Raw genomic sequence first — 57,084 nt, forward strand, 5'->3', positions numbered from 1 at the left:
TGACGCGCGCGCAAGTGGCGCGGAGATCGTCGCGGTCGGCTGCCCGAATTGCACGGCGATGCTCGAAGGGGTAGTGGGGCCGCGCCCGGAAGTACTTGACGTGGCCGAACTGGTCGCCGCGGCGCTGGAGTAACGCGATGATGAATACGCTCAAACGAATCGATCCGCGCCGGCCGTTCACGGTGACGGCGCAGGGACTCCGGCGCATCACGCTCGGCGCCGTTGGCGTGGCGGATGCCGGCGGCAGTGCGTCGCTAGCTGAAGCGCGTCACGCCGCGCATCACGAACAGCCGAAGCCGCGCCGCACGACGGCCACGCCGCACCATGTGCTGCTGGTGGCGGCGCACGCGGATCGGGGCGCGCTCGATGAACATGCGCGCCAAACGCTTGCCGCCGCCGCGCTGATCGCGGACTTGCAAGCCGAAGTCGTGCTGCTCGTGTTTGGCGAATTCACCGGCGATGCCGCCGCGCTCGGCGCCGACAAGCTGATCGAATTGCCGATGTTCGATCGCCGCACCTACGCGCCGGACGATGAGCTGAATGCGCTGGCGGCCTGCGTCGCAGCCTACGCGCCCGCCCACGTCTTTCTGCCCGACAACGCGACCGGCGACGGCGACCTGGGCCGCCGTTATGCGTCGGTGGCCGATGCAAGCGTCGCGACGCACGTCGTCGAGATCGACGCAGCGCACGTGTCCACCTATATCCGCGCGAATACGGCGCTCGCCAGCCGCGCGCTGCCCGAAGTCGTGCTGCTCGCACCGAATGCGGTCGATCCGAAGCTGCCGTTCGTCGGCGCTGGCGAACGGGTCGCGTGGCGCTTCGAGCGGGAGGCGGATAGCCCGGTCGCGCAACGCGCAATACGCGATCTCGGCATCGACGAAATCGATGCGGCGCAAGTCGCGCTGGAAGAGGCGGACTTCATCGTATCGGCGGGCAACGGCGTGAGCGACGTACCCGCGTTCGAGCGGCTCGCGACGACCCTCGGCGCGGCGATCGGCGCGAGCCGGGTCGCCGTCGACGACGGCAAGTTCACGCGCGACAAGCAGATCGGCGCGACCGGCAAGACCGTCGAGGCGAGCGTGTATATCGCGTTCGGCATCTCCGGCGCCGTTCAGCATCTGCAGGGCATCAAGGATTGCCGCCATGTGATCGCGGTCAATCTCGACGCGAGCGCACCGATCGCCAAGCGCGCGAATCTGACCGTGATCGCGGACGCGCAGGAAACCATCGCGGCGCTCAACGAAGCCGCGGCCGCGGCGCGCGGCGCGCGCGCCACCTCGGCCGCACTGCTGCAGCCGGGCAAGCTTGCCGAAGGAGTGCTCGCATGAAGATTGCCGTGCTGGTTTCAATCGGACGTCATCCGGTCAGCGGCGTCGCGCGCTACAGCCGCAATGATGCGGCGGCGTTGACGCTGGCGCTGTCGCTCGCGAGAGCGCATGGCGCGACGCTCGACGTGCTGCATGCGGGCGATCCGTCGAACGCTGCATTGAACGAATATCTGGCGCTCGGCGCGCATTCGGTCGAAGTGCTGGAGATGCCACCCGACGCCGATCCGGCGCCACAACTCGCCGCGCGTTTGCGTGGCTACCAGCTGGTGCTGACCGGCACGCGCGCCGAAGGCGGCTTCGATAGCGGCATGTTGCCGTATCGCGTCGCGCATGCGCTGGCGGTACCGCTCGTCGGCGCCGCCGTCGATCTGGCGGTGCGCGACGGTTGCGCGCAGGTCCGTCAGTTCATGCCGAAGGGCCTGCGACGGCGCGTCGAAGTGCGGCTGCCCGCGTTGATCGCCGTGCATCCGCTCGCGAACGCCGCGACGTCGTACGCATATGCGCGGCTGCGCGAGGGCAAGATCGAGCGCACCGCCGCGCCGGGCGCCGCCGCGCCGCACGGCATTCCTCCCGAACAGTCCGCATGGGCCATCGGCCCCGCCACCGCGAAACCAGTGCGGCTCGCCGCCGTCGAAAAGCGCTCGGGCCACGCCCGCATGCTGTCGGCGACGACGACCGAGAGCCGCGGCGGCAGCGTCGTAATTGAAGGGAGTTCCGTCGAAAAAGCACAAGTGATCCTCGCGTATTTGCGCGAGCATCAACTGGTGGATTACTGAATTCCGGCTCGGGCCAGCATGCGACCAGGAGGGCCTGGCGCGGCGCCAGACGTGACACGCAACGGAGCACACAATGAAAGTTTCCGCAGACGTTCGCGCAATGATCGAACGCCGCAAGCAGAATTACACGCTGGAAGCGCCGTTCTATACGAGCGAGGAAATATTCGCGCTCGATATCGACGCGATTTTCCGCCAGCACTGGATTCAGGTCGCGGTCGAGCCCGACGTGCCCGAGCCCGGCGACTACGTGACGGTCGAGATCGGCAACGACTCGATCCTGATCGTGCGCGACGACGACATGCAGGTGCGCGCGTTTCATAACGTCTGCCGCCATCGCGGCGCGCGTCTGTGCAATACCGGCAAGGGCTCGCTCGGCAATATCGTCTGTCCGTATCACAGCTGGACCTACAGCCTGAACGGCGACCTGATGTTCGCTGAGCACATGGGCGAACAGTTCGACCGCTGCAAACATAGCCTGAAAGCGGTGCATGTCGAGAATCTCGCCGGACTGATTTTCATCTGCCTCGCCGAGCAGCCGCCCGCCGATTTTTCCGTGATGCGCGCCGCAATGGAACCGTATCTGTTGCCGCACAATCTGGCCGGCTGCAAGATCGCCGCGTCGATCGACATCATCGAGGAGGGCAACTGGAAGCTGACGATGGAGAACAATCGCGAGTGCTATCACTGCGTCGCGAACCATCCTGAGCTGACCATCTCGCTGTACGAATACGGCTTCGGTTATCAGCGCACACCGGCGAACGAGGAGGGCATGGCCGCGTTCGAGGCGACGGTCGCGCGCCGCACCGCGCAATGGGAGGCGATGCAGTTGCCATCGGCGGAAATCGAGCGCCTCGCCGATCTGGTCACCGGGTTTCGCACGCAACGTCTGCCGCTCGATCGCGACGGCGAATCGCAGACGCTCGACGCGAAGGTCGCCTCGAAGAAACTGCTCGGCGGTTTCAAGGAGGCCGATCTCGGCGGCTTGTCGTTCTGGACCCAGCCGAATTCGTGGCATCACTTCATGAGCGACCATATCGTCAGTTTCTCGGTGATTCCGCTGTCGGCCGGCAAGACGCTGGTGCGCACGAAATGGCTCGTGCACAAGGACGCGCGCGAAGGCATCGATTACGACGTCGACAATCTGACCGCCGTGTGGCGCGCGACCAACGACCAGGATCGCGCGCTCGTCGAATATTCGCAGCGCGGCGCGACGAGCAGCGCGTATGAGCCGGGTCCGTATTCGCCGTTCACCGAAGGACTCGTCGAAAAGTTCTGCGAATGGTATATCGGCCGTCTCGCGGATTACGACGCGAACCCGCGAGCAGCGCACGACGAGAAAGTCGTGTCGTTCGCGCGCTGAGTGCAACACCGCAATGACGAGCGGGGGGACAACCATGATGCGCGATCAGGCCATGTTTCAACCGGACATCGAGCAGACTTCACAGAATCCAGCCGGCGCGGCGAGCCGCGTCACGCAGCCGCGCTTCTGGGATGCGCTGCCGGCGCGCTGGAGCAGTGATTCCGACGACACGCTGGAGTGCTGCCAGGTTCGCAGCGAAACGCACGACGTGAAGAGTTTCTTCTTCCGCGCGCCATCCGGCCGGGCGTTCGTGTTCGAGCCGGGGCAGTTCATTACGCTGGAGCTGGAGATCGACGGCGAGCGGGTCAATCGCTGCTATACGATCTCGTCGCCGCCCACGCGGCCCCATACGATTTCGATCACCGTGAAGCGCGTGCCGGGCGGCCCGGTGTCCAACTGGCTCCACGACAATCTGCATGCGGGCATGCAGGTGCGCGTGCTGGGGCCTGCCGGTGAGTTCACCTGCGCGCGGCATCCGGCGCGCAAGTTCCTGTTTTTGTCGGCGGGCTCGGGCATCACGCCGCTGATGTCGATGAGCCGCACGCATCATGAACTCGGCGAGGACAGCGATATCGTCTTCGTGCATAGCGCGCGCACGCCGGACGACATCATCTTCGCGCGCGAGCTCGATCTGATCGCCGCGAATCAGGCGCATTTCCGCACAGCGTTCGTTTGTGAGCGCGTGGGCGCGCGCACCAATTGGCCCGGCATCACCGGCTTTCTGACGCTGCCGCTGCTGAAGCTGATTGCACCGGATTTTCTGGAGCGGGAAATTTTCACCTGCGGCCCCGCGCCGTATATGCAAGCGGTGCGCAAACTGCTCGACGAGGGCGGCTTCGACCGCCAGCACTATCACGAGGAAAGCTTCTCGTTCGAGACCGTCAGCGAGGTGGCCGCGCAATTGACCGAAGCGCAGGTCGCGGACGCGCTGCGCGAAGCGCCGGCGGCGCCGGTCGAAACCGGAACACGCTACAAGGTGAGCTTTACGCGCAGTCATCGCGAGATCGAGTGCGGCGCCGGCCAGCATGTGCTCGAAGCGGCGAAGCAGGCGGGCGTGCGGCTGCCGGCGTCGTGCACCCAAGGCATGTGTGGCACCTGCAAGGTGAAGCTCGTGTCGGGCGAAGTGGCGATGAAGCACGCGGGCGGTATCCGTCAGCGCGAGATCGATCAGGGCATGGTGCTGCTGTGCTGTAGCAGGCCGCTGAGCGATCTCGTCGTCGACAAGTAATACGACTGACAACACCACAAGAACACGGCAAATACTGCGCGGATTTGCGTGGAAGTCGCATGTGGACAACTGCATGTCGCAAAACAACGCTACCCGGCAATTCTGGTTGGCGATTCTAAATGCGCGATCTGCGGTTCGATGGCAAACGCGTCAATGGGCAAATGTATCAACGGGAGAACGTCGATGAGACTGATCGGAAAGGTAGTGGTGGCAAGCGCGTTGGGGGTGATGCTGGCGGCGGTCAGTGCGGGCGTGTCGGCCGATTCGAAGCCGACCATCAAGATCGGTTACGTGGAGGGCTGGGACGATAGCGTTGCGACGTCGAACGTGGCCGCCGAGGTGATCGAAAAGCGCCTCGGTTATCAGGTGCAGCTGGTGCCGGTCGCGGCCGGCGTGATGTGGCAGGGTGTGGCGCGCGGCGATCTCGACGCGACGCTGTCCGCGTGGCTGCCGGTCACGCACGGCGCGTACTGGAACAACTTCAAGGACAAGGTGGTCGACCTCGGGCCGAACTTCAACGACGCGAAGATCGGGCTGATCGTGCCGGACAACGTGGACGTGAAGAGCGTTGGCGATCTGCAGGCGAAGAAGGCGGAATTCGGCGCGCGCATCGTCGGCATCGACGCTGGGGCTGGCGTGATGCAGAAAACCAGCGAGGCGATCAAGGCCTATGGGCTCGACTATCAGCTGATGCCGAGTTCCGGGAGCGCGATGACCGCCGAACTGGCGCGCTCGGAGGCGGCCAGCAAGCCGATCATCGTGACCGGCTGGAAGCCGCACTGGATGTTCGCGAAGTACAAGCTGAAATTCCTCGACGATCCGAAGAAGGTGTTCGGTGAAGCGGAGCACGTCGATAGCGTGGTGAATCCGGAGCTCGAGAAAAAAGCACCGACCGTGGTCGCGTTCCTGAAGAAGTTCCAATGGAAGCCGGGCGAAATCGACGCGGTGATGCTGGCCACGCAGAACGGCGAAAAGCCGGCCGCGGCCGCCGACGCCTGGGTCAGCGCGCACTCGGATCGGGTGGATAGCTGGGTGAAGTAAGCCGGCAAGCGTTGGCGCAGCCTGATGAAACGCCGCTTTTCAGCGGCGTTTTCTGTTTACCTCAGCACGACGGTGCGCTCGCCGTTGATGAACACGCGCCGCTCGACGAACGCCTTCACCGCGCGCGCGAGCGTAATGCATTCGACGTCGCGTCCGGTCGTCAGCAGCCGTTCGGGGCTGTACGAGTGATCGACGGGTTCGACTCCCTGCTCGATGATCGGACCTTCGTCGAGATCGTCGGTAACGAAATGGGCGGTGGCGCCGATCACCTTGACGCCGCGCGCATGGGCCTGATGATACGGTTTCGCCCCTTTGAACCCGGGCAGGAACGAATGATGGATATTGATCGCGCGCCCGGCGAGCGCGCGGCTCGTTTCGGCGGACAGGATCTGCATGTAGCGCGCGAGAATCAGCAGCTCGGCGCCGGACGATTCGAACAGTTCGAGAAGTTGCGCTTCCTGTTGCGGCTTCGTGTCGGCGGTAATCGGCAGGTGATGGAACGGCAGGCCGTGCTGACGCGCGAGCGGTTCGAGATCGCGATGATTCGAGCCAATGCCGACGATGTCCATCTTCAGCTCGCCCATGCGCCAGCGAAACAGCAGATCGGCGAGGCAGTGTTCGAGTTTGGACACCATGATCAGGACCTTCGGCCGCACCGACAGATCGTGGATCGCCCACGTCATCCGGAAGCGTTCGGCGATCGGCGCGAATTCCTGCTTGAGCGTGGCGAGCTGCAGCGCGTCGTCGCGATCGACGTGGTGAAACACGCAGCGCACGAAAAAGCGCTCGCTGAGTTCGTCGTCGAATACGGTCAGTTCGTCGACATAGCAACGATGCCGTTCGAGAAAGCCGGCGACGGCGGCAACCTGGCCCGCCGCGCTCGGACACGCGACGGTGAGGACCCCTTGAGCAGGACGGGAAATGGCGGACATGAGCTCTCCACATTGACGATCAGGCGAGGCCGCGGGGCGCGGCGCGCATCGTCGCAGTAGAGCAAATCGGGCGATCGCGGGGATAGAAGCTAACCGCCGTTGCGCTGGAATGGGAACGCCAGGAGGATCTGCCGCACTAGTCCGCAGGGTCCGCCCCGAGCCTTCGCTTCAGCGTCTCGATCAGCGCGCGGACTTTCGCCGGCGGGTGACTCGTCGGCGGAAACACGGCCTGGATGCTCGCCGGCGCGGTTGCCCATTCGGGCAGCAGCCGGATCAGCCGTCCCGCCGCGACGTCGTCCGCGATCGAAAAATCCGTCAGCAGACCGATGCCGCCGCCCGCGAGCGTCGCCGCCCGGCAGGCATCGGCCGTGTTGACACGCAGCGCGGACGCGCAGCGCACGCTCGCGGTTTTACCGTCGACGTGCCGCAGATCGAGCGTCAACGGATGCGGCAGCACCGACAACGCGCAATAGGGCAGCGTCTCCAGCGCGGCCGGCGTGTTCGGCACGCCCCACGTGCGCAGGAACTCGGGACTCGCGACGAGCCACTTGACGAAGCTGCCGAGCTTCACCGCGCGATAGTTCGAATCCGCGAGACGACCAAGCCGGATCGCGACGTCGATGCCGTCGGCAATCAGATCGACGTAGCGGTCACTGCTCAGCAGCTCTACGTCGAGCTGCGCGTGCGTGCGGCGCAATTCGACCAGAGCGGGCGTGACGACGAGCGCGCCGTAGTCGTTCGGCGCGCTGACGCGCAGCGTGCCGCGCACCGGCGAGGTTTCTCCGCCGAGCGCGTTCAGCGCATCCTCGGTGGCGCGCAGAATTTTCACGCTCGCCTCGTAGAACGCGCGGCCCGCCTCGGTGACGCCGAGCCGCCGCGTGGTGCGCACCAGCAGGCTCGCGCCGACCTCCGCCTCGAGCCGCTGCATGTGCGTGCTGACCATCGTCTTCGCGAGTCCGAGCCGAGTCGCGGCGGCGCTCAGCGAGCCCGCGTCGATGACCGCGACGAAGATCGCGAGGCGGTTCAGGTTGACGTTGCGCACATCGGCCATGATCGATTGTCCATTCTCGCTTGACTGTGTTTCCCGGATTATCGGGCTTCCGCGCGACAGTGCCTACGCCCTATGCTGGGCGTGTCATTCAACCTGTCCGGAGACCTCCATGTCCGCCACCCGACCCGCCCAGCCTATCAAGCTCTATACGACACGGCTGTCAGGCCACGGTCATCGCGTGAAGCTGTTTCTGTCGCTGCTCGATCTGCCGTTCGAGGTGGTCGAGCTGGACATGAAGGCGGGCGAGAACCGCAAGCCCGAGTACCTCGCGCTGAACCCGTTCGGTCAGGTGCCGACGATTCAGGACGGCGAACTGACGCTGTTCGATTCGAATGCGATTCTCGTCTATCTGGCGAAGCGCTATGGCGATGCGTCGTGGCTGCCGGACGATCCGCTCGGCGCCGCGGCGGTGCAGCGCTGGCTGTCGCTCGCGGCGGGCCAGATCGCATACGGGCCGTGCGCGGCGCGGCTCGTTACCGTATTCGGCGCGCCGCTCGACCACGAGCGAGCAAAGCAGATCGCCGTCAAGCTGTTCGACGTGATCGACGCGGAGCTTGCCGGCAAGCCGTTCGTGGCCGGCGCGCACGTGACGATCGCCGATATCGCCGCGCATACGTATATCGCTCATGCACCCGAGGGCGGTGTGTCATTGCAGCCGTATCCGAACATTCGTGCATGGCTGAGTCGCGTGGAGGCATTGCCACGTTTCATCGCGATGCCGTCGACGAAGGCGGGTTTGCTGGCGGCGTGATACGCAGTTGGAGCCGCTTCAGATCTTGCAAGGGAGTCAGATCATGTCCGAGTTCATTCCGCTCAATAACTGGGGAGCCGACGTGTCGCCGTTTCATGCCGGCGAGCAGGATGCGCAGCAGCGCGCGGGTGTGCGTGACGTGGCGGAGTCGATGGGACGTCGGGGCATTCGCCGTTTCATGCCGGAGCAGCATCGCGAGTTCTTTGCCGCGCAACCGTTCCTCGTGATCGGCGGCGTCGATGCGAGCGGTCAGCCGTGGGCGACGCTACGCGCGAGTTCGCCGGGCTTCGTCACGTCACCGGATGCGCGCACACTGCGCATCGAAGGCGGCGCATTGGCGGGCGACCCGCTCGCCGCGGCGTGGCGCGAAGGCGCGCAGATCGGTGCGCTGGGCATCGAGCCGCGCACGCGGCGCCGCAATCGGGTGAATGGTGTCGTACGGTCGGTGCAAGGCGACACGTTGCAGTTCGAAGTCATGCAGAGTTTCGGCAATTGCCCGAAGTACATCCAGAGCCGTACGCCGTCTTTCATCGATCGGGACCCGGCCGCAACGCGCGCGCAGCCCGAGATCGCCGAGCGTCTGGCCAGTGCCGACCGCGAATTGCTCGCGAGCGCGGACACGCTCTTTATCGCCAGTGCGAATCTGAGCGAGGAAGCGGGGGTGGGGAAGGGTGTCGACGTTTCGCATCGCGGCGGCGCACCGGGCTTCGTGCGCGTGGACGACGCGACTACGCTGACCACGCCTGACTACAGCGGCAACCGCTTCTTCAACACGATCGGCAACCTCGTGCACGATCCGCGCGCGGGCCTGCTGGCCATCGACTTCGCAACCGGCGATCTGCTTTTTCTGGCGGTGCGAGCGGAGATCATCTGGGACGGCGACGAACTCGCGGCATTTGCGGGCGCGCAGCGGCTCGTGCGGTTCCATGTGGACGAAGTGCGCCGCAGCGGCGGCGCGTTGCCGTTCCAATGGTCGCAGGTCGAACTCGCGCCGCAGTTTCTGCCAAAGGTCCGGGAAAGCGCCTGAGCCGATGCGCACGCGCGTGCGTTAGCTGGGCGCGGCCGCCGTTCAGTGTGCATTTCGGCCGAGCCGGTAAGACACGCCAAGTCTGGTGGCCAGTTGCCATACATAGACCCGCGAGTAAGAAATGCCGAACTGACGGCTTATCAACTCGCGCATGCGCGCATTGCTCCAGCCATCGGAGTCGAAGCCATAGTCCCGCGGCGAGGCCCTCAGCGCCTCGGCCAACCAGTCCAGATCCGCCACCGCGAGCGCGGAATGGCGGCCGCCGACGCTCATGTTTCTGAGCGCGTCGAGCCCACCTTGCTCCAATAGCTTGCGATATCGTTCGACGGTGGTCTTTGCCATTCCCATCTGTTTCGCGACCTCGGCCGCAGCGATGCCGTCGAGCAGTTTCTTGCCCGCCGTGAGACGCCGTGCGACGGTCGGTAAATCGTCATTCGGTCGATGCATTGGAGAACTCCGCCGTTGGGTCGCTGACCGGGCTGCGATCGGTTGCCGGTGTAGACAGAGAAGAGTGCCACGCCACTTACAGATAATCGAAAATTCGCTCGCTGTGTCTATAAGAATAAAAAATCAATCGCGTCTTTCCTCTGATAGAAAACGACGTAATCCTCGGGTATGACGTTCGCGCTATGTTTTTCTTTCTCCATCGTAAAGATCTTCCTTGCGATTGAATTTCACGTTTGCTAACCTGATTGAACTGATTTAAACAAAACATCAAGCCGGCTTGGCTCGCGCCGATAGCCCGCAATACCGCTAAAGCCGCATAGAGCTTGGTGTCTGGGGTTGGTCAGTGCGCGCGGCATGCCGGAAGACTGAATCGTTTGAATGCGTGGATTTCTGTTTTGCGAATGCAATTCGAATGCATTTTTCGGTGTAGGGTGGTGTTCGCTGGAAATCTGCGAAAAATGGGTGCTGAAGATTGAAAACCGTTTTGCGGCGCTTTTCTAGGCGGATTATAGGGAAACGGGACATTCGCGCAGAGTGTCGCTGGAATCCCGACTCCAGTAACCATCTGCTTAATTTGACTGCGTCGCTCAATATCCGGAAATACTTTTTCGCCGGGCACCTTATGACTCAATACGCATAAAACGATCGAGGGTGGCAGGGCTTTCATCGGTGCCATTGGGCATCTGCCAGCAGGCGGTAAGGAGAATGACATGAACACGGATAAGACCCGCGATATCGCCGCGATGCTATTGCGTGCCGCCAGGCGCAAGAGACTCGTGTCTTATCAGGAACTGCACGCGCTTTTCGGTCGCGACGAACCGTTGCAAAGCCGTTATTGCGCGTTGGCGGACGCGGCGCGCTCGCTGAGCGATTGCGCGTCGCTCGACTACGGCTGCCTGATGAGCCTCGACAACGGCCTGCCGGGTGATGACTTCTTTAATCGTTTCAGGCACGACAGGCCGCATGAATACGAAAAGGTGATGGGTTTCGGATCGGCGGGACGCTCGACGATCAAGAAACGACTGATTGCGGATGCCGAGCGTCTGCGGGTGTTCGAACATGCATCGCAGACCGAGGCAAACGGGAACGCGGCGAACGCGTTGTGTCCGTACGCCGCGTCGAAATGCACGTAGCGCATGCGCAGTCTCCGAACGCGACGAGACGCTCGCGGGTCGAGAGAATATGCGAAACGTCTCTAAGCCACAATGCAATAGACAACGATTAAAAATCTGCTTGAGCAGCGACAGCGGTATTCGCGTTAGCTTGAAAGCTTATTCTCGTGGTTCGCCAAGAGAGATTTAACGATTGTCTAATTGCGGTATATGGCGCGCATGGAATCTCCCGGTCCGCGTGGAGGGTGGTAAGTCGTGAAGGATCTGATTGAGCGCGCGGTAAGGTCGAGATTAAATTGTCGAGGCAGTTTTGTTGACGATTACTGAACCGTCCAGCATCCGGGTGTCGATTGCGGTATGAAGGAGACGCGCGTTGGATGCCTCGCCATCGTGACTGGGCATCGTCGGTGGCCCAGTGGTGGCTGTCTTCGACGTATACGGCATTTGACATAAGATAAATTATCAACATCAATTCTGTAGGTCCCAAATAGAAATGTCGGGTTTCCGCTAAATAGAAATGTCGTGTTCTGGGTAATTTGACTGCCGGACATCCGCTCAGGGAGCCGGCGATGAACGCGACCGGGACGATCACGATGACGATGCGTGAGATCGATCGGCTGAAGGTTATTCAGGCCGTGACCGAGGCCCGGCTCAAGCCGGGCCAGGCCGCCGAACGCCTGGGGTTGAGCGTGCGCCAGATCGAACGGCTGGTGCTGCGTTACGACGCGGCCGGCGTGGCCGGGCTGGTGTCAGGCAAGCGTGGGCGTGCAGGCAACCACCAGCTGCCTGCTGGCAAGGCGCAGCGGGCGCTGGCGCTGATCCGCGAACGCTATGCGGATTTCGGGCCGACCTTGGCGCGCGAGAAGCTGCGGGAATGTCATGGCATCGAACTGGCGGTCGAAACGGTGCGCACGCTGATGATTGCCGCGGGACTGTGGGTGCCGCGCAGGGATCGCCCGCCGAAGGTGTACCAGCCGCGTAACCGCCGCGCGTGCCTCGGTGAACTGATCCAGATCGACGGCAGCGATCACCGCTGGTTCGAGGACCGGGCGCCCGCCTGCACGCTGCTGGTCTTCATCGACGACGCGACCGGACGGCTGATGACGCTGCACTTCACGGCGACGGAGTCGACCTTCGGCTATTTCGAGGCACTGTCGAAGTATCTGGGCGCACACGGCAAGCCGGTGGCGTTCTACAGCGACAAGGCCAGCGTCTTCTACGTGAAGCAACGCTCGGAGACGGCGGGCAAAGGCGTCACCCAGTTTGGCCGGGCGCTGTATGAGCTCAATATCGACGCATTCTGTGCCAACACGAGCCAGGCCAAGGGACGCGTGGAACGCGCGAACCAGACGCTGCAGGACCGGCTGGTCAAGGAGCTGAGGCTGCGCGGCATCAGCACGCGGGACGCCGCGAATGCGTATGCGCCCTCCTTCATCGCCGACTTCAACCGGCGCTTCGGCAAGCCACCCAGGAGCGACTACGATGCACACCGGCCGCTGCGCGACGACGAGGATCTGCGGCAGATCCTGGCCTACCGTGTCCCGCGCAGGATCTCGAATGCGCTGACGGTGCAGTACGACCGGGTGCTGTACCTGCTCGATGACACGCCCGCCAGCCGGGCGCTTATGCATGAATATGTCGAGGTCGTCGAGTATCCCGATGGCGTGATCGAGGTGCAGGCTCGCGGCGCGGTACTGCCGTACCGGCAATATGACCGCATCACCCATATCGATCAGGGCGCGGAGATTGAGAACAAGCGCCTCGCGGGCGCACTGGAAGTCGCCCGCCGCGTTCAGGCCATCCGCGACGATCGCCGGGCAGCGGGCTCTCCATCGCGCACGCACTGCGGCGAGCAGGTCCAGGCCAAGAAGGCGCTGATCGGGCTGAAGAAGCAGCGCGCAATCGAGGTCGCCGACCTTAATCAGGCGATTCTCGACGTCAGCACAAAAATGAGGGATGGACGGGGGGCGGCTTCGCCGCCCCACCCCAAAACCTTGAAAAAAGACAGGAAACAGCGAGAAAAACCCGACATTTCTATTTAGCTGGTACCACGACGTTTGAACTTGGCGGGGACAAATTCTGTAGGTCCCAAATAGAAATGCCGTGTTTCCGCTAAATGCAGATGTCGGGTTTGTGAACACCGGCGCGCATCGCGTCGCAGTCGCAGCCATTTTCAAATTCTCGTAACGTGATTTAGAAAAGCGGTCAGAGAAATCCGACTTCAGATTTAATGATCGGAATCAATCACCCGAGGGCTTTATGTACGCTGCCGCACATTGTGCGCGGCTAGTAGGGAATATTTTTCATTACGGTTGTAGAGCAAAAAAACGAATGGAAATCTGGGCTATGGACACCCTGACAGACGTGCGTGGGCACACTGAGACTAATCGGATTCAAATCGATCAAAGCGTCGCCTTGAAATCCTTTGATAACGTGATTCCCCAGGAGACGATCGCCGAAATCAACCAGTTTATCGACCATCTGTTTGACACCACCGCACCGCGCTCGCAATCCGGCGCGAAAATCGCCGAGATACTGCGTCGCGCTCAGGCCTTTCGCGAACTCGAGCAGTCGATCTGCGCGAATGCGCGCGCGATGGCCGCCAAAATCGGGCAAACAAACTTGCCGACCGAGCCGTTCCACGTACTGCGCTGCGCGAGCAAGACTTCGCTGGCGGAAAGCCACTGCCGCCATTACGACTCGCACCTGCTGACGCTGCTGGTTCCGCTTCAGCTCGCACCCGACGGCGTTCACAACGGCGATCTCGTGATGTATTGCAAGCCGCGCCTGTCGGTCACGACGCTGACCAACCTGATCTGCAAGATGCGTCATGGCTTCCTGCATAGCCTGCCGCTCAGTTGGCGCAGCTGGCATACCCTGCATGACCTGCGTGTCGGCAACTGCAAGCGCATTCCGGTCAAACCCGGCAGCGTCTACGAATTCAATGGCTTCGCGCTTCAGCATGCGAACCTCGACGTACAGAACGGGCAGCGGCGCACGCTCCTGATTCACTACTACGACCCCGGTCACACGCTCGGCCTGAGCGGCGTGCTGCGGCGCGGGCGGATCGGCTGAGATTGCACATCGGCCCGCAGCACGCCCGCTGCGCGCGCCAGCCATGCCACTGCCCTGTCGCCCCGCCAAGGCAAGCCGATTTCACTTTGCTTTTAATCCGGCATAGACTGAATTCAGACTTTTTTTCGTTAGACGCTTTCTTCGCACTTGCCGTGACCGTTGCCGTGCGCGGCGATGGATGTTTTTGTCGTGCTCCGCGAGCCGATGACAGTCTGACCGGTTCGTGCCTAATCAACACTGAAAAAGGGACGACTCATCATGGCCGATACCGGTTACATGGCACGCAAAACCGTCGCTGAGATCGTCGCCAGCGCCGACGTCGAAGAAGGCCGCCATCTGTCGAAAACGCTGGGCGCGACGAGTATCACCGCGATGGGCATCGGCGCGATCATTGGCGCCGGCATCTTCGTGCTGACCGGGACCGCCGCCGCGCAGTTCGCGGGCCCGGCCATCACGCTGTCGTTCATCCTGGGCGGCATCGCGTGCGCGTTCGTCGGCCTGTGCTATTCGGAGCTCGCGGCGATGCTGCCCGTGTGCGGCAGCAGCTACACGTACACGTATGCGACGCTCGGCGAAATCTTCGCGTGGATCATCGGCTGGGACCTGATCCTCGAGTACGCGATGGGCGCCGCGACCGTCGCGGTCGGCTGGTCCGGTTATATCGTGAGCCTGTTGCGCAATGTCGGTATCGACATTCCACCTACCCTCGCCGCCGCCCCCGGCACCGTCGTCAAACTGGCCGATGGCTCGACGGTCACCGGCGTGGTCAACCTGCCGGCGGTGGTGATCATCGCGATCCTGACCACGTTGCTCGTGTTGGGGACCAAGGAATCGGCGCGCCTGAACAACGTGATGGTCGCGGTCAAGCTGACCGTGGTGGTCGCGTTTATCGCGATCGGCCTGTTTTTCATCAAGCCGGAACACTGGCATCCGTTCATTCCTGCCAATACCGGGCAGTTCGGCAGTTTCGGCATGAGCGGCATTCTGCGCGGCTCGGCCGTGGTGTTCTTCGCGTTCATCGGCTTCGATGCGGTGTCCACCGCCGCGCAGGAGGCGCGACAGCCGCAGCGCGACATGCCGATCGGCATTCTCGGCTCGCTGATCATCTGCACGGTGCTGTACATCCTCGTCGCCGCCGTGCTGACCGGCCTCGTTCCCTACACCGAGCTGAACGTTCCCGATCCGATCGCCAAGGGCGTCGACACGATCGGGCTCACGTGGTTCGCGATACTGATCAAAATCGGCGCGTTGACGGGGCTGACCACCGTGATACTCGTGCTGCTCTATGGACAAAGCCGCATCTTCTTCACGATGTCGCAAGACGGTCTGTTGCCGCACTTTTTCGCGAAGGTGCATCTGCGTCTGCACACACCTTATCTGAGCCAGATCCTGATCGGTACGGTCGTCGCGATCGTCTCTGCGCTGACGCCGATCGGCGTGCTCGGCGAGATGGTCAGCATCGGCACGCTATTCGCATTCGTGCTCGTGTGCGGCGCGGTGATCTATCTGCGGCGCAGCGACTCCGAGGCGGCGCGTCCATTCCGGGCGCCCGGCGTACCGGTCGTGCCAGTGCTCGGCATCCTATTCTGCGTGCTGCTGATGGTCGGCCTGCCGCTCGTTACGTGGCTGCGGCTCGTCGTGTGGCTCGTGGTCGGCATGACGATTTATCTGTCATACGGCCGCAGTCATTCGGTGTTGCGCCATCCGGAGCGCAAGCGCACGTGACTGTTATTCAGTGACAATTGCATGCCTTTAAATAGCGGCGATTACTGGATGGCAATTGACATGTAATTGACGATTGCCATTCAACCTGCCGGACTCTTTGGACATGCGCGCTGCGTCTCCATCCGGCGACCCACGTGGTGCCGCGGTTGCGAGCGCGAAGCCTGGTCCCACTCGCGACCACCAAGAATAAATTGACAAGCCACCCAGACACGGTAGGATCAACGGAAATATTTTCCCGCGCATTAACGCGCCCACACTCGTTCCGAATAGTTAATTCGACCGCAAACCGGAAAAACCGTCACCGATCTCACGCGCAAAAAAGACTGCCTTGATCAAAGGAGTTTCTCTTGCCTTGCTTCGCATTCCGCCTGCGTAGTCGTGCCGTATCGCTGCTGATCACCGGTTTGCCGTTCCTGCTTGCCGCCTGCAACGACCGGTCGCAGACTCCCACCGCCGCGTCGATGCCGCCGCCGGTTCCCGTGCTGGTCGAAACGGTTTCCACCACCCCTGTCGCCGATGTCGTCGAGTTGCCGGGCCGCATCGAGGCCGTGCGCACCGCCGAGATTCGCGCGCGCGTCGATGGCATCGTCGAGCGCACGCTGTATCAGGAAGGCACGGACCTGCCGGCCAACGCCCCGCTCTTCCAGATCGACGCGAGCGACTATCGCGCGCAGTTGCAGCAGGCGCAGGCCGCGCTCACGCGCGCGACCGCCGTGCGAGACAACGCGGCGTCGGTCGTCGAGCGGTTCAAGCCGCTCGTCGGCCGTCATGCGGTCAGCGCGCAGGAATACGACGCCGCGCTCGCGACGATGCAGCAGGCTCAGGCCAATGTCTCCGATGCGCAAGCCGCGGTTGCGCTTGCGCAACTGCGGCTGGATCGCTGCATCATACGCACGCCGATCGCCGGGCGCGCGGGCCGCGCGCTCGTCACCGAAGGCGCGCTCGTCAGCGCGGGCGCGGCCACGCTGCTCACGCAGGTCAATCAGCTGACGCCGATCAACGCGGTGTTCACGCAGTCGAATACCGTGATGCTCGATGTCGAGCAGCAGATCCAGTCGGGCGCGCGCAAGCCGACCAGCATGAAGCACGTCGAGGTGCAACTGATCCTCGCCAACGGCCAGGTCTACAACGAGCGCGGTTTTCTCGACTTCGCCGATCTCGTCATCGATCCATCGACCGGCACGCAGACGGTGCGCGCGCGCTTCGCGAATCCGGACCGCACGCTGTTGCCGGGGCAGTTCGTGCGCGGGCGCATCATCGCGGCGGGCACTCTGCAGGGCATCCGTATTCCCGAGCGGGCGGTGCAGCTCGACAACGGCGTTGCGAGCGTCGCGCTGGTCGCCGACGACGGCACCGTGGTTCGCCGCAACATCGATCTCGGCGAACAGGGCGAAGGACGCTGGACCGTGCGCGGTGGTCTGAAGCCCGGCGAGCGCCTGATCGTCGACGGCTGGCAGAAGGTGCAACCGGGTCAGCATGTCGACGCGCGGCCCGCGCCCGATGCTTCGCCAGCGGCGCAGCCGGCCGCGCAGTTGGCCAAGCCCGCCGCCCCCGCTTCTGCCGCGCACTGACGGGCGGCCCGATGAATCGATTCTTCGTCGCCCGGCCGGTTTTCGCGTGGGTCATCGCGCTGTTCATCGTGCTGTTCGGCGCGATCGCGCTCGCGCTGTTGCCGGTCGAGCAGTACCCCGACGTCGCCCCGCCGTCGCTCAGCATCACCGCGGTGTACAGCGGCGCCGACGCGAACACGCTCGAGCGTACCGTCACGTCGATCGTCGAAGACGAGATGAACGGCATCGACAATTTCCTGTACATGTCGTCGGTGAGCCGCTCGAACGGCACGCTGCAGATCACCGTGGTGCTGAAGCCCGGCACCGATCTCGACGTCGCGCGCAGCCAGGTGCAGGACCGTCTGAGCCGCGTCGAGCCGCGCCTGCCGCTCGAAGTCCGGCAGGTCGGCGTGCGCGTGACGAAGGCGTCGTCGGGCTTTCTGATGCTGCTTGCGCTGCAGGCGATCGACAGCTCCGCCAGCGCCGTCGCGATGGGCAACTTCGCGTCGAACAACATCGTCAACGAGTTGCGCCGGATCGACGGCGTGGGCGACGTGCAGTTGTTCGGCTCGTCGTACGCGATGCGGATCTGGATCGATCCGCGCAAGCTCGCGGGCTTTGGTCTGTCGGCAAGCGAGGTGCTGCAGGCGATCCAGGAACAGAACAGCCAGACCGCCGGCGGCGGCCTTGGCGATCAGCCGATCGCGCCTGGCTCCGAATTCACCGCGCAGATCGTCACGCAAAGCCGCTTCACGACGCCCGAGCAGTTCCGCGAAATCATCGTGCGCGCGAATCCGGATGGCTCGACCGTGCGGGTCGGAGACGTCGCGCGCGTCGAGCTCGGCAACGACAGCTACGGCAACCGGCTCACCGTCAACGGCAAGGCGTCGGCCGGCATCGCGATCCAGCTCGCCAGCGGCGCGAACGCGCTCGCGGTCGCCAACGCGGTGCGCCAGCGCATGCGCGAATTGCAGCCGATCTTCCCGCGCGGCGTCACGTGGACCGTGCCGTTCGACACCACGCCATTCATCACGACCTCGGTGCAGGGTGTGATCCGCACGATGGTCGAGGCGCTGCTGCTCGTGACGGTCGTGGTGTTCCTGTTCCTGCAGGACTGGCGCGCGACCGTGATCCCGACGATCGTCGTGCCGATCGCGCTGATCGGCACGTGCGCGGGGCTCTATCTGTTCGGGCTGTCGATCAACATTCTGTCGCTGTTCGGCATGGTGGTCGCGATCGGTATCCTCAACGACGACGCGATCGTCGTCGTCGAAAACGTCGCGCGCATCATGCGCGAGGAAGGGCTCGGCGCGCCGCGCGCAACGGTGAAAGCGATCGGGCAGATTTCGGGCGCGGCGATCGCGAGTACGCTGGTGCTCGTCGCGGTGTTCATTCCGATGGCGTTCTTTCCGGGCTCGACGGGCGGCATCTACCGGCAGTTTTCTGTCACGCTCGCGGTGTCGATCCTGCTGTCGACGGTGCTGGCGCTGACACTCGGCGCAGCGTTGTGCGCGGCGATGTTGCGCAGCGAGGCGGCGTCAAAGGAACGGCCGAAGAACCCGGCCTCACGTCTGCTGCACGGCGTGTTCGGCGGCTTCAATCGCGGGCTCGAAGCGGGCACCACGCGCTATATCGGTGGCGTCGATGCGATGTTGCGCTCGCCGCTGCGCTGGCTGCTGGTGTTCGTCGCGGCCTGCGCGATCACCGCGTTTTTCTTCACGCGGCTGCCGACCGGCTTTCTGCCGACCGAGGACCAGGGATACATTTTCGTCACCTATACGGGGCCGCCGGGTTCCACCGACCAGCGCACGCAGCGCGCAATCGATCAGGTCGAGGCGTTTCTGCGAACGCAGCCGCAGGTGCGCAACGTCGCATCCGTGACGGGCTTCAGCTTCTTCGGCCAGGGGCAATCGGCGGCGCTGTCGTTCGTCGATCTGAAGCCGTGGGACGAGCGCTCGGGCGAGGAGAATTCGGCGAGCGCGCTGGTGCGTCGCGCGAACGCCGCGTTCCGGCAGATTCCCGAGGCGATCATTTTTGCGCTCGATCCGCCGCCGATTCCGTCGCTCGGCACCGCGACCGGCTTCACGATGAAGATCCAGGATCGCAGCGGCGTCGGCGGCGAAGCGCTGCAACAGGCCGCGCGGCGCATGATGATCGAGGCGTCGCAAAGCCCTCTTCTCGCCGGCGTGCGCGCCGAGGGCATGCCGGAGGCGCCGCAACTGTATGTCGAGATCGACCGCGTGAAAGCGCGCGCGCTCGGTCTTCAGATCGGCCAGGTGAACCAGGCGCTTGCGCTGACGTTCGGTTCGAATTACGTGAACGACTTCGTGTTCGAGGGCAACGTGCTGCGCGTGCTGTTGCAGGCGGACGCCGAACAACGCATGCGCGCCGAGGACGTGAGCGCGCTGCGCCTGCGCAACAACCGCGGCGAGATGGTGCCGTTCTCGGCGTTCTCGCACGTGCGCTGGATTTCCGGGCCGCAGCAGCTCGAACGCTATAACGGCTTTCCGTCCGCGACGCTGTCGGGGCAGGCCGCGCCCGGCCGTTCGAGCGGCGCGGCGATCGCCGAGATGGAACGCATCGCGTCGCGCGTGTTGACCCGCAGCCTGAGCTACGAATGGACCGGCACCGCGTTCGAGGAAAAACAGGCGAGCGGGCAGATCGGCATGCTGCTGGGGTTGTCGCTCGTGGTCGTGTTCCTGCTGCTCGCGGCGCTGTACGAGAGCTGGGCGATTCCGGTCGCGGTGTTGCTGATCATCCCGTTCGGCGTGATCGGCGCGGTAGTGCTGACGATGCTGCGTGGACTGTCCGCGGACGTGTACTTCAACATCGGCCTCGTGACGATCATCGGCCTTGCCGCGAAGAACGCGATTCTGATCGTCGAGTTCGCGATCAAGGAGGAAGCCGCAGGAAAGGACGCGCACGCCGCCGCGAAGAACGGCGCGCAGCAGCGTCTGCGCCCTATTCTGATGACTAGCGTCACGTTCGTGCTGGGCATGCTGCCGCTCGTGCTCGCGACCGGCGCGGGCGCTGCGAGCCGGCGCGCGGTCGGCACCGGCGTGATGGGCAGCATGCTGACCGCGACGATGTTCGGCATCTTCTTTACGCCGCTGTTCTATGTGGCCGCGCGTCGCTGGCTGAGCCGCAAGAAGCGCAGCATCGATCTGGACGATGACGATCGGCCAACGGCCACGCCGGGCGAATTGGGTGGAGGGCAGCGCGATGCCTAAGAGCCTTCGTCAGAGCCTTCATCGGTGCCTTCATAAGCGCCTGCTGCCCCTCTTCTGCTGCGCGCTCGCCGCCTGCAACTTTGCGCCGAAGTATCAGCAGCCCTCACTGCCGATCGCCGATCATTTCGACACGACGGAGACCGCCAATCCGGCCACCGCGCATCTGGCAAGCGAAGTCGACTGGCAGACCTTCTTCGCCGATCCGCGACTGAAGCTGCTGATCGAGGCCGCGCTCGAGCACAACCGCGATCTCGCCGCGTCGGTCGCGCGCATCGAGCAGGCGCGCGCGTTCTATCGCATCCAGAACGCCGCGCGTTTGCCGCAGGTCAATGCGAACGCGGCTGCGACCCGCACGAAGGCGCCGCTCGGTTCGATCGATCCCGAGTTCGACAACACTGACATCTCGGTCCAGTTCAACCAGTACAACGTGCAGGCCGCGGTGACGTCGTTCGAACTCGACTTCTGGGGGCGCGTGCGCAACACCAGCGAAGCGGCGCGGCGCCGGTATCTGGCCACCGTCGACGCGCAGCACGCGTTCCGTTTGTCGCTGATCGGCAATGTCGCGTCGAACTACTACGCGATCCGTTCGGGGGAAGAAGGCATCGCGCTCGCGCAACAGACGCTCGACAGCCGGCGCTACGCGCTGGAAGTCGCCAAGATGCGGCTCGACGCGGGCGTCACGTCGATGGTCGATTACGATCAGGCCGCCATTCTCGTCACGCAGGCGCAAACGCAGCTTGCGGAGCTGCAACGAACCACGGCACAGCAGCGCAATCTGCTCGAGGTGCTGATCGGCGGGCCGCTGAACGAGGCGCTACCGCAAGCGCCGCCTATCGCCGACGCCGCGCAGTTCCGCGAGCTCGATGCGGGCCTGCCCTCCGCGTTGCTGATCGACCGGCCGGACATCCAGCAGGCCGAGCAGCAGCTGCGCGCGGCCAATGCCGACATCGGCGCCGCTCGCGCGGACTTTTTCCCGCGCATCGCGCTGACGGGCAGCTTCGGTTATGTGTCGCCCGAACTCGGCGATCTGTTCGTGCCGGCCAAGCAGGCGTGGTCGTTCGGCGCGCTGGTCGGCATGCCGATCTTCGATGCGGGACAGCGCCAGGCGCAACTCGCGCAGGCGCGCGCGCGGCGCGACGAACTGGTCGCTGACTATCAGCGCACGGTGCAGAACGCGTTTCGCGAGGTCTCCGATGCATTGGTCGCACGGCAACGCTACAAGGAGCAGATCGCGGCGCAGGAACAGGCGGTGCAGGCGCAGCGGCAGCTCGCCGAAACGGCGCAGCTGCGCTACGAAAACGGGATCTCGATCTATCTCGAGGTTGTGGATGCGCGACGCAATCAGTTTGCCGCCGAGCAGCAATTGATCCAGCTTCGGGCGACGGCCTTGCAGAATGGCGTGTCGCTTTACGTCGCGTTGGGGGGCGGACCCGACGAGCCGCCGAATGTATCGCACAGCACGTCACACGCGGATGGGGCCCAGCCGTCCAACTGAGGCACGCGCGATGCATCAGCGCGTCGTGCCCGCCACCGGCATTGCACCGGCGGGTTTTACTCATCAGCCAAGCGTCACGTCGACCGACGCCTGTTCACCATCGCGCACCACGGTGACGGACACGCTTTCGTCCGCCTGCGCGATCATGCGGCGCAACTGCTCGACGCCGCGAATCACCTTGCCATCGACGGCAACGATGATGTCGCCCGCCTGAATGCCTGCCTCGGCGGCCGGACCGGTGGCCTGCTGCACTACCACGCCGCCCGGCAGCTGCGCTTGCTGGAGTTCGTCGCGGGACAGCGGACGCACGGCGACGCCCAGACGCGGACGGTTTTGCTGCTGCGGTTGGGGCTGCTGCTCATCGCGCGGCTCGGCCGACGCCAAGTCCGACGCTTGCTGCGTGCCCACCGTCACCGACAGCTTGTTTTCGCTGCCGTTGCGCCACACGCTGATCGTCGCTTTGCTGCCCGGCGACAGTTGCGCAACCTGACCGACCAATTCCCTGGTGTTATCGATATGCTTGCCGTTCACGCCGACGATCACGTCGCCCTGGCGCAGACCGGCTGCGTGCGCGGGACCATTCGGATCGACGGAGCCGACCAGGGCGCCGCCCGCGGAGTCGAGGCCGAGCGCCTTCGCCTTGTCGGCGCTGAGCGGCTGCACGGCCACGCCGATGCGGCCGCGAGTCACGTGACCAGTGCTCACGAGCTGGTCTTTCACATGCATCGCCGCATCGATCGGGATCGCGAACGACAGACCCTGGAAGCCACCGGTGCGCGAGTAGATCATCGAGTTGATGCCGATCACTTCGCCATTCAGATTGAACAGCGGACCACCCGAGTTGCCCGGATTGACCGGCACGTCGGTCTGGATGAACGGGATCGGGCTATCGTCGGACATCGAGCGCGATTTCGCGCTGATGATGCCCGAAGTCACCGTGCTGTCGAAGCCGTAGGGCGAGCCAATCGCTACGACCCATTCGCCGACCTTGCTGCTGTCCGGGTTGCCGATCTTCACCGTCGGCAGATTGTTCGCGTCGATCTTGACGACGGCGACGTCGGTGGTCTTGTCCTTGCCGATCACGCGGGCGCGGAATTCACGGCCGTCGGTGAGCTTCACGCTCACGCTGGTCGCGCCGTCGACGACGTGATTGTTGGTCAGGATGTACCCGTCCTGGCTGATGATGAAGCCCGAGCCGAGCGCTTCGCCGCCGCTCTTGCGTTGACCGTTCTCGTCGATCGACGCGGCTTCCTTGACGCCGATATGCACGACCGCCGGACCATAGCGCGTGACGATGCTGGAGAAGTCGGGCGCCGACGAGCGCGAGCCGGCGATATCGGACACCGCGTGCAGCGACGAGGTCGAGCCCTGCGTGTCGCTCACGGACGCATCGGCATTGCGATGGCTCAGTGCATACGCGCCGCCAAAGGCGAGTACTACGCAGATCGCAGCGCTACCGCTCCAGTATTTTTTCGTGGTCATAGTCAAGGGAATATTGCCGAAAATTTCGAGATGGATGCGTAATGTAGTGGCCTCCTCTTAAACAAGGCTTAAAGATGGTGCTCGATCAGAACAGGCGAAGAAGCCTTGATTTGTGGGTTATTTGCGCGCCGTGCGCGCTTGTGGCTACCGTTGCGCATGCACCTGTCGCGCGATGTGAGGATGAATTCACGTGTGGTTTATCGTGCCCGACCGGTGATTTCCCCAGGATTGACCTCGCCGGAACCGGTTCCGATAATAACCATATTGTGGACTTGATATCCACCATGTGGACATGAAGTTCTTTCAGCTCACTTCGCGAGGAATTTCCCCATGCCAGAGGCCAATCAATCCGATTTGACGCCGTACCAGCTGCCATTCCCGAAGGAAGCGCAAAAGGAAATCGTCGTGCCCTTCGCGATTCCGACCGACGAACGCGTGTGGGTCCCGCAGGCCGAAAACGTGTCGTTCCGTCCGCTGTGCCTGAACGCGTCGCAGGGATACTGGATGAATCTGCTGCGCGTGCGCCGCTCCGGGGTGTTGAGCCGGCATCGTCATCCGCAGGCCGTGCACGGCATGGTGCTCAAGGGCCACTGGCGCTATCTCGAACATGATTGGGTCGCAACCGAAGGCAGCTATGTGTACGAGCCGCCGGGCGAAACGCATACCTTGTATGTGCCCGAGGACGTCGAGGAAATGATCACGTACTTCCAGGTCAACGGCGTGATGTTCTATTGCGATCCGTACGGCAACCACACCGGCTACGAAGACGTGTTCACGAAGATCGACATGTGCCGCAAGCACTACACGGCGGTCGGACTCGGCGAAGACTACGTCGATCAGTTCATCCGGTAAACAACGTGCCCAACGACTCTGCAATACCAGGCGTCGCAGCAACACCATCCCACCCAGCAGGACACATTGCGCAGGAGACAAGCATGCTTCAGAAGTCGCAACGTCTGAAACGTATCCAGGTGGTCGCCGTCGTCTTCCTGACGGTTGCGGGCATCGTCAATTATCTCGACCGCAGCACGCTGTCGATCGCGAATCATCTGGTCAGCGAGGAGTTGCATCTGTCCGCTTCGCAGATGGGCTTGCTGCTGTCCGCGTTCTCGTTGTCGTACGCGTTCGCTCAGTTGCCGGTCGGCGCACTGCTCGACCGTTTCGGCTCGCGCGTGATGCTCGGCCTCGGCATGCTCGTATGGTCGATCGCCCAGGTCGCGGGCGGCTTCATCCAGACGCTCAATCACTTCCTGAGCGCGCGGGTCGTGCTCGGCATCGCCGAGGCGCCGCTCTTTCCGGCCGGCGCGAAAGTCGTCAGCGAATGGTTCGCGGTACGCGAGCGCGGCACGCCGATCGGCACCTTCATCTCGTCGTCCACCATCGCGCCGATGATCGCGCCGCCGCTGCTCACGGTGCTGATGCTGGCCTTCGGATGGCGAACGATGTTCGTCATCATGGGGGTGGTCGGCATAATCGTCGCGCTCGCGTGGTACGTCGTCTATCGTAATCGCAGCGAAATCGCGCTGACCGAAGCCGAAACCGCGCATTTGAACGAAGGCGCAACTGCCCAGGAAAACCCGCAGGGCCTCAGCTGGTCCGAATGGGGCGCGCTGTTCAAGCTGCGCAATACGTGGGGCATGATCTTCGGCTTCATGGGCGTGATCTACATGGTCTGGCTCTATCTGACCTGGCTGCCCGGCTATCTGGAGCGCGAGCGTCATTTGAGCATCGCGCACACCGGATGGCTCGTCGCGATTCCCTATGTATTCGGCACGATCGGCATGGCGAGCAGCGGCGTGATCGCCGACTATCTGTTGAAGCGCGGCATGGCGCCGATCCGCAGCCGCAAGTGGCCGCTGTGCATCGGCCTCGTCGGCGCGGCCGCGTTCACGGTGCCGGCCGCCTACACGCCGAGCACGACGCTCGCGATCGTCTACGTGTCGCTCGCGATGCTGTTCGTGAACCTGTCGAGCGGCAGCGCATGGGCGCTCGTCAGCGTCGCCGCGCCGCGCCACCTGGTGGCGTCGCTCGGCAGCATGCAGAACTTCGGCGGCTATCTGGGCGGCTCGTTCGCGCCGGTGATCACCGGCATCGTCGTCGATCAGACGCATTCGTTCGTCAATGCGCTCCTGATCAGCGCGGCGGTTGCGTTCGCGGCGGCGCTCGTCTATCTGTTCGTCGTCAAGGAAGTCGCGCCCGCGCCGCTCGCGACCTCGATCGAGACCCAACCCACCTGACGCGGCTTCTCACATGACATTCCAGAATCAGCTACTCGAAGGCAAGACCGCGCTCGTGACCGGCGGCTTGTCCGGCATCGGCGCGGCAATCGCCAACGCGCTCGCGCACCTCGGGGCGCACACGGTGGCCGCCGGTTTGCCGCTGCCCGAGCGCGCACCCGATACGCTCGATCGCGAGATTCCGCGCGTCACTCTGGACGTGCGCTCGGCCGAGGCGGTAAGCGCAGCGGTTAACGCGCTCGAGCGTCTCGACATCGTGGTCAACTGTGCGGGCGTGATCAGCCGCGTCGAAGAACATCGGCTCGACGTGTTCGAACGCGTGATGGACATCAATCTGAACGGTACGATGCGGGTGTGCGCGGCCGCGCGCGACTTGCTGAAGGCATCGGCGGGCTGCATCGTGAACACGGCGTCGATGCTGAGTTTTTTCGGCGGCGGTCTCGTGCCCGCCTATAGCGCGAGCAAGGGCGCGGTGGCGCAGCTAACGAAGTCGCTCGCGATCGCGTATGCGGCCGACGGCATTCGCGTCAATGCGGTTGCGCCGGGCTGGATCGCAACGCCGCTCACCCAGGCGTTGCAGGACGACGCAGGCCGCTCGCAGGCGATTCTCGAACGTACACCGCTGCGTCGCTGGGGCACGCCGGAAGAAGTCGCTCAGGTCGCGGTGTTTCTCTGCACGCCGGCGGCGTCGTTCATGACGGGAGCGATCGTGCCGGTCGACGGCGGGTATCTCGTCGCGTGACCGGATCGTTGCGTGAAGCGGCGCCACCTTCGTTTGACGCCATCGATAAAGGCATAATTGCGTACCCCTGCCCTGCCTCTATGTGATGCCCGGTTCCGCTTCCAAACCCTCTTCGCGCGCTGGCGCCGCCGGCCATGATGCCGTCCGGCACGCTGAAAACAAGACCGACTCCAAGGCCGTCGCCGGCGCCGCCGCGTTCTCGAAGTTCATCGCGGTGCTGCAACTGATCGCCGATGCGCCAACTCCGCCCAACGTCGCGAAACTGAGCGCGGCGAGCGGCTATCCTCGCCCGACCGTGCATCGCATCGTCGCCGCATTGCAGGCCGAAGGGCTGATCATCGCGAGCGGCAGCGGCAACACCTTCGGCCTCGGACCGCGCCTGATCAATCTCGCGAGCCATAGCTGGGAGCGCTCGGACCTGCGGCTCGCGGCCGTCGATGCGTTGATGGCGTTGCGCGACCTCACGTCGGAGACGATCCACCTCGCGGTGCCGAGTCAGGGCGAGATGGTCTACATCGAAAAGCTCGAAAGCCCGCACGCGGTGCGCATGGCCTCGCGCATCGGCACGCGCGTGTCGCTGACGTCGAGCTCGGTCGGCAAGGCGTATCTGGCGACACTCACGTTGCCCGAGCGCGAGGTGCTGCTGAAGAACGCGCCGCTCGCGCGTTTCACCGAGCACACGCTGACCGACCTCGACGGGGTGCGCCGCGAGATCGATGCGACCGCGCAACGCGGCTACGCGGAGGATCGCGAGGAGAACGAAGCATCGATCTGCTGCTACGGCGCCGCGATTCTCGGCCCGGACGGCCGCGCGGCCGGCTGCGTGAGCATCAGCATGCCGACCTTCCGCCGTCGCGACGATGTGCAAGCTACTTACATCGAGCCGCTGCTTGCGGCATGCCGCACGATCGCGGCGCGGCTGGGTCCGGCGAGCGGCAGATAGCCAACGATAGTGCGGCCGCGGCCGTCGATAAACTGCTATTCTTGCTGTCGCGCGGCCGCTCTGGCCGCCCGCCGCGTGCAAGCGGCAGACCCCGACAAGCTCCCGGCGGCGCTCACGCGCCCGCCTTCGCAAAGACAGGAATACGCATGTTCGGTTTTCTGCGCGGCTACTTTTCCAACGACCTCGCGATCGACCTCGGCACGTCGAACACGCTGATCTACATGCGCGGCAAGGGCATCGTTCTCGACGAGCCGTCGGTCGTGTCGATCCGCCAGGAAGGCGGGCCGAACGGCAAGAAGATCATCCTCGCCGTGGGCCGCGAAGCGAAGCAGATGCTCGGCAAGGTGCCGGGCAACATCGAGGCGATCCGGCCGATGAAAGACGGCGTGATCGCCGATTTCAACATCACCCAGCAGATGATCAAGCGCTTCATCCAGATGGCGCACGAGGCGCGGCTCTTTGCACCATCGCCGCGCATCATCATCTGCGTGCCATGCGGTTCGACCCAGGTCGAGCGTCGCGCGATCAAGGAGGCCGCGCATAGCGCGGGCGCCTCGCAGGTCTATCTGATCGAGGAACCGATGGCCGCCGCGACGGGCGCTGGCCTGCCGGTGTCGGATGCGACCGGCTCGATGGTCGTCGATATCGGCGGCGGCACCACCGAGGTCGGCGTGATCTCGCTAGGCGGCATCGTGTACAAGGGCTCGGTGCGCGTCGGCGGCGACAAGTTCGACGACGCCATCGTCAACTACATCCGCCGCAACTACGGCATGCTGATCGGCGAGCAGACCGCCGAAGCGATCAAGAAAGAAATCGGCTCCGCGTTTCCGGGCTCCGAGGTCATGGAGATGGAAGTCAAAGGCCGCAACATGTCCGAGGGCATTCCGCGCAGCTTCACGGTGTCGAGCAACGAAATTCTCGAAGCGCTGACCGATCCGCTGAATCAGATCGTCTCGTCAGTGAAGATCGCACTGGAACAAACGCCACCGGAACTCGGCGCGGACATCGCCGAGCGCGGCATCACGCTCGCCGGCGGCGGCGCGCTGCTGCGCGATCTTGACCGTCTGCTCGCCGAGGAAACCGGCCTGCCGGTGTTCGTCGCCGAGGCGCCGCTGACCTGCGTCGTCCGCGGCTCGGGCATGGCGCTGGAGCGGATCGAGAAGTTCGGCAGCTCGTTTTCCTACGATTGATGTGCGTGCCGACCACTGAACGATGACGACCCTGCCCGCCTACGAGCCGCCCGTCGACGAAACCGAGTTGCTGTTGAAATGGATTCGCCGCGCGCGCGAATCCCAGATGAGCCATTACGACATGGCGGATCTGCTGTCGGCGCGCGAGCGCCGCATGGGATGGCTCGTGACCGCGCTGACCGCGTTCGTCGGCACGGCGGTATTCGCGTCGTTGAGCGTGCCGCCGGTGTCGTTCGAGATGCGGATATTCGTTGGGCTCGTCAGCGTGACGGCGGCGATTTCCGCGGCGTTGCAAACGTTCCTGCGCTATGCGGAACGTGCCGAGAAGCACCGCGCGGCCGGTGCGCGCTATGGCGCGGTGCGCCGGCGGCTCGAAGCGGTGTTTGCCGGCGACGCCGATGCGCGCGAAGCGCACTACCTCACCGGGATCCGTACCGAACTCGACCGTCTCGCAGAAGACTCGCCGAACGTGCCGCCACGGATCTTCTATCGCACGCAGCGCACGTTGCTGGCGGACAGGCCGCGTCGGCGCGATGCGTGAAACGGGCGGCTTTACGTTTCTGTTTTCGTGTGCAATTCAGATCACAAATCGTCCGCGCTGATACCCAGCTCGGCCGCCATGCGCCGCACGACGGCCTGCAGACGGCTGACTTCATCGGCGAGACGCTTCTGCTCGGCCTTCAGCGCCTCGAATGCGGACAGCGGCACGCTGTCGTCCTCGGCAACCGCCGACTGCGCGGCTTCGCTGATGCTGACCTCGCCGCACAACAGATGCATCCAGCGATTTTCGCGCTCGCCCGCCATGCGCGGCAGCCGGACGACGCGAGGCGGATCGTTCGCGGCCAGTTCGTCGAGAAAAGCTTCGACCGACGAGATATCGGCGAAACCATGCAGACGCGCGCTGTTCAGGCGCAATTCGGCGGCCGTTTGCGGGCCGCGCAGCAGCAGCGTGGTCAACAGCGCGATCGACTGTCCCGGCAGTCCGAGCACGCGGTTCATGTTGTGCTCGAAGCGCGGCACGCGGCTACTGCTGCCCTCGAACACGAGGCTCAGGCGTTTCAAGCCGTCGATGGCGGTCAGCACCTCGGCCTCGGTCGCGTTCATCACCGGCGCGCGGCCGGTCTTCTGATTGCAGCCGAGCGTCAGCGCGTTCAGCGATAGCGGATAACTGTCGGGTACTGTGTTCTGTTTTTCGACGAGCACACCGAGAACACGTCCTTCGAGCGCGGTCAGCGCGCGCAGCGAGGGTCGGGAAGGAGCGTCGGGAGTCGAATTCATGGGGATGCGAGGTCTCGTGGAAGATGCGCGCGCCGTTCGCGGCTGGACGGCGCGTTCTGTCAGGTGGCCACTATGATAAACGCGGCGCGGTTCGCGCGGTGTGGGAATCTGCGCTGCCGGCGCCGTTGCGCGTCAGGCGGTCTTCGAATACTTGAAGGTGCCCTGCGCGCTCGCGATCAGCAGCTTGCCGTCCACCCACGCTTCGGCGCGCGAAAAGAAAATGGAGCGGCCCGACCGTTCGAGAAAGCCCTTCGCGGTGACCGTCGCGCCGAGCCCCTTGTCCAGATAGTTGGTGGTCAGCGACAGCGTGAAGCCATGCCGGGCCGGCTGTCCCGGCTGCGTATACAGGCCCGCGTAGCCCGCGGCGGCATCGAGCAGCGTCGCGATCGCGCCGCCTTGCAGCACGCCCTGACGATTGAGCTTGCTCGCGTCGATCGGCATCAGCAGCTCAGCGTAGCCGTCGCGCCATTGCGTCAGACGCACGCCGAGCGATTCGAGAAACGGGTTGTCGATGGGAAAGTCGGACATGATTCGGGCGTGGGCTCGGTCGGAACGAACCGTGAGCATACCCTCGAAACGCGCGCGGCAGCGGCCAGGCGCGCACACGGGCAAATCCCGCCGCATCTGCTAGTGTGAAGGGATGGACATTCTGTTTCGTGGAGACTCGATGCGCTCCGCTAGCTGGAAATCTGGCGAGCCTGCCCGCCTGACCGACGCTCAGATCGCCGCTGAAGCGGCGCGCCGTCTCGCGTGGGACTCGGCCGTGCCGCCGCGCGCGGTGCGCGTGAAGGTCACGCGCGGGCGCATCACGCTGTCGGGTGAGCTTCAGCGCGAAGCACAGCGCATCGCGATGCTCGAAGACGTGACGCGGTTGTTCGGCGTCACCGGCATCGCGGACCGGACCATCGTCAAATCGGCATAACGCGGTTCAAGCGGGTCAGGCGCGTCAGCTCAGGCCCGCTAGCAGCAGTTCCCGACAATGCCGCGCGATCTGCTTCTCCTCCTCGGTGTGCAACACCCTCACCTTGCCCGCCGGATCGCCTTCGACCAGCCCAAGAAACGCAAGACCGTCGCAGACGCGCCGCCGAACCTCGGCGCTGTGCTCGCCGATCCCGCCGGTGAACACCAGCAGATCGATGCCGCCAAGCAGCGCCGCGTATCCGCCGATCGTCTTGCGAACTCCGGTCGCGAACGCATCGAGCGCGAGCGACGCGTGTGCATCGCCGGCCGCCGCGCCTTTTTGCAGCGCTTGCATGTCGCTTTCGCCGTCCGCGTAACCGGCCAGACCGCTCTGGCGATTGAGCAGCGTGTCCAGCGCATCGGCGTCGAGCCGTTCCGCGCGCATCAGATACAGCAGCACGCCCGGATCGAGGTCGCCGCTGCGCGTGCCCATCGGGATGCCGCCGGTCGGCGTCAGGCCCATCGTCGTATCGACCGAGCGGCCGTCGAGCAGCGCGCACAGGCTCGCACCATTGCCGAGATGCGCGAACACCGCGCGCGACGGCAAAGCCGCGCCGAGTTGCTTGACCAGCGATTCGTACGACAGCCCGTGAAAGCCATAGCGGATCACACCGGCGTCCGCATAACGGCGCGGCAGCGGGAGCCGCGCGGCGCGCGGCGGCAGCGTCGCATGAAACGCGGTGTCGAAGCACGCGTAATGCGTAGCGTCGCGGAAAATCTGCGTGGCTTCGTTGATCAACTCGAGTGCCGGCGGGATATGCAGTGGCGCGAAGTGCAGCGCGTCGAGCAACTGACGGCGCACGTCGTCGGTGATGCGCTGGTGCGTGCGCAGATGCGGCCCGCCATGCACGACGCGATGCCCGACCGCCGAGGGCCGCGCCTGATGCTGTTGCACGAGCAGTTGCGAAAGCTGTTGCAGCGCCTCGGTCTGCGAGTCGAGCTTCTGGTCCTGCTGCAACAGCACGCGGCCGTCGGCCGCCTTGATCCGCAGGCGGCCGTCGGTGCGGCCGATGCCCTCGGCCGCGCCTTCGAGCAGCAGCGTTTCGTCGTCGGCCGAGGGTGCGAAAAGCCCGAACTTCAGCGACGACGATCCGCTGTTCAACACGAGGATCGTCCGTTCCTGATCGTGGTCGTGCATGGTGTCCCCCTCAGCCTTTCCACGTCCAGTTGCGGATTTCCTCCTTGTCGATCCCCTCCTCGTGCGCATACGCGAGATGCTCGATGATCTGCCCGCGCAGCCACTCCTTCGTATGATCGCCGACACCGCGCAGCGTGGGTACCCGATCGATCGCATCGATCGCCAGCGTGAAGCGGTCGACGCCGTTGATGATCGCGAGTTCGAGCGGGGTATTGATGTTGCCCTTCTCGTTGTAGCCATGCACGTGCATGTTGCCGTGGTTCTTGCGGTTGTACGTGAGCTTGTGCACGAGCGCCGCATACGCGTGGAAGTTGAAGATCACCGGCTTGTCGGTCGTAAACAGCGAATCGAAATCGCGGTCGGACAGTCCATGCGGATGCGCACGCTCGGGCATCAGGCGGAACAGATCGACCACGTTGACGAAGCGGATCTTCAGCGTCGGGCAGTGCTCCTTCAGGATCTGCACGGCGGCGAGCGCTTCCATCGTCGCGATGTCGCCCGCGCACGCCATCACGACGTCCGGCTCGGCGCCCTGATCGGTCGACGCCCAATCCCAGATGCCGATACCCTTCGTGCAATGAATGACGGCAGCGTCCATGTCGAGATAGTCCAGGTGCGGCTGCTTGTCGGACACGATCACGTTCACATAGTCGCGTGAGCGCAGGCAGTGGTCGCCCACGCTCAGCAGACAGTTCGCATCGGGCGGCAAATAGATGCGCACCACATCCGGGCTCTTGTTCGTGACCACGTCGAGAAAACCGGGGTCCTGGTGCGTGAAACCGTTGTGATCCTGGCGCCACACGATCGACGTGATCAGCAGATTGAGCGACGGCACCGGCTGCCGCCAGCCGAGCTCGCGCTTGGATTTTTCGAGCCATTTCGCGTGCTGGTTGAACATCGAGTCGATCACGTGCACGAACGCTTCGTAGGTCGCGAAGAGCCCATGACGGCCGGTCAGGTTATAGCCTTCCAGCCAGCCTTCGAGTGTGTGCTCGCTGAGCATCTCCATCACGCGGCCGTCGGGCGACAGGTAGCCTCCGTCGGCGTCGCTCGGTTCGAGGGGATCGAGCCAGGTCTTGCCCGACACTTCATAAACCGCATGCAGCTTATTGCTCGACGTTTCATCGGGACCGAACAGCCGGAAGTTCGACATGTTCTTGCGCATCACGTCGCGCAGGAAGGTGCCGAGCACCGCGGTCGGCGACGTATACGCCGCCGCCGGTTTCTTCACGGCCACCGCGTAATCGCGGAACGACGGCATGTCGAGCATCTTGCACAGCAGCCCGCCGTTCGCGTGCGGGTTCGCGCTGATGCGGCGCGCGCCTTCGGGCGCGAGCGCGCGCAGTTCTTCGACGAGCCGGCCGTTCGCATCGAACAGCGTTTCAGGCCCGTAGCTGCGCAGCCAATCCTCGACGATCTTCAAACTCTTGCGATTGGTCACCGCATCGGCCACCGGCACCTGATGCGAGCGCCACGAGCCTTCCACCTTGTGACCGTCCACTTCTTTCGGCCCGGTCCAGCCCTTCGGCGAGCGCAGCACGATCATCGGCCAGCGCGGCCGCGTGGTGTCGTTGTTCTGCCGCGCGTTCTGCTGGATCGCGCGAATTTCGCTGATGCATTGTTCGAGCGTCGCAGCCATCTGCTGATGCATCGTGTCGGGATCGTCGCCTTCGACGAAATACGGCTTGTGCCCGAAACCGACCATCAATGCTTCGAGCTCTTCACGCGGAATGCGCGCGAGCAGCGTCGGATTGGCGATCTTGTAGCCGTTCAGATGCAGCACCGGCAGCACCGCGCCGTCGCGGATCGGATTCAGGAATTTGTTCGAATGCCACGAGGTGGCGAGCGGTCCGGTCTCCGCTTCGCCGTCGCCGATCATCACGGTGACGATCAGTTCAGGATTGTCGAACGCGGCGCCGTAGCCGTGCGACAGGCAGTAGCCGAGTTCGCCGCCCTCGTGAATCGAGCCCGGCGTTTCGGGCGTGCAATGCGAACCGACGCCGCCCGGGAACGAGAATTGCCGGAAAAAGCGCCGCATGCCGTCTTCGTCCTCGCTGCGGTCCGGATAGACCTCGGAGTAGGTGCCTTCCAGATAGCAGTGCGCGAGACTCGCCGGCGCGCCATGACCGGGGCCGGACAGAAAGATCATGTCGAGATCGTATTTGCGGATCAGCCGGTTCAGGTGCACGAGCACGAAGCTCTGGCCGGCGTCGGAACCCCAGTGGCCGAGCAGCCGGTTCTTGATGTGCTCGGGCTTCAGCGGTTCGCGCAGCAGCGGGTTGTCGCGCAGATAGATCATGCCGACCGACAGGTAATTGCATGCGCGCCAGTAGCGATCGAGGTTGCGCAGCGTATCGGGGTCCAGAACTTGCGGTGGGGTGGGATGCGAGGTTGCTTCGGCCATGGCGTCACTCCTCGAAAAGTACTGTCAGGCTGGTTGGCGGATGATGCGGTGCACTCGAAACGAAGCCGTGGGGCACGGGTCGAATGTACTAAGCTGCTCAAACCGGGGGCGAATGTTTTCTACCCCTTGCAGTATCTCGCGCTGAATGTGGCATTCGTACTGCAATTGCCTTGCGCTGTCTGCTTTCTTTTCGTGATCCTCTGTCTCAGGTCAATGGCCGCCATGTCGAGATCTCCCAGTGCGCTCAAAGTGCTTAAGGTTCTGGTCCTTACGCTCGTGTTGACGTTGGTGGCGGTCGGAATACCGATAGGCGTATTCGGGCTGCTGGTCAAGCTGTTCAGCCACGCGTAGCATAGCGGCGCCGCTGTCGGCACGCGGACGCGAGCGCCGCGGAATGTGTATGCTCTTTGCAAGACCGGGCGTGACATTTGCATCGCGCCGCTCATTCAACGCAAGGAGAGAGCTTTGGCCAACCACAGCGACCACACCAACAACCCGCCCGCTTCGCAGCCCGATCCTGAATTGCAGGCGCTCGCCCGCGAAGTCTTCGACCTCGCGCGACGCGGCGATGCGACGATGCTCGCCGCCGTCATCGAAAAAGGCGTACCGCCGAATCTGCGCAACGAACGCGGCGACAGCCTGCTGATGCTCGCGAGCTATCACGGCCACGTCGACGCGGTGCGCACGCTGCTCGAACAGGGCGCCGATGCGAACCTGCGCAACGATGCGGGACAGACGCCGATCGCGGGCGCCGCGTTCAAGGGCTTCGACAAGGTGATCGAAACCTTGCTCGCGCATGGCGCCGACGTCGAAGGCGCATCGCCCGATGGCCGCACCGCGCTGATGATCGCCGCGATGTTCAACCGCACCGCAATCGTCGATCTGCTGCTCGCGCACGGCGCGGACCCGCATGCGCGCGACGCGAACGGCGTCAGCGCGGCCGATGCCGCCGCACGGATGGGCGCCGCCGATACCCAGGCGCGCCTGAAAGCGCTGGGCGCTTGATCTCGCGACTTCACCCGCGGCTTCACCCATGAAGCGGTGCCCGCACATCGCGCGCGGCGCCGCCTAGTTGCCCTTCCCGCTACACAACAGCGTCTCCACGTCGATCTCCGCCAACTCGCCGATTCGCCCGACGCTCACGTCCGCGGGCGGATTGTTCGCGATCTCCTTCGCATCGAACGCATAGTGTCCCTGGCGCGGAAACACGGTCGTCAGCTCCGTGCCCCATGCCTTCTTCATCGCGCCCAGAATCCGCAGCTTGTCGTCGACCATCACGTAATGGCGCGCCGGATAGCAATCCATCACCTGATCGAGCATCAACTCCTTGTGGATGTAGATCAGCACGCGCCCTTCGACTTCGTCCCACAGGCCCGAGCGCGAAATCTTGCGCGGCTGGAACACCACGTCGCCGTCCGACAGGATCACCGTCGGCCCGTACTTGGCCACATGCCGCAGCGCGTCGAGCGCACCCGGATACAGCCGGTTCGCAAACGGATACTCGATCAGGAACGACGACATCAGCAGCAGACGCGTGTCGCGTGGATGCTCGGTCCGGTAGCGCTGCAGCGCGCCGAGGTAGTCGGCGTAGCCGAGTTCGGTGCGCAGGTTCTCGAAGATTTCCCAGTAGCGCGCACTGTTCTCTTCGCCGAACTGCCCCATCATGTGCGCGCGCAGATCCTGCAGCACGTGATCGTTGTCGAGCAGCGTGTTGTCGCAATCGAACAGAAAGACGACGTCGTGCGGCGTGGCGGAAGTGACTGGCATCGCGGTTCCTCGTGGCAGGTTCGTGGATCGCCTCGGCTACTTCAGCCCGCCGTCCGGCGCGACGGGTTTTTCCGCATGGCCGCCGAAATCGTGCCGCATTGCCGACAGCACGCGGTTCGCGAAATCGGCTTCTCCGCGCGAACTGAAGCGCGCGAACAGCGCCGCGCTGAGCACCGGCGTCGGCACGCCTTCGTCGATCGCCGCCGCGACGGTCCAGCGCCCCTCGCCCGAATCCGATACGCGGCCCGCGTAGCCCTTCAGTTCGGTGTCGCTGGCGAGCGAGCCGGCGATCAGGTCGAGCAGCCACGAGCCGATCACGCTGCCGCGCCGCCACACCTCCGCGATGTCCGCGAGATTCAGATCGTACTGATACTGCGCGGGGTGGCGCAGCGGCGACGTCTCCGCATCGGCTTCGCGCGCGTGGCGGCCGGCGTCGGCGTGGCGCAGCACGTTCAGGCCCTCGGCATAAGCGGCCATCAGCCCGTACTCGATGCCGTTATGAACCATCTTGACGAAATGCCCCGCGCCTTGCGGTCCGCAATGCAGAAAACCCTGCTCGGCGGTGCTCGCGCCCGCCACGCGGCCAGGTGTCGCGCTCTCAGTGCCCACGCCGGGCGCCAGCGCCGAGAAGATCGGTTCGAGCCGTTTCACGACCTCGGCCTCGCCGCCGATCATCAGGCAGTAGCCGCGCTCGCGCCCCGCCACGCCGCCGCTCGTGCCGACGTCCACGTAGTGAAGCTGGCGCGCGCCGAGCTGCTGGCCGCGGCGGATGTCGTCGTGATAGTAGGAGTTGCCGCCGTCGACCACGATGTCGCCCGGTTCGAGCAGCGGCACGAGTTTGTCGAGCGTCGCGTCGACCACCGCGGCGGGCACCATCAGCCACACGGCGCGCGGCCTGGCGAGCTTCGCGACGAGGTCTTCGAGCGAGCTTGCGCCGGCCACGCCTTCCTGCTTCAGCCTGTCGACGGCCGCCGGCTGCACGTCGTACACGATGCATTGCTGAGCACCGCTGGTCAGGCGCCGCACCATGTCGGCGCCCATCCGTCCCAATCCAATCATGCCTAGCTGCATAGCTCGCTCCGGAAGATGCTGCGTTGCGCTGTCCGATTTTCTGGTCGTCGTGTTGCGGCGGCGTGGTTGCCCTTAAGCATAGGCGCTGTGTCGCGAGGGGTGCGCCGAATAGGTCGAAAGAAGCCGCACTTTTTTGCAAAGGTGCGGCGCGGGTCAAAGTTCCGCGCGGCTGGAGGCGCGCCGCATCCGCACGAAGGCGGATCCGGCGCTGTCGCGCGTCATTCGCTACGCTCGGGCAGGCGCGTGCCGCGGCGCGCGGCCAGCTTCGCGTATTGCTCGGCCGCGAAGCGCTTCACCGCGCGCCACATCACCGGATAACGATAGCCGGGCACCGCGAACAGCACGAGCGCGCACAGCCCCAGTAGTCCGCAAAACAGGAACGTGCCGCGATAGCTGAACGCCTGCACGAGCAGCCCGGAAAGCACGCCCGACAGGATCGAGCCGACCCGCGCCGCATTGAAGAACAGCGCGGTCGCGCGCCCGGGCGAATGCGGCATCAGATCCTGCACGTAGGTCATGCCGAGGCAGGAGGTCACGGCGACCACGAACGCGTTCAGCATCTGCATCGGGATCAGCACGCTGACGTTGCCGGCGAGCGACATCGCGACGAAGTACACCGCATGCACGGCCGCGCACGCGGCAAGCCAGTTTGGCTTGTGCAGCGACGAGGACTTCGCGCCGAGCGCGAGCATCATCGGGATCTCGGTCAGCGCGCCGAGACCGAGCATCACCGACACGTCGAGATGCGTGCCGTTCAGCCCGTGCACGATGTAGAGCGGCAGCACGATCATCGTCGCGTTCGCGGCGAGGCCGAGCAAGGTCAGCGCGGTCACCGAACGCAGGATGTCGTTCGCCGACGCGGCTGGCAGCGTTTCGTGCGCATCCTCGCCGGGTTGCCGCAGCGGCGGCACCGTGATCGACGCGGACGGCTCGGACGCGGTGTCCTCGACCGTGTGATCGCCGAGATGGCTCTGCGGCTCCTGCATGCGCCAGACGATGAAGCCACAGGTCGCGAAGCTCGCGGCCGCGAACAGGAACAGCCCGGTGAAGCTCGTCGCGGCGAGCACCAGCGCGCCGACCGACGGCCCGAACACCCATGCGGCCGACAGGATCGTGCGCAGCGTCGCGCTCGCGAACACACGTTCGGCCGGGTCCGGCACCGGCAGCGCCGCGCGGCTGAACGAGAACACCATCGAAATCGCCGAGCCGCCCGCGCCGATGAACACGATGCCGACCACGAGCAGCAGCCGGTAATCGCGCACCACGCATAGACCCAGGTAGCCGAGCGCGGCCAGGATCAGCGCCGCCAGCAACAACGGCCGGTGCCGCCCGCTGCGGTCGCTCCAGCGCCCGGCGGCCGTGCTCGCGAGCACGCCGCTCGCGGCGATCAGCGTCATGAATACGCCGAGCCGGAACGGCGTCATGCCGGCGCGTTCGATGCCGAACAGAGACAGATACGGTGCGGTGAAGGACATCGCCACACCGAGCATCAGGGTGGCGGCAGCGAGCGGCTTGAAGCCAGGAATGCGAAGCAGGTCGAAAAAACGCGCAGTTTTCAACACGGGGACGGAGGGTCAGGTGGAGCGGGCCTCGCTGCGCTTCGATGCGCTCGACGGCACGATGGGCGTCGCGGGCTCGGGGCCAAAACGACCGGGGCATTATCGACCCGGAGCGCGGCTCGCGTAAACCCGCGCAACAGCCGTCCCAAATGTGGAATGCGCGCGCCCGTGCGCAGCGCTGCTCGCGCCGTGCCGCGCCGATGCGTGCGGTTAGCGGCAATCTGCCGGCACGCTCGCCGCTATTTGCCCTCAGTTGCGCGCATTTGCTGCGCCTGCGCCTTGTAGTCGTAGGTCGGATAGAACTCGGTGTGATAGCCGCCCCACGCGGTCGATTCGATCGCACGGTTCACTTCGCGCAACCGGCTCGCGGGCACGCGCAGCGTCACGACCTGTCCGATGCCCATCATCACGTACCACGACACGACTTCGATGCCGGGCGGCGGAAAGGTCTTGAAGAAGCCCTGCTCGCGCAGTTGATCGTTGATCTTCGGCAGCGGCTTCGATTCGTCGTGGCGCAGGAAGATCGTCAGCAGGAAGGTGTCGTCGGCGGGAGCGGACGCTGGTGTGGCGGGGGTGACGGCGAGCGTGGCGGGGGGCGCCGCGTCGGCGGCGTGGGCGAGCGGCGCGATGGCCAACATCCCCAACGACACGGCGAGACCAGCGACTGTCGATCCAATGAGCATGAAACGCCTCCATCACGGATTGAACTCAGCTTCGATCACACGTCTGCGCGCAGCAATCCCCGCTCCCGCGCGAACGCATCACACGGTCACGTAGCCGCGCTGTTCGAGCGTCCAGCGATGCCAACGGTTGCCATACGCGCCGCACGCGAACGCGAACACGATCGACAGCACGAAGCCGATCAGGTCGGCCGTCTCGCCCCACAGACCGATGCCGAGCAGAATCACGTTGATGCCCAGCATCACGAACGCGGCGAACCACATTCTTTTCGACAGCGCCCAGATGAAGCCGAGCAGGCACGCGCCCCAGCTGAAGCCGGTCGCGACCGCGATTGCGTCCTTGTGTTGCGGATGTTGCAGATAGATTCGGGCGTTCATGTTTTGCGAGGTTCCGTGCGATGACGCGGCGCGTCGATCGGTCGAGCACGCGCGCACCGCTTTTTAACATGCCGCGGCGACATCACGCGCATCGGCTGCATACGGCCGTCGCGCTGACGATCCGCAGCATAGCTGCTACCCTTGGCAGATCAAGATCAAAGAGCGGAGCACGCATGACCTCCTCGACAGCTTATTCCCCGAAAGCCCCTTCCCGCGCCGAGCTCGATTCGCTGCCCGGCGCCACCGTCGTCGAATTCGGCACCGACTGGTGCGGCTATTGCCAGGGCGCGCAGGCCTCGATCCGGCAGGCGCTCGCGCCGCACGCGGGCCTGCGGCATCTGAAGATCGAGGACGGTCCCGGCCGCCCGCTCGGCCGCTCGTTCAAGGTCAAGCTGTGGCCGACGCTCGTGCTGATGCGCGACGGCGCCGAGGTCGCGCGCGTGGTGCGGCCTCGCAGCGCCGAGGACATCGAGGACGCGTTCGCGTCGCTCTGATATTCGAGCTCCATCATGCGCCAGGTCATCCATCATCTGCGTGTCCAGGCCCGTGGCCGCGGCCTGGTCGAATTTACCGACGACGCGCGCCGCTTCGTCGACGATACGGACATCCGTACGGGTCTCCTGACGGTGTTTTGCCGGCACACGTCGGCGTCGCTGCTGATTCAGGAGAACGCCGATCCATCGGTGCGGCGCGATCTGCAGCGCTACTTCGAGAGCCTCGCGCCAGAGGACGACACGCGCTACGAGCACGACACCGAAGGCCCCGACGATATGCCCGCGCATCTGCGCACGGCACTCACGCAGGTGCAGCTATCGGTGCCCGTCGAGCATGGAAGAATGGTGCTCGGCACATGGCAGGGGCTCTATCTGTTCGAACATCGGCGTCAGCCACAGCCGCGCGATATCGTGTTGCATCTGCTCGGCGAATAAAGTCCGCTTTCGCACCCACCCGTCACGCAAAGGAAACCGTCACCGGCACTTCTCCGCACACCGCATCGTACGGAGCCTACCCAAGGGAGCACACCTCATGGACACCCGTAGCGAGCTGCAAGCCACCGTCAAGGCGATGATTCAACCGGGCAAGGGGCTTCTGGCCGCCGACGAAAGCGGCCCGACCATCGCCAAACGCTTCAAGACGATCGGCCTCGAATCGACCGAAGAAAACCGTCGCGCGTATCGCAACCTGCTGCTGACGACACCCGGCCTCGGCGAGTTCGTGAGCGGCGTGATCCTCTACCAGGAAACGCTCGGCCAGAAAGCCGACGACGGCACGCCGTTCCCGCAGGTGGCCGCGGCGAATGGCATCGTGCCCGGCATCAAGGTGGACCTCGGCAAAGTGCCGCTCGCGCTCGCTCCAGGCGACGAAATCACCGAAGGCCTCGACGGTCTCGCCAAACGCTTCGTCGATTACAAGCGACAAGGCGCTCGCTTCGCGAAGTGGCGCGCGGTCTACAACATCAGCGCGAGCCTGCCGAGCCGGCTCGCGATCGAGGCGAACGCCGATTCGCTCGCGCGCTACGCGGCGATCAGCCAGGAAGCCGGCATCGTGCCGATCGTCGAACCCGAGGTGCTGATGGACGGCGATCACACGATCGAGCGTTGCGCCGAAGTGACCGAGGCCGTGTTGCACGAGGTGTTTCATGCGCTGCATCGGCATCGCGTCGTGCTCGAACATATCGTGCTGAAGCCGAGCATGGTGCTGGCCGGCTCCGAGCATGAGCAGCAGTCGAGCACCGCGCATATCGCGGCGGCGACCGTGCGCGTGCTGATGCGCACGGTGCCCTCTTCGGTGCCGGGTCTCGTGTTCCTGTCGGGCGGACAGTCGCCCGAGGAAGCTACCGCCAATCTCGGCGCGATGAACCGGCTCGGCGCGCTGCCGTGGAATCTGAGCTTTTCGTATGGGCGCGCGTTGCAGGAGCCGCCGTTGAATGCGTGGCGCGGCCAGCCGGGCAACGTAAAGGAAGCGCAGCAGGCGCTGCTCAAGCGCGCGCGTCTGAATGGCGCGGCCGCGCTCGGCAAGTACGACCCGTCGATGGAAAAGGATTGAGCGCTGGCGGGCGCAGCGCGAATCGCCCGTCATCACGCTTGTGCACAAAAACGCAGGAGCCGACACGCCGGGGCACCGGCGCGTGGCTCCTTCTGCACTTCTGCCTCAATACGCGGCGCTTACTGCCCCTTCGTATCGCTGCTCGCGTCGGCGCCCGGCATATTCGTCGAATCGGTCATGGGCTTCTTCGACTTCGAATGCTTCTTCATGTGATGATGGGTCGCAGGCTTGGTCGTCGTCTCCGGGCTCGCGTCGCCGCCCTCGCGCGACGAGGTCGCGGCGTTGGTGCTCGGGTCGTTGCCGGCCGGCCCGCCGCCACCGGCGCCACCGCCGGCACCTTGGGCCATCGCGAGCGACGAAGCCGCGAGCAAGGTGGAAACGAGCACTGCGTGTCTGATCTTCATGGCGATTCTCCTGGGTGTCGAGAGTGTCGAAAGGAAGTGGGCGCGCGGCAGCCGCACGCGCAAACCTCGCACTCTTTTCAGCAAGGGCTGTGCCGCAGCACAGCACGACAGGAAAAGCCCATGCGCGCAATGCGCGAACGGCGTGCCGCGGCTTCAGGTGCCGCACGCCACCAGCGCATGCAATTCGTCGATATTGAACGGCTTCGAGAGGATTGCGATGCCGAGCCGACGCGCGCGGTCGAGCTCGTCGGCGTAACCGGTCATTAGCGCGATCTTCTGCGACGGCCACGCGCTGCGGATCTTCTCCGCGAGGTCGATACCGTTCAGCTTGCCCGGCATCTGGATGTCCGACAGCACGAGCTCGAAGCGCTCGCCGGCGCTAAGCACGTCGAACGCCTGGTCGGCGGTCGGCTCGTGATGGACCTCGCAGCCGAAGGTTTCGAGCACTGCGGTCACGCCGGCCGCGACGTCCTCGTTGTCCTCGACGAGCAGTATGACCCCGGCCGCGCTCGGCAACGGCTGGCGCGCATCGACGCCGGCCGTTGCGGCGCGCTCGCGATAGCGCGGCAGAAACATCCGTACCGTCGTGCCGCTGCCCAGCACGCTGTCGATCTTCGCGGTGCCGCCGGCCTGCTCGGACATCGACAGGACCTGGGCGAGCCCGAGGCCGGTGCCCGAACCGCGCAGCTTGGTCGTGAAGAGCGGCTCGAACGCGCGTCGCGCGACCGATTCGGGCATCCCTTCGCCGTCGTCGGAGCAGGCGATCAGCACGTACTCGCCGTCCGGCAGCAGTGTGTCGCTGCCGACCAGCCGATTGTTCTGGCAGCGGATCACAAAGCGCCCGCCGCGCGGCATCGCATCGCGCGCGTTCATCGCGATGTTCACGATCGCGAACTCGAGATCGGTCGGATCGACGAGCACCTGCCACAGGCCCTCCGGTATGCGCAGCGCCAGCTCGATCGTGTCGCCGAGCGCCGCGTTGATCAGCGGCACGGCGGCCGGCAGCCAGCGCGCAAGCTCGACGGGCTCCTGCTTCAGCGGCTGCTTGCGCGCGACGCTGAGCAGACGCCGTGTCAGCGCTTCGGCCGTGGCGGTGGCACGCTCGACCGCTTGCACTTCCTTCTCGAGATCGTTGTAATGCTTGAGCCGCGCTAGCTCGGTATTGGCCGACACCACCATCAGCAGATTGTTGAAATCGTGCGCGACATTGGCGACCAGATTGCCGAGCGCGCCCATGCGCTGCAGTTGCCGGCTCGACGCCTCGGCCGACAGACGCATTGCGACCTCGCCCTGCCAGCGCTCCCACGCGCGGCGCTCCGCTTCGAGCTGGCGCAGCGAATACAGCACGAGCGCCCAGATCGCGATACAGGGCACCGCCGTCAGAGCCGCGATCAACAGAAAGTGCATGCGCCATGCCGCGACGATCGACGACGTCGCGTACGCGCTCATCACATACAACGGGTAGTCGCCGACGCGGCGAAACGCGAGCAGCCGCTCGACGCCGTCGACGGTCGAATTCAGACGCACGTGGCCGAACAGCTGTTTGTCGCGCAACGCGGACATGAACGCGCTGTGCATCGATGGCCGCGCGCCGGCCGGCCATGGCGGATAGCGCACCAGCAGATTGCCGTCCTGCCGGTAGAGTGCGAGCGCGAGCGACGGATCGCCGTTGGTCAGTTCGTGATAGAAGCGCGAAAAATATTCGTTGCGCAGCGCGACCGTGACCGCGCCGAGAAACCGGCCGTTCGCGTCCGAGCGGCCGATCGCGGTCGTGAAGACGTCGACCTTCGAGAGTGGGCCGAACATCGGCAGCGAGTAATACGGCTGCGGACGCATCGCCTTCGCGGCGAGAAAATCTTCGCGCTGGCCGATCTGCACCGCCGGAGCCGGATACGCGAGGCTCGACACGAGCAGCTCGCCGTTCACGCCGAGCAGTGCGATCGATGCGACCTGCGGAAAGTCGCCGCCGATGCTCTGCAGGCGCTCGTGCAATTCGCGCTCGCGCGCACGGATCTGTGCATCGTCGGAATCGCCGAGCAGCTCGATCACGCGCGAGGCCATCTGCCGGTTCAGATCCAGCACCTTGACGGCCTGCTCCTGCGCCACGCGCGCGAGGCGGTCGATCATATCGTTCGCATCGGAGATCCGGCGCTGGTAGTCGAAGTAGCCGTAGCCCGCGAGGCAGGCCAACGGAAACACGATCGACACGGCCAGCACGATCAGCAACATGCGCCGTGTCGCCGCGAAGTTGCGTGACGGCATCGGCACATCGACTGCGACACGTTCTGCACGCTGCACGGTCACCTGCTCCATCAAAGTTGCATACGGTCAGGGAAGGCATTGCCTGTGAATTCGCACGCCGCTGTTCGCGTGCTAATTCCCCTGCCTCGAAATTTACCGCAACTCGGCCTATCTTCCCAAGCGGGTTCGCTGCATCACTTCGCTAACCCGGGCGGGCACATCGATTGCTGCTTTATCGCTGCTCGATGGCAAGCCCACTTCCGTTCCTGCTCGCGACGCGCCTCGCTGCGCTGCGCGAGCCTTTCCATGCACGAGGCCTCACCATGTCGACGACTGCCCGCCGCGTTGCGCGGCTATCGGAATTGCCGGCGGAGCGCGCGGTGCGCGTCACCGTGGACGACACGCCGATCCTGCTCGTGCGCGACGGCGACACCGTGCACGCGTACTCCCCGGATTGCCCGCATGCGGGGGGCCCGCTCGAAGAGGGCGCGCTGTGCCACGGCCGCATCATCTGTCCGTGGCACAAGGGCACCTTCGATGTCGCGACCGGCAACGTGCTGGAGCCGCCCCCGCTGCTGCCGCTCGATCGCTACCCGGTCACGCTCGATGGCGACGACGTACTCGTGTCCGCGGAAAAAATCGTCGCGCCGGAAGCGGCGGCGCACACGCCCGCGCTCGATACCGCCGCGCAACGCAAGCACTACGTGGTGATCGGCGCGGGCGCGGCCGGCGCCGCCGCCTGTGCCGCGTTACGCGAGTTCGGCTTCGAGGGCCGCATCACGCTGATCGGCGACGAAGCGCACGCGCCGTACGACCGCACTTCGCTGAGCAAATTCGTTCCGTCGTTCGAAATGCCACCCGCCGACGTGCCGCCGCTGCTGCCGCCCGATTGGCTGCACACGCACGGCATCGAACGGATCGTCGCGAAGGTCGCGCGGCTCGACGTGCCCGCGCGCACGATCCATTTCGAAGCCGGCGCGGGTAATGGCGGGCAGAGCATCGAGCCGCTCAAATACGACACCGCGCTGCTCGCCACCGGCAGCGTGCCGAAAGTGCCCGACATTCCAGGCTGCGAACTCGGCGGCGTGCACGTGCTGCGGCACCTCGACGATGCCGCCGCGTTGATCGACGCGCTCGGCGACGATGCATCGCAAACCCGCGTCGCGATTCTGGGCAGCAGTTTCATCGGCCTCGAAGTCGCATCAGCGCTGCGCAAGCACGGCGTACCCGTCACCGTGATTTCGCGCGACAAGATGCCGTTCGTGAAGCAGTTCGGCGAGCGCGCGGGCCAGATGTTTCGCGCGCTGCACGAAAGCAATGGCGTGAAGTTTTATCTCGACGCGAAGGTCGCCTCGCTCGAGGGCGAGGAAGGCAACGTGCATACGGTGATGCTTGCGGACGGCGAAGCCATCGCCGCCGATGTCGTGTTGCTGGGCACGGGGGTTGCGCCGGCTACAGGGTTCGTCGAAGGACTGCCGTTGCAGAAGGACGGCGGCGTGGTCGTCAATGCCGGCATGAGCGCCGCGTGCGGTCTGTATGCGGCCGGCGATATCGCCGTGTTCTCGCTGCACGAGAACCAGGAGCCGCTGCGTATCGAACATTGGCGCGTCGCGCAGCAGCATGCGCGCATCGCCGCGCAGAACATGTGCGGCTTGCGTACCCGCTATGCGGACGTGCCGTTCTTCTGGACCTATCACTACGGCAAGAACTTCGAATACCTGGGTCATGCGAGCGAGTGGGATGAGATCGTCGTCGATGGCGACTTCGATCATCACCAGTTCATCGCGCTGTACGTGCGCGACGGCAATGTCGACGCGGTGTTCGCCTGCGAGCGCGAAGCGCTGACCGCGCGGCTTTCGGACGCGATGCGCGGCGGGCTGTCGCGCGCCGACGCGCTCACGATCATCGGCGCGACGGCCGGCAGCGCGCCGCAAGCGGCGGCGTCGTGAGCCATCGTCTTGCCGTTCAACCTTGAGGAAGGAGCCACCATGACGACACACAAGGAACAGCATCCGCACTCGGAAAAGAGCGAACAGCAGATCGACGAACAGGTCGAGGACAGCTTCCCGGCTAGCGACCCGCCTTCGACGGGCGGCACCACGAAGATCGAGCCGGAGCAGGACAAGGCAAAGACCGGGCACGACAAGCCCGCCGGTCAATAGGCGCGTGGCAGCGCGCTGCGCGCTGCCAGTGCTTCCCGAGCGCCCGCGGCCTCGCGCATTGCTGTGATCACGGCGGCCGCGGGTGGCATCTATTGCACTCCCTCATTCTCAACCCACTGGAACGACGGAAACGACTCACCATGTCAGACGAGACCGGCTCGGCCAGCACCGGGAAGGAAGCATCCGGGCGCGATGCGCCGCACGGGGATGCGCGCCGCGACGGCAACGACGCACGCGATGACGGAGGCAAACGCGGCAACGACAAGAACAAGGACAACGGCGACGAGGACAGCCAGCAGAAAAGGCCCGGCAAAAAACCGCTGATCATCCTCGGCGCGGTCGTGATCCTGATCGGCATCGTCGGCTTCGTCTGGTGGTTCGCGACCCGCAACGAAGTAACGACCGACGACGCCTACACCGATGGCAACGCAATCACGATGGCGCCGAAAGTCTCCGGCTACGTGGTGACGCTGGCGGTCGACGACAACCTGTTCGTGCACAAGGGCGACCTGCTGCTCGTGATCGACAAGCGAGACTACCAGGCACAGGTCGATCAGGCGAAGGCGCAGCTCGGTCTTGCGAAGGCGCAATTGAACGCCGCGCAGGTGCAGCTCGATATCGCACGCGTGCAGTATCCCGCGCAGTACCGCCAGGCGAAGGCGCAGACTTCGTCGGCGGAAGCGAATCTGCGCGAGGCGCAAGCCGCCTGGCAGCGTCAGCACTCGGTCGATCCGCGCGCGACTACGCAGCAGAACGTCGATACCGCCGACGCGCAGCGCCAGTCGGCCGGCGCGAGCGTCGAGCAGGCGCGTGCGCAGCAGCGCACCGCGAGCCTCGTGCCGCAGCAGTTGCGCGAGGCCGAGGCCAGCGTCGACGAACGCCGCCAGCAGGTGCATCAGGCCGAGGCGCAGCTCGAACAGGCGCAGCTGAATCTGTCGTATTGCGAGGTGCGCGCACCGTCGGATGGCTGGATCACACGGCGCAACGTGCAGCTCGGCAGCTTCCTCACCGCAGGCGTGTCGCTGTTCTCGATCGTCACGCCGCAGGTATGGATCACCGCGAACTTCAAGGAATCGCAGCTCGAACGCATGCGCCCCGGCGACAAGGTCAAGGTCGAGGTCGACGCGTATCCGAAGCTCGACCTGCGCGGCCATGTCGATAGCGTGCAACTCGGCAGCGGCTCGCGCTTCTCAGCGTTCCCGACCGAAAACGCGACCGGCAACTTCGTGAAGATCGTGCAGCGCGTGCCGGTCAAGATCATCATCGACGAAGGTCTGCCGCGCGATCATCCGCTCGGGCTCGGCTTGTCGGTCACGCCGAAGGTGTACCTGAAATGACGGCGTCCGATGCCGCGCCAGGCGACGAATCGTCGAACTGGAAGCCATCCGCGAATCCGTGGCTGATCGCGATCGTCGTCACGCTCGCGGCGTTCATGGAAGTGCTCGACACGACCATCGTCAACGTCGCGTTGCCGCATATCGCGGGCACGATGTCCGCGAGCTACGACGAAGCGACGTGGACGCTGACCTCGTATCTGGTCGCCAACGGCATCGTGCTGCCGCTCTCGGGCTTCTTCGGCCGGCTGCTCGGCCGCAAGCGCTATTTCCTCGTCTGCATCATTGCGTTCACCGTGTGCTCGTTTCTGTGCGGCATCGCGACAGATCTGTGGCAGCTCATCATCTTCCGCTGTTTGCAGGGCTTTTTCGGCGGCGGGCTGCAACCGAACCAGCAGTCGATCATTCTCGACACCTTTCCGCCGCAGCAGCGCGGCCGCGCGTTCTCGATCTCGGCGGTTGCGATCGTCGTCGCGCCGGTGCTCGGACCGACACTCGGCGGCTGGATCACCGACAACTTTTCGTGGCGCTGGGTGTTCCTCGTGAACGTGCCGTTCGGCGTGCTGACCTCGCTCGCGGTGATGCAGCTGGTCGAGGACCCACCGTGGAAACGCAAGGGCGACCTGCGCGTGTCGGTGGATTACGTGGGCATCGTTCTGATCGCGGTCGGCCTCGGCTGCCTGCAGGTGATGCTCGATCGCGGCGAGGACGACGACTGGTTTTCATCGAACTTCATTCGCGCGTTCGCGGTGCTCGCGGTGTCGGGCATCGTCGGCGCGACCTACTGGCTGCTGTACACGAAAAAGCCGGTCGTCGATCTGCGCTGTCTGAAGGACCGCAACTTCGCGCTCGGCTGCGTGACGATCGCCGCGTTCGCGACGATTCTCTATGGCAGCGCGGTGCTCGTGCCGCAGCTCGCGCAGCAGCAGCTCGGCTATACGGCGATGCTCGCGGGCCTCGTGCTGTCGCCGGGCGCGGTGCTGATCACGATGGAAATCCCGCTGATCAGCAAAATGATGCCGCACGTGCAGACGCGCTTTCTGGTGGCGACCGGCTTCGGGCTGCTCGCGTGCGCGCTCGCGTATTCGCATACGCTCACGCCGGACATCGACTACTTCACACTAGTGAAGATGCGCAGTGCGCAGTCGCTCGCGATCGGCTTTCTGTTCGTGCCGATCACGACGCTCGCGTATCTGACGGTGCCGCCGCGGCTCAACGACGACGCGTCCGCGCTGTTCACGATGTTTCGCAACGTCGCGGGTTCGATTGGCATCTCACTGTCGACCGCGATGGTTCGCGAGCGCACGCAGGCGCGCATGGCGCACCTGTCGGAGTTCATGTCGCCGCTTTCGCAGAACTACAACGATACCTTGCAACGCAACGCCCAGAGGATCGCGGACATGAACGGCATGCCGCTTTCGCAGGCGCTGCAAACCGCAAATGGCCATCTGTACACCACGTACATCTCGCAGGCGACGTTCCTCGCCTATGTCGACGTGTTCGCGTTCCTCGCGATTTTCTGCACGCTTTGCATTCCGATCACGATTTTCTTCTCACCGGTCAAAGCGTCCGGCGGCGGAGGACATTGAAGTGAAGCTTCGTTTGAGGCGCAACGTTCTCGATTCCGCTACGGGTTTGATTGCGTGTGTCGTCATCGGCATGCCGGCGCTGCTGCTCGCTTCCTGCACGGTCGGCCCCGACTTTCATGCGCCGCACGCCGACGTGCCGGCGCAGTGGCACGATACCCAGCGCACCGCTGCGAGCGATGCGGCCGCTAGCGGCGCATCTTCCGCAACGGCGGCCAACGTCGCTTCGGTGCCGACGCTCGACACCGATCCCGACCCGCGCTGGTGGCGCAGCTTCAACGATCCGACGCTCGACGCGCTGATCGCCCGCGCCGCGCTCGGCAACCTGGACTTGCAGCAGGCGGTGCTGCGCATCGTCGAAGCGCGCAGCCAGGTGCAAGCGGCGGCCGCGCGAGGTTTGCCGAATCTGCGCGCGACCGCCAGCTATCAGCGCGAGCAGCTCGGCCTTAAAGGCTTTCTGGAGGAGAACGGCGCGTTCGACAAGGTCGATCAGCTCGGCGCGCCGAATTCGCCGGTCAATGCGATCGCACCGGGCGCGGGGGCCGCGCTGCAAAACGGCGCGAACAACCTGCTCGATCAGCTCACGGCGCCGGTCAATCTGTGGCAGGTCGGCTTCGACGCGACCTGGGAGCTCGATCTGTTCGGCCGCGTGCGTCGCTCGGTCGAGGCCGCGAACGCGCAAACCGAGGCCGCGTACGAAAGCCGCAACGACGCGTTGCTATCGCTCGAAGCCGAGGTCGCACAGACCTATATGCAGTTGCGCGGCGCGCAGACCTTGCACGACATCGCGGTGAGCCTCGTCGAGCAGCAAGGTGAAACCGTCGCGTTGACGGAGAGCCAGGCGAAGGTCGGACTCGCGAGCCAGCTCGATGTGCAAAGCGCCCGCGCCCAGCTCGCGCAAACGAAAACGCAGTTGCCGCAATACGATCAGCAGATCGCCCAGGCGCTGAACGCGCTCGCGTATCTGATCGGTGAGCCGCCCGGCGCGCTCGAAGCGCAGCTGAGCGCGCCGCAGACCGTGCCGCCGGTGCCGCCCGTCGTGCCGGTAGGCCTGCCGTCGACGCTCGCGCGGCGCCGGCCCGACATCCGCCGCGCCGAGGCGAACCTGCATGCGGCAACGGCGAGTGTCGGCGTCGCGGTCGCGCAGTTCTATCCGGACGTGTCGCTGACCGGCAAGGCCGGCACGCGCGCGACGAATGCGCGCGATCTCGCGCGCTGGTCGCACCTGTTCTATTCGTTCGGACCCACCGTGTCGCTGCCGATTTTCGAGGGCGGCGCGCTGGTCGCCAATCTGCGCATGTCCGAGGCCCAGCAGGCCGAGGCCGCGCTCGATTACCGCAAAACCGTGCTGACCGCGCTGCGGGACGTGGACAACGCGCTCGTCGTCTATCGCACCGATCAGGCGCGGCGCGATGCGCTCGCCGACAGCGTCAGCGCGCAGCAGGCCTCGTTCGATCTGTCGCGCGACAGCTATCGCAAGGGGCTCACGAGTTTCATCAACGTGCTGGACGCGCAGCGGCAGCTCGCGCAGGCGCGCGAGCAATACGCTCAAGGCACGACCCAGGTCAGCACCGATCTGGTGGCGCTCTACAAGGCGCTAGGCGGGGGCTGGCAGAGCGATGCGGATGCGGCGGGGGCGGCTGGCGCGGCGGCGCCGCCAGGCAGTGGCGGATAACCGGCCGCGATGCGGCGAGGCCGCCAGACGGCAAGGCCGCAAGGCGTCAGCCATGCTTGAACTGCGGCTCCGCAATCACCGTTCGCGTCGCATCGAGATGACGGCACGCGGCTAGCATCTGCTGCAACGACGTCACCGCGCAATCCGCTTCCAGCGACTCTTGCTGCTCCGCGCTCCACTGCTGCGTATCCTCGGGCGCCCAAAGGCCGACCACGATCGACACGTTCGGCAAGCGCGCGCGGATGCGCCGGATCAGATTGCGCAGATGCGACGGAATGCCGTCGATCTGCAGATACAGAAGGCAGACGATGCCGACGTCGTCGGCCTCGAGGCGATCGATCGACGCGCGCGACACCGCCTCGTGCGGCAGCGAGCGCGCCGCGAAGCCGTGCTTGCCGAGCAACTGCAGCAGGATCATCGTCGCGAGCGCGTCGAGCGGACCACGGCCCGGCAGGCACAACACGCGGCTCGTCGGCGCATGCCACGCGAATACGGGCTCTACGACGGACGGTTCGCTGCCCGGCTCCTGCTGCGGGCCGTGGGTCTGCTCCGGCGTGAGCGTCGCGGTGCTCATGCCACTGTTCGCCGCGTCGACCGATCGTGGCATCGCCCGCGCGGCCCGCGTTTCGTCGGAGGGCCCGAGCGGGCCCGCCGCGCCCCAGTTCGACTGCGTCGCGAGCGGTGCGGGCTCGCGATCCTCGTAGCCGTCGAGGCCGTCGACCAGCTCGTTGGTCGTCGATTCGATGCGCGCGAGCTGTGCGCTCGTCACGCTGCCGTTCGTTACGTCGCTGGCCGCGAGCCGCAAGGCCCCGATCGCGACTTCGTCGTAATAGGCCGACAACGAGCGATCACGCAGCAGCACTTCGGCCTGCTCGATCGGTTGATCCGGATCGCCGGCGAGCGCGCGTTGATAGAAGTTTTCGACCGGCGTCAGCGGCGGCTGATCGCCGAGCAGCACGTCGAGAAACTCGAGACGCCGCACATGCCGGCCGAGCACCAGCAGACACAGCGTCAACGGTGTCGACAGGATCAGGCCGATGGGCCCCCAGATCCAGCTCCAGAAGATCGCCGCGACCACCACCGAAAACGGCGACAGGCCCGTGCTGCGCCCATACAGCAGCGGCTCGACCACCTGCCCCACTGCGAGCTCGGCGACCACGAACAGCACCAGCGACCAGATCGCCATCTCCCAGCCGGGACTGACCGCGGCCGCGAGCGCGGTGGGCAGTATCGCCGCGATCCAGATGCCGACGTAGGGCACGAGCCGCAGCAGCGCCGCCAGAATGCCCCACAGGACCGGGCTCGGCACGCCGATCAGAAACAGCCCCGCGCCGATCACGACACCAACGCCGGTGTTCACGCCGAGCTGCGACACGAAGTAGCGGCTCAGGCGCCGCGCGGTCTCGTCCATCACCGTGGTCGTGCGATGCAGGTCGCGCGAGCCGAACAGACGGATCGCGCGATCGCGCAGGTCGTCGCGTTGCAGCAGGATCACGATCGTGACGACGAACACGATGAACGCGGTTTCCAATGGACTGATGGCCGGCGACAATACGCGTCGCGCGAGCTCGAACGGCGTCGGCACCGGCTCGCGCACCTCCACCGGCACCGCCGTCGATGCCTGCGGGCTCGCCGCGGCCGCCGCGCCGTTCGGCGCTGGTAATTGCGGCGGCTCGATCGTCGCGCGCTGCAACGCCTGCCCTGCCTCGCTCGCGAACCGGTTCAGCTTGCCGATCGTCAGGCTGTGCACGGTATCGAGCTTGTGATGGATGGTCGCCTGATAACGCGGCATGCCGGCGGCGAGATCGGTCAACTGTGTGGCGATCACCGCGCACAACAGCGCGATGACCGACACCGTGATCAGCACCGCCGCGCACACCGACGCGACATGGCCGAGTTTGAGCCGGGCCAGTGCATCGGCGAGCGGCGCGACGAGAAAGCTCAACAGAATTGCGAGCGTGATCGGAATCATCACCGCGCTCGCGAAGTACAGGCATGCGACCGCGATCACCGCGACGACGAATGTGACGAGGCCCTCGATACCGAATGCGGCGGTCGCTGCCTGAATACGCGCGGCGGGGCTCGTGGCGCGCGGCTCGGGTGTGTCGTTCATCTCGTGGAGGAAGATCGGGCATGGGAAAGCGGCCCCCGAGCCGCGCGCGATGCGCCGGCTCAGAGTCTCGTTACTCGCGAAGGCTAAGTAACGCCTATTTCATCGTGTCGCCCGACACCGGCCCGCTCTCGACCGGTGGTGCCTCTTTCTCGATCTCACTGCGCGCCTGCTCCCAGTATTGCTCGGGCGTGCCCTTCGGCTCGGCCGCCTGCTCCCACAGATAGTAGGCGCGCGTGCGGATCTGCTCGTCGACGCTCGGTTCCTGTTCCATTTGTTCACCCCAGCCTGGCTGTTTGCGTTCGCGCGTCTATCGTCGCGAAGAACGGAGACGCGTGCGTGTCGTCAACCACGGAGGGAGCAAACGTTGTACCCGGGCGGCGGCCCGCTTGTGCAACGTAGTACGACGGAACCGGCGTCGCTCACTCACCGGACTAGCCTGGCGATGAGTTGCCTTCGTCGGAGGTCAATTGTTCTTCGAGGCGCTCGAACACGCGCTGGGTCGCGCGGCTCGGCGCTTCGAGCGCGAACAGCAGCAGCGAGCGGCCCGTCACCTGGTACGCATCGCCCGCGCTGAATTGCGGCAGCTCGGCGCGCACCGGCATGTTGGTATCGACGAGGCAGGTCCAGCGCTCGCCCTCGGGAATGTCGGGCAGCGTGAAATTGACGACGTCGTGATGCGCGTTCAGCACCAGCAGCAAGGTCGCGTCGGACGCGAGACGGCGAATGCCGCTCGCCTGCGCGCGGCCATCGATCACGAGGCCGAAGCAGCGCATCGCCGGATCGGCCCATTGCTCGGCCGTGATGTCGGTGCCGTCCGGCGATAGCCAGCGCGTGTCGGTCACGTCGAGCGTCTCGTTGTATTCGCCAGTCAGAAACCGGCCGCGCCGCAGCACCGGCAAGCGGTGGCGCAGCGTGGTCAGCTTGCGCACGAACTCCGTCAGCGCGCGGCCGTCGTCGTCGATCGCATCCCAATCGACCCAGCTGATCTCGTTGTCCTGGCAATACGCATTGTTGTTGCCCTGCTGCGTGCGGCCGAATTCGTCGCCGGCGAGGATCATCGGCGTGCCCTGCGAGAGCAGCAGCGTCGCGAGCAGATTGCGCTTCTGGCGCTCGCGTTGCTGGCGGATGTCGGCGTCGTCGGTCGCTCCTTCGACGCCCATGTTCCACGACCGGTTGTCCGCATGGCCGTCGCGGTTGTCCTCGCCGTTTGCGTCGTTGTGCTTGTCGTTGTACGAAACCAGATCGTTCAGCGTGAAGCCGTCGTGCGCGGCGATGAAGTTCACGCTTGCCCACGGCCGCCGGCCGCGGTGATTGAACTTGTCGCCCGACGCGGTGATGCGTGTCGCGAGATCCGCAGCGGTGCTCTCGTCGCCCTTCCAGTAGGCGCGCACGGTGTCGCGGAAGCGATCGTTCCATTCGGCCCAGCCCGGCGGAAAACCGCCCACCTGATAGCCGCCCGGGCCGCAATCCCACGGCTCGGCGATCAGCCGGATGCTGGAGAGCACCGGGTCCTGGCGGCAGCTGTCGAGAAAGCCGCCGCCTTCGTCGAAGCCGTGATCTTCGCGGCCGAGGATCGTCGCGAGATCGAAGCGGAAACCGTCCACTTTCATTTCGGTGACCCAGTAGCGCAGACTGTCGGTCACCATCTGCAGCACACGCGGATGCGACAGGTTCAACGTGTTGCCGGTGCCGGTGTCGTTGATGTAGTAGCGCGGCTCGTCGGGCATCAGCCGGTAGTACGACGCGTTGTCGATGCCCTTGAACGAGATCGTCGGGCCGCGTTCATTGCCTTCGGCCGTGTGGTTGTACACGACGTCGAGGATCACTTCGAGGTCGGCCTGGTGAAAGCGGTCGACCATCTCCTTGAACTCGCCGACCGACTCGGTCGTTGACGCGAAGAAACGCGGATCGGCCGCGAAAAAGCCGATCGTGTTGTAGCCCCAGTAGTTCGTCAGACCCTTGTCGAGCAGATGTTTGTCGTTGACGAAGGTCTGGATCGGCATCAGCTCGACCGAGGTCACGCCGAGACTGCGGATGTGATCGAGCACCGGCTGCTGCGCCAAACCCGCGAACGTGCCGCGCAAACGCTCGGGCACTTGCGGATGACGTTTCGTATAGCCGCGCACGTGCGTCTCGTACAGAATCACCCGCTCCCACGGCAGCGCGTTGCGCTCCGGATGACTCCACGAAAAATTCGCGTCGACCACCTTGCATTTCGGCACGAAGGGCGCGCTGTCGCGCTCATCGAATGACAGGTCGAGCTCTTCCGAATCGAGCGTATAGCCGAAAATTTCCGGCGCCCATTTCAGCTCGCCGATGTGCGCCTTCGCGTACGGATCGAGCAGCAGCTTGTTCGGATTGAAGCGATGCCCGTTCTGGGGCTCGTAGGGGCCATGCACGCGATATCCATAGACGGCACCCGGTTTCAGATTCGGTACGAACACATGCCATACCTCGTCGGTGTACTCGGGCAGTTCGATGCGTTCGAGTTCGTGCTGGCCGGATTCGTCGAACAGACACAGTTCGACCTTCGTCGCGTGCGCGGAGAACAGCGCGAAGTTGACGCCGCTGCCGTTCCATGTCGCGCCGAGCGGAAAAGGCGTGCCTTCGGAAATGCGCATCGAGTAGCTGGCTGGGGATGACATAGATGGTCTCAGTGGATGCAAGGGAGGTTGGTATCTCGGGGGCATGCATGTGCTTTTTTCAACTGCCTTCCCACGTGTTCCGGGCTGCTCGCTATTCAAGTGTAGGCATTCGGGGCGAACGCGCCGGACATTGCACAGCGCGCACCCAGCAGGCGAGTTCGAACAGCAACTTTTGGGCCTGACGGACTTGCTTTCGCTCAGATCAAATGTCGCGGCATGAGATTTGCAGCATAGCGGCAAGGCGCACGCGTTCCGCGCAATCGAAGAGCCACGACAGCAATCAGGGAGAACACAGATGATGCGCAACACGCAGATCAAACCGCTGGCCGCTTCCGCATCGCTTCTCGCCGCCATTACGCTGATTTCCGCGTTGGGTCCGTGCGGCAGCGCGCTCGCGCAAGGCGCTCCGCAAGCGATCACCGAAAAACGCACGGACGTCGTGCAGCTCGCGAGCGGATATCGCGCGTCGAAGCTGTCGGGCGCGGACGTGTACAACCGCAACAAGGACAACATCGGCACGCTCGACGATCTGATCGTATCGCCGGGCACCGAGCGCACCACCTACGCGATCCTGTCGGTCGGCGGCTTTCTCGGCCTGGGCAAGCATCTGGTCGCCGTGCCGTTCAATGATCTGCAGATCGACAACCGGCGTGTCGTGCTGCCCGACGGGACGAAGAAATCGCTCGAGGCGTTGCCGGAGTTCAAGTACGCGGATTGAGCGCGGCGCTGCCGCGTCGAATCGATCGACGCGGCCACGGGCCGTCAGCCGAGCAGCTTGTCGGGCGTAATCGGCAAATCGCGGATGCGTTTGCCGGTCGCATGCCAGATCGCGTTGCAGACCGCCGCGGCCACGCCCACCACGCCGATTTCGCCGACGCCTTTGACGCCGAGCGGATTGACGATGTCGTCACGCTCGTCGAC

General features: G+C 64.8%; 50 protein-coding genes and 1 pseudogene (2 of these 51 running past the window's edge). 32 read left to right on the forward strand and 19 right to left on the reverse strand.

Translation table 11 applies throughout. The features are described from left to right. The 6 genes from AB3X95_RS20655 to AB3X95_RS20680 all read left to right on the forward strand — a co-directional run. Positions 1-133, forward strand: the final stretch of a protein-coding gene (locus tag AB3X95_RS20655) for a (Fe-S)-binding protein (RefSeq protein ID WP_368622413.1). Its footprint begins 1,793 nt before the window's first position; only the last 133 of its 1,926 coding nucleotides appear in the window; its start codon lies beyond the left edge, outside the window; it ends in the stop codon at positions 131-133. 7 nt (positions 134-140) lie between these two features. After that, the gene (locus AB3X95_RS20660; protein WP_368622563.1) at positions 141-1,328 is read left to right on the forward strand and encodes an electron transfer flavoprotein subunit alpha/FixB family protein; all 1,188 of its coding nucleotides are present in this window, start codon (positions 141-143) and stop codon (positions 1,326-1,328) included. Next, the gene (locus tag AB3X95_RS20665) at positions 1,325-2,104 is read left to right on the forward strand and encodes an electron transfer flavoprotein subunit beta/FixA family protein (protein ID WP_368622414.1); all 780 of its coding nucleotides are present in this window, start codon (positions 1,325-1,327) and stop codon (positions 2,102-2,104) included. Before AB3X95_RS20660 ends, AB3X95_RS20665 begins: the two co-directional genes overlap by 4 nt. A gap of 73 nt (positions 2,105-2,177) precedes the next feature. Beyond that, positions 2,178-3,464 carry an SRPBCC family protein gene (locus tag AB3X95_RS20670; RefSeq protein ID WP_368622415.1) on the forward strand — a complete coding sequence of 429 codons (1,287 nt, stop codon included), beginning with the start codon at positions 2,178-2,180 and terminating at the stop codon, positions 3,462-3,464. Positions 3,465-3,498: 34 nt separating this feature from the next. Next, entirely contained in the window at positions 3,499-4,692 is a 1,194-nt protein-coding gene (locus AB3X95_RS20675) for a 2Fe-2S iron-sulfur cluster-binding protein (RefSeq protein WP_368622416.1), read from the forward strand. 183 nt (positions 4,693-4,875) lie between these two features. Beyond that, positions 4,876-5,733 carry a glycine betaine ABC transporter substrate-binding protein gene (locus AB3X95_RS20680; RefSeq protein WP_176381446.1) on the forward strand — a complete coding sequence of 286 codons (858 nt, stop codon included), beginning with the start codon at positions 4,876-4,878 and terminating at the stop codon, positions 5,731-5,733. 56 nt (positions 5,734-5,789) lie between these two features. Here the strand turns inward: AB3X95_RS20680 and purU are convergent, their stop codons facing one another. Next, entirely contained in the window at positions 5,790-6,665 is an 876-nt protein-coding gene (gene purU / locus AB3X95_RS20685; protein WP_176125347.1) for a formyltetrahydrofolate deformylase, read from the reverse strand. A gap of 136 nt (positions 6,666-6,801) precedes the next feature. Further along, positions 6,802-7,716, reverse strand: coding sequence for a LysR family transcriptional regulator (locus tag AB3X95_RS20690; RefSeq protein ID WP_368622417.1), 915 nt, complete (start codon positions 7,714-7,716; stop codon positions 6,802-6,804). Between the two features lie 109 nt (positions 7,717-7,825). Between AB3X95_RS20690 and AB3X95_RS20695 the strand changes: the two genes are divergently transcribed. Then, on the forward strand, positions 7,826-8,467 hold the full coding sequence (locus tag AB3X95_RS20695; protein WP_176125348.1) for a glutathione S-transferase family protein: 642 nt from the start codon (positions 7,826-7,828) through the stop codon (positions 8,465-8,467). A 43-nt stretch (positions 8,468-8,510) separates the two neighbouring features. Further along, positions 8,511-9,467: pseudogene (locus AB3X95_RS20700) on the forward strand (pyridoxamine 5'-phosphate oxidase family protein); the annotation flags it as partial. Between the two features lie 69 nt (positions 9,468-9,536). Here the strand turns inward: AB3X95_RS20700 and AB3X95_RS20705 are convergent. After that, positions 9,537-9,941: a helix-turn-helix domain-containing protein gene (locus tag AB3X95_RS20705; RefSeq protein WP_176105912.1), complete on the reverse strand. Its 405-nt coding sequence runs from the start codon at positions 9,939-9,941 to the stop codon at positions 9,537-9,539. A 710-nt stretch (positions 9,942-10,651) separates the two neighbouring features. Here AB3X95_RS20705 and AB3X95_RS20710 point away from each other — a divergent pair. From AB3X95_RS20710 to AB3X95_RS20740, 7 genes are all read left to right on the forward strand, one after another. Further along, on the forward strand, positions 10,652-11,074 hold the full coding sequence (locus tag AB3X95_RS20710) for a hypothetical protein (protein WP_368622418.1): 423 nt from the start codon (positions 10,652-10,654) through the stop codon (positions 11,072-11,074). A gap of 572 nt (positions 11,075-11,646) precedes the next feature. After that, on the forward strand, positions 11,647-13,095 hold the full coding sequence (locus AB3X95_RS20715) for an ISNCY family transposase (RefSeq protein WP_255215407.1): 1,449 nt from the start codon (positions 11,647-11,649) through the stop codon (positions 13,093-13,095). A gap of 217 nt (positions 13,096-13,312) precedes the next feature. Continuing rightward, entirely contained in the window at positions 13,313-14,128 is an 816-nt protein-coding gene (locus AB3X95_RS20720) for a hypothetical protein (protein ID WP_254906113.1), read from the forward strand. Between the two features lie 258 nt (positions 14,129-14,386). Continuing rightward, positions 14,387-15,853: an amino acid permease gene (locus tag AB3X95_RS20725; protein ID WP_368622419.1), complete on the forward strand. Its 1,467-nt coding sequence runs from the start codon at positions 14,387-14,389 to the stop codon at positions 15,851-15,853. A gap of 347 nt (positions 15,854-16,200) precedes the next feature. Beyond that, a complete protein-coding gene (locus AB3X95_RS20730; protein WP_176125744.1) occupies positions 16,201-17,424 on the forward strand; it encodes an efflux RND transporter periplasmic adaptor subunit in 1,224 nt (407 codons plus the stop codon). Between the two features lie 11 nt (positions 17,425-17,435). Further along, complete coding sequence (locus AB3X95_RS20735; protein WP_368622420.1) at positions 17,436-20,633, forward strand: multidrug efflux RND transporter permease subunit; 3,198 nt, start codon at positions 17,436-17,438, stop codon at positions 20,631-20,633. After that, on the forward strand, positions 20,626-22,128 hold the full coding sequence (locus AB3X95_RS20740; RefSeq protein WP_368622421.1) for an efflux transporter outer membrane subunit: 1,503 nt from the start codon (positions 20,626-20,628) through the stop codon (positions 22,126-22,128). Before AB3X95_RS20735 ends, AB3X95_RS20740 begins: the two co-directional genes overlap by 8 nt. 63 nt (positions 22,129-22,191) lie before the next feature. Here AB3X95_RS20740 and AB3X95_RS20745 read toward each other — a convergent pair whose 3' ends face one another. Then, the gene (locus AB3X95_RS20745; protein WP_368622422.1) at positions 22,192-23,610 is read right to left on the reverse strand and encodes a trypsin-like peptidase domain-containing protein; all 1,419 of its coding nucleotides are present in this window, start codon (positions 23,608-23,610) and stop codon (positions 22,192-22,194) included. Between the two features lie 330 nt (positions 23,611-23,940). Here AB3X95_RS20745 and AB3X95_RS20750 point away from each other — a divergent pair, with 330 nt between their 5' ends. The 6 genes from AB3X95_RS20750 to AB3X95_RS20775 all read left to right on the forward strand — a co-directional run bounded on the left by AB3X95_RS20750 (position 23,941) and on the right by AB3X95_RS20775 (position 29,263). Beyond that, a complete protein-coding gene (locus tag AB3X95_RS20750) occupies positions 23,941-24,462 on the forward strand; it encodes a 2,4'-dihydroxyacetophenone dioxygenase family protein (protein WP_176369134.1) in 522 nt (173 codons plus the stop codon). Positions 24,463-24,545: 83 nt separating this feature from the next. Next, on the forward strand, positions 24,546-25,847 hold the full coding sequence (locus tag AB3X95_RS20755) for an MFS transporter (RefSeq protein ID WP_176125739.1): 1,302 nt from the start codon (positions 24,546-24,548) through the stop codon (positions 25,845-25,847). 13 nt (positions 25,848-25,860) lie between these two features. After that, on the forward strand, positions 25,861-26,589 hold the full coding sequence (locus AB3X95_RS20760) for an SDR family NAD(P)-dependent oxidoreductase (RefSeq protein WP_176369132.1): 729 nt from the start codon (positions 25,861-25,863) through the stop codon (positions 26,587-26,589). Between the two features lie 85 nt (positions 26,590-26,674). Next, positions 26,675-27,532, forward strand: a complete 858-nt coding sequence (locus tag AB3X95_RS20765) for an IclR family transcriptional regulator (protein WP_368622423.1) — start codon at positions 26,675-26,677, stop codon at positions 27,530-27,532. A gap of 146 nt (positions 27,533-27,678) precedes the next feature. Beyond that, positions 27,679-28,722 (forward strand): rod shape-determining protein, encoded by a 1,044-nt coding sequence (locus AB3X95_RS20770; RefSeq protein ID WP_176105923.1) that lies wholly within the window; start codon positions 27,679-27,681, stop codon positions 28,720-28,722. A gap of 22 nt (positions 28,723-28,744) precedes the next feature. Next, positions 28,745-29,263, forward strand: coding sequence for an SLATT domain-containing protein (locus AB3X95_RS20775; RefSeq protein ID WP_176105924.1), 519 nt, complete (start codon positions 28,745-28,747; stop codon positions 29,261-29,263). Between the two features lie 41 nt (positions 29,264-29,304). Here AB3X95_RS20775 and AB3X95_RS20780 read toward each other — a convergent pair whose 3' ends face one another. Together AB3X95_RS20780 and AB3X95_RS20785 are read right to left on the reverse strand one after the other, a co-directional pair. Beyond that, positions 29,305-30,000, reverse strand: a complete 696-nt coding sequence (locus AB3X95_RS20780; RefSeq protein WP_176125735.1) for a YceH family protein — start codon at positions 29,998-30,000, stop codon at positions 29,305-29,307. A 132-nt stretch (positions 30,001-30,132) separates the two neighbouring features. Further along, positions 30,133-30,528 (reverse strand): PaaI family thioesterase, encoded by a 396-nt coding sequence (locus AB3X95_RS20785; protein WP_184227477.1) that lies wholly within the window; start codon positions 30,526-30,528, stop codon positions 30,133-30,135. Positions 30,529-30,667: 139 nt separating this feature from the next. On the opposite strand from AB3X95_RS20785, the gene AB3X95_RS20790 reads away from it, so the two are divergent. Continuing rightward, on the forward strand, positions 30,668-30,922 hold the full coding sequence (locus AB3X95_RS20790) for a BON domain-containing protein (protein ID WP_184227476.1): 255 nt from the start codon (positions 30,668-30,670) through the stop codon (positions 30,920-30,922). A 24-nt stretch (positions 30,923-30,946) separates the two neighbouring features. Here the strand turns inward: AB3X95_RS20790 and AB3X95_RS20795 are convergent, their stop codons facing one another. Next, positions 30,947-32,098, reverse strand: coding sequence for an acetate/propionate family kinase (locus tag AB3X95_RS20795; RefSeq protein WP_368622424.1), 1,152 nt, complete (start codon positions 32,096-32,098; stop codon positions 30,947-30,949). Between the two features lie 10 nt (positions 32,099-32,108). Continuing rightward, a complete protein-coding gene (locus tag AB3X95_RS20800; protein WP_176125731.1) occupies positions 32,109-34,502 on the reverse strand; it encodes a phosphoketolase in 2,394 nt (797 codons plus the stop codon). A 465-nt stretch (positions 34,503-34,967) separates the two neighbouring features. On the opposite strand from AB3X95_RS20800, the gene AB3X95_RS20805 reads away from it, so the two are divergent. Beyond that, positions 34,968-35,507 carry an ankyrin repeat domain-containing protein gene (locus tag AB3X95_RS20805; RefSeq protein WP_184227473.1) on the forward strand — a complete coding sequence of 180 codons (540 nt, stop codon included), beginning with the start codon at positions 34,968-34,970 and terminating at the stop codon, positions 35,505-35,507. 63 nt (positions 35,508-35,570) lie between these two features. Here the strand turns inward: AB3X95_RS20805 and AB3X95_RS20810 are convergent, their stop codons facing one another. The 5 genes from AB3X95_RS20810 to AB3X95_RS20830 all read right to left on the reverse strand — a co-directional run bounded on the left by AB3X95_RS20810 (position 35,571) and on the right by AB3X95_RS20830 (position 39,957). Then, the gene (locus AB3X95_RS20810) at positions 35,571-36,269 is read right to left on the reverse strand and encodes an HAD family hydrolase (protein WP_368622425.1); all 699 of its coding nucleotides are present in this window, start codon (positions 36,267-36,269) and stop codon (positions 35,571-35,573) included. A 36-nt stretch (positions 36,270-36,305) separates the two neighbouring features. Beyond that, a complete protein-coding gene (gnd, locus tag AB3X95_RS20815; RefSeq protein WP_176125728.1) occupies positions 36,306-37,340 on the reverse strand; it encodes a phosphogluconate dehydrogenase (NAD(+)-dependent, decarboxylating) in 1,035 nt (344 codons plus the stop codon). 218 nt (positions 37,341-37,558) lie between these two features. Beyond that, positions 37,559-38,902 (reverse strand): sugar efflux transporter, encoded by a 1,344-nt coding sequence (locus tag AB3X95_RS20820; protein WP_176369125.1) that lies wholly within the window; start codon positions 38,900-38,902, stop codon positions 37,559-37,561. Positions 38,903-39,138: 236 nt separating this feature from the next. Further along, the gene (locus AB3X95_RS20825; protein ID WP_368622426.1) at positions 39,139-39,582 is read right to left on the reverse strand and encodes a hypothetical protein; all 444 of its coding nucleotides are present in this window, start codon (positions 39,580-39,582) and stop codon (positions 39,139-39,141) included. Between the two features lie 78 nt (positions 39,583-39,660). Continuing rightward, the gene (locus tag AB3X95_RS20830; RefSeq protein ID WP_176125725.1) at positions 39,661-39,957 is read right to left on the reverse strand and encodes a DUF2628 domain-containing protein; all 297 of its coding nucleotides are present in this window, start codon (positions 39,955-39,957) and stop codon (positions 39,661-39,663) included. Positions 39,958-40,130: 173 nt separating this feature from the next. On the opposite strand from AB3X95_RS20830, the gene AB3X95_RS20835 reads away from it, so the two are divergent. The 3 genes from AB3X95_RS20835 (at position 40,131) to AB3X95_RS20845 (ending at position 42,003) form a co-directional block, all read left to right on the forward strand. Next, the gene (locus tag AB3X95_RS20835) at positions 40,131-40,451 is read left to right on the forward strand and encodes a thioredoxin family protein (RefSeq protein ID WP_176105935.1); all 321 of its coding nucleotides are present in this window, start codon (positions 40,131-40,133) and stop codon (positions 40,449-40,451) included. A gap of 15 nt (positions 40,452-40,466) precedes the next feature. Then, positions 40,467-40,886, forward strand: coding sequence for a secondary thiamine-phosphate synthase enzyme YjbQ (locus AB3X95_RS20840; protein WP_176125723.1), 420 nt, complete (start codon positions 40,467-40,469; stop codon positions 40,884-40,886). Positions 40,887-40,983: 97 nt separating this feature from the next. After that, entirely contained in the window at positions 40,984-42,003 is a 1,020-nt protein-coding gene (locus AB3X95_RS20845) for a class I fructose-bisphosphate aldolase (protein WP_176125722.1), read from the forward strand. A 119-nt stretch (positions 42,004-42,122) separates the two neighbouring features. On the opposite strand, the gene AB3X95_RS20850 is transcribed toward AB3X95_RS20845, so the two are convergent. Then, entirely contained in the window at positions 42,123-42,407 is a 285-nt protein-coding gene (locus AB3X95_RS20850) for a hypothetical protein (protein ID WP_368622427.1), read from the reverse strand. A 153-nt stretch (positions 42,408-42,560) separates the two neighbouring features. Then, positions 42,561-44,705 carry a hybrid sensor histidine kinase/response regulator gene (locus AB3X95_RS20855; RefSeq protein WP_184227468.1) on the reverse strand — a complete coding sequence of 715 codons (2,145 nt, stop codon included), beginning with the start codon at positions 44,703-44,705 and terminating at the stop codon, positions 42,561-42,563. Positions 44,706-44,971: 266 nt separating this feature from the next. On the opposite strand from AB3X95_RS20855, the gene AB3X95_RS20860 reads away from it, so the two are divergent. The 5 genes from AB3X95_RS20860 (at position 44,972) to AB3X95_RS20880 (ending at position 51,405) form a co-directional block, all read left to right on the forward strand. Continuing rightward, positions 44,972-46,597 (forward strand): FAD-dependent oxidoreductase, encoded by a 1,626-nt coding sequence (locus AB3X95_RS20860; protein WP_368622428.1) that lies wholly within the window; start codon positions 44,972-44,974, stop codon positions 46,595-46,597. 39 nt (positions 46,598-46,636) lie between these two features. Next, a complete protein-coding gene (locus AB3X95_RS20865) occupies positions 46,637-46,810 on the forward strand; it encodes a hypothetical protein (RefSeq protein WP_184227466.1) in 174 nt (57 codons plus the stop codon). Positions 46,811-46,950: 140 nt separating this feature from the next. Then, positions 46,951-48,147 carry an HlyD family secretion protein gene (locus AB3X95_RS20870; RefSeq protein WP_368622429.1) on the forward strand — a complete coding sequence of 399 codons (1,197 nt, stop codon included), beginning with the start codon at positions 46,951-46,953 and terminating at the stop codon, positions 48,145-48,147. Then, positions 48,144-49,733 (forward strand): DHA2 family efflux MFS transporter permease subunit, encoded by a 1,590-nt coding sequence (locus AB3X95_RS20875; RefSeq protein WP_368622430.1) that lies wholly within the window; start codon positions 48,144-48,146, stop codon positions 49,731-49,733. Before AB3X95_RS20870 ends, AB3X95_RS20875 begins: the two co-directional genes overlap by 4 nt. Positions 49,734-49,803: 70 nt before the next feature. Further along, complete coding sequence (locus AB3X95_RS20880) at positions 49,804-51,405, forward strand: efflux transporter outer membrane subunit (protein WP_368622564.1); 1,602 nt, start codon at positions 49,804-49,806, stop codon at positions 51,403-51,405. Positions 51,406-51,451: 46 nt separating this feature from the next. Here the strand turns inward: AB3X95_RS20880 and AB3X95_RS20885 are convergent, their stop codons facing one another. From AB3X95_RS20885 to glgX, 3 genes are all read right to left on the reverse strand, one after another. Further along, the gene (locus AB3X95_RS20885) at positions 51,452-53,518 is read right to left on the reverse strand and encodes an AI-2E family transporter (RefSeq protein WP_184227463.1); all 2,067 of its coding nucleotides are present in this window, start codon (positions 53,516-53,518) and stop codon (positions 51,452-51,454) included. Positions 53,519-53,612: 94 nt separating this feature from the next. Continuing rightward, on the reverse strand, positions 53,613-53,789 hold the full coding sequence (locus AB3X95_RS20890; protein ID WP_176105945.1) for a DUF2934 domain-containing protein: 177 nt from the start codon (positions 53,787-53,789) through the stop codon (positions 53,613-53,615). Positions 53,790-53,949: 160 nt separating this feature from the next. Then, the gene (gene glgX / locus AB3X95_RS20895; RefSeq protein WP_368622431.1) at positions 53,950-56,163 is read right to left on the reverse strand and encodes a glycogen debranching protein GlgX; all 2,214 of its coding nucleotides are present in this window, start codon (positions 56,161-56,163) and stop codon (positions 53,950-53,952) included. Positions 56,164-56,458: 295 nt separating this feature from the next. Here glgX and AB3X95_RS20900 point away from each other — a divergent pair, with 295 nt between their 5' ends. Then, positions 56,459-56,881, forward strand: a complete 423-nt coding sequence (locus AB3X95_RS20900) for a PRC-barrel domain-containing protein (RefSeq protein WP_368596234.1) — start codon at positions 56,459-56,461, stop codon at positions 56,879-56,881. A gap of 44 nt (positions 56,882-56,925) precedes the next feature. Here the strand turns inward: AB3X95_RS20900 and AB3X95_RS20905 are convergent, their stop codons facing one another. Beyond that, positions 56,926-57,084: the end of a xanthine dehydrogenase family protein molybdopterin-binding subunit gene (locus AB3X95_RS20905; protein WP_368622432.1), read on the reverse strand. It continues 2,103 nt past the right edge of the window; only the last 159 of its 2,262 coding nucleotides appear in the window; its start codon lies off the right edge, out of view; its stop codon occupies positions 56,926-56,928.

The organism is Paraburkholderia sp. BR13444 (assembly GCF_040948755.1).
In the GTDB taxonomy this organism is placed as follows: Bacteria; Pseudomonadota; Gammaproteobacteria; order Burkholderiales; family Burkholderiaceae; genus Paraburkholderia; species Paraburkholderia youngii.

Excerpts from the sequence above, each read along its gene's own strand:
- AB3X95_RS20890 (WP_176105945.1), bottom strand. The coding sequence starts at position 53,789 with ATGGAACAGGAACCGAGCGTCGACGAGCAGATCCGCACGCGCGCCTAC.
- AB3X95_RS20830 (WP_176125725.1), bottom strand. The coding sequence starts at position 39,957 with ATGAACGCCCGAATCTATCTGCAACATCCGCAACACAAGGACGCAATC.
- AB3X95_RS20710 (WP_368622418.1), top strand. The coding sequence starts at position 10,652 with ATGAACACGGATAAGACCCGCGATATCGCCGCGATGCTATTGCGTGCC.
- AB3X95_RS20775 (WP_176105924.1), top strand. The coding sequence starts at position 28,745 with ATGACGACCCTGCCCGCCTACGAGCCGCCCGTCGACGAAACCGAGTTG.
- AB3X95_RS20670 (WP_368622415.1), top strand. The coding sequence starts at position 2,178 with ATGAAAGTTTCCGCAGACGTTCGCGCAATGATCGAACGCCGCAAGCAG.
- AB3X95_RS20680 (WP_176381446.1), top strand. The coding sequence starts at position 4,876 with ATGAGACTGATCGGAAAGGTAGTGGTGGCAAGCGCGTTGGGGGTGATG.
- AB3X95_RS20740 (WP_368622421.1), top strand. The coding sequence starts at position 20,626 with ATGCCTAAGAGCCTTCGTCAGAGCCTTCATCGGTGCCTTCATAAGCGC.
- AB3X95_RS20800 (WP_176125731.1), bottom strand. The coding sequence starts at position 34,502 with ATGGCCGAAGCAACCTCGCATCCCACCCCACCGCAAGTTCTGGACCCC.
- AB3X95_RS20765 (WP_368622423.1), top strand. The coding sequence starts at position 26,675 with ATGCCCGGTTCCGCTTCCAAACCCTCTTCGCGCGCTGGCGCCGCCGGC.
- purU (WP_176125347.1), bottom strand. The coding sequence starts at position 6,665 with ATGTCCGCCATTTCCCGTCCTGCTCAAGGGGTCCTCACCGTCGCGTGT.
- AB3X95_RS20785 (WP_184227477.1), bottom strand. The coding sequence starts at position 30,528 with ATGTCCGACTTTCCCATCGACAACCCGTTTCTCGAATCGCTCGGCGTG.
- AB3X95_RS20825 (WP_368622426.1), bottom strand. The coding sequence starts at position 39,582 with ATGCTCATTGGATCGACAGTCGCTGGTCTCGCCGTGTCGTTGGGGATG.
- AB3X95_RS20720 (WP_254906113.1), top strand. The coding sequence starts at position 13,313 with ATGTACGCTGCCGCACATTGTGCGCGGCTAGTAGGGAATATTTTTCAT.
- AB3X95_RS20900 (WP_368596234.1), top strand. The coding sequence starts at position 56,459 with ATGATGCGCAACACGCAGATCAAACCGCTGGCCGCTTCCGCATCGCTT.
- AB3X95_RS20695 (WP_176125348.1), top strand. The coding sequence starts at position 7,826 with ATGTCCGCCACCCGACCCGCCCAGCCTATCAAGCTCTATACGACACGG.
- AB3X95_RS20810 (WP_368622425.1), bottom strand. The coding sequence starts at position 36,269 with ATGCCAGTCACTTCCGCCACGCCGCACGACGTCGTCTTTCTGTTCGAT.
- AB3X95_RS20675 (WP_368622416.1), top strand. The coding sequence starts at position 3,499 with ATGATGCGCGATCAGGCCATGTTTCAACCGGACATCGAGCAGACTTCA.
- AB3X95_RS20665 (WP_368622414.1), top strand. The coding sequence starts at position 1,325 with ATGAAGATTGCCGTGCTGGTTTCAATCGGACGTCATCCGGTCAGCGGC.
- AB3X95_RS20880 (WP_368622564.1), top strand. The coding sequence starts at position 49,804 with ATGCCGGCGCTGCTGCTCGCTTCCTGCACGGTCGGCCCCGACTTTCAT.
- AB3X95_RS20835 (WP_176105935.1), top strand. The coding sequence starts at position 40,131 with ATGACCTCCTCGACAGCTTATTCCCCGAAAGCCCCTTCCCGCGCCGAG.
- AB3X95_RS20660 (WP_368622563.1), top strand. The coding sequence starts at position 141 with ATGAATACGCTCAAACGAATCGATCCGCGCCGGCCGTTCACGGTGACG.
- AB3X95_RS20860 (WP_368622428.1), top strand. The coding sequence starts at position 44,972 with ATGTCGACGACTGCCCGCCGCGTTGCGCGGCTATCGGAATTGCCGGCG.
- AB3X95_RS20885 (WP_184227463.1), bottom strand. The coding sequence starts at position 53,518 with ATGAACGACACACCCGAGCCGCGCGCCACGAGCCCCGCCGCGCGTATT.
- AB3X95_RS20760 (WP_176369132.1), top strand. The coding sequence starts at position 25,861 with ATGACATTCCAGAATCAGCTACTCGAAGGCAAGACCGCGCTCGTGACC.
- AB3X95_RS20795 (WP_368622424.1), bottom strand. The coding sequence starts at position 32,098 with ATGCACGACCACGATCAGGAACGGACGATCCTCGTGTTGAACAGCGGA.
- AB3X95_RS20715 (WP_255215407.1), top strand. The coding sequence starts at position 11,647 with ATGACGATGCGTGAGATCGATCGGCTGAAGGTTATTCAGGCCGTGACC.
- AB3X95_RS20735 (WP_368622420.1), top strand. The coding sequence starts at position 17,436 with ATGAATCGATTCTTCGTCGCCCGGCCGGTTTTCGCGTGGGTCATCGCG.
- AB3X95_RS20850 (WP_368622427.1), bottom strand. The coding sequence starts at position 42,407 with ATGAAGATCAGACACGCAGTGCTCGTTTCCACCTTGCTCGCGGCTTCG.
- AB3X95_RS20725 (WP_368622419.1), top strand. The coding sequence starts at position 14,387 with ATGGCCGATACCGGTTACATGGCACGCAAAACCGTCGCTGAGATCGTC.
- AB3X95_RS20865 (WP_184227466.1), top strand. The coding sequence starts at position 46,637 with ATGACGACACACAAGGAACAGCATCCGCACTCGGAAAAGAGCGAACAG.
- AB3X95_RS20845 (WP_176125722.1), top strand. The coding sequence starts at position 40,984 with ATGGACACCCGTAGCGAGCTGCAAGCCACCGTCAAGGCGATGATTCAA.
- AB3X95_RS20780 (WP_176125735.1), bottom strand. The coding sequence starts at position 30,000 with ATGAATTCGACTCCCGACGCTCCTTCCCGACCCTCGCTGCGCGCGCTG.
- AB3X95_RS20745 (WP_368622422.1), bottom strand. The coding sequence starts at position 23,610 with ATGACCACGAAAAAATACTGGAGCGGTAGCGCTGCGATCTGCGTAGTA.
- glgX (WP_368622431.1), bottom strand. The coding sequence starts at position 56,163 with ATGTCATCCCCAGCCAGCTACTCGATGCGCATTTCCGAAGGCACGCCT.
- AB3X95_RS20755 (WP_176125739.1), top strand. The coding sequence starts at position 24,546 with ATGCTTCAGAAGTCGCAACGTCTGAAACGTATCCAGGTGGTCGCCGTC.
- AB3X95_RS20750 (WP_176369134.1), top strand. The coding sequence starts at position 23,941 with ATGCCAGAGGCCAATCAATCCGATTTGACGCCGTACCAGCTGCCATTC.
- AB3X95_RS20705 (WP_176105912.1), bottom strand. The coding sequence starts at position 9,941 with ATGCATCGACCGAATGACGATTTACCGACCGTCGCACGGCGTCTCACG.
- gnd (WP_176125728.1), bottom strand. The coding sequence starts at position 37,340 with ATGCAGCTAGGCATGATTGGATTGGGACGGATGGGCGCCGACATGGTG.
- AB3X95_RS20875 (WP_368622430.1), top strand. The coding sequence starts at position 48,144 with ATGACGGCGTCCGATGCCGCGCCAGGCGACGAATCGTCGAACTGGAAG.
- AB3X95_RS20840 (WP_176125723.1), top strand. The coding sequence starts at position 40,467 with ATGCGCCAGGTCATCCATCATCTGCGTGTCCAGGCCCGTGGCCGCGGC.
- AB3X95_RS20690 (WP_368622417.1), bottom strand. The coding sequence starts at position 7,716 with ATGGCCGATGTGCGCAACGTCAACCTGAACCGCCTCGCGATCTTCGTC.
- AB3X95_RS20790 (WP_184227476.1), top strand. The coding sequence starts at position 30,668 with ATGCGCTCCGCTAGCTGGAAATCTGGCGAGCCTGCCCGCCTGACCGAC.
- AB3X95_RS20870 (WP_368622429.1), top strand. The coding sequence starts at position 46,951 with ATGTCAGACGAGACCGGCTCGGCCAGCACCGGGAAGGAAGCATCCGGG.
- AB3X95_RS20770 (WP_176105923.1), top strand. The coding sequence starts at position 27,679 with ATGTTCGGTTTTCTGCGCGGCTACTTTTCCAACGACCTCGCGATCGAC.